This window comes from Chloroflexota bacterium (assembly GCA_014360805.1).
Lineage (GTDB): Bacteria > Chloroflexota > Anaerolineae > DTLA01 > DTLA01 > DTLA01.
The window spans coordinates 1-57,671 of the sequence record JACIWU010000008.1 but is presented as its reverse complement, the minus strand read 5'-3'; the positions used below and the strand labels follow the sequence as shown (position 1 = coordinate 57,671).

Sequence of the window (57,671 nt, the reverse complement as noted above, 5' to 3'; positions counted from 1 at the left end):
GGGTCATCGGTCGGCTCGTCGCCCACGCACGGCCCCGACGGGCACCGCACGGATACCAGGCCCACGTTGCAGATGCGCTCCGGGCCCGCCTGCACCACGACGCGGAACCGCACGGTAGCCGCACCGCCCGGCTCCACGCTGCCCGCCACGATGATGGGAATCTCGCTGACGACGCTGCCCTCCGGCGAGACGTTCACGCTCCCCGCCACGAGGGCCGTCCCGGGCGGCGCCTGGTCGGTGAACGTGAACGCGGCTGTGGCGGCCAGGTTGGACTGGATCAGGACGGTGTATTCCACCGTGTCACCCGGGGAGACCTGCCCATCGCGGGCCAGGTCGTCCACGAGCGCATCTACCTTCCACACGCAGAGCGGCTCGGTGCAGGCCGGGGGCCACGGCGTCGCAGTCGGCGCAGGCGTCAGAGTGGGGGTGGGCGTATCGCCGGGCGTCGGGGTCTCGGTCGGCGTCTCGGTGATCCCCGCGATGGGCGGGGGCGCTGCCTGCGTCTGCGGCGACGAGAACGCCGCGACTCCCGCCGCCAGCACAACCAGGGCCACTAGGACAAAGGGCATCGCGTTGCCGCGTTCGCGCTCCATGGCAGTCCTCCTTTTGCAGTAACGCAGAACCCGACCGCGCGGGTTCGCGTTCGGTTGGACGCAAGGATAGCACCTCCCGCGCCAGCCGTCAAGGGTACTCCCGCGCTCAGGGGCGCGAAACGGCATGGCGAAATGCGGCCGGGCGCTCGACCTCACCTAACCCCCCAAACCCTCCCCTTCCGAGCGGCCCCGACCGGGCGCATCCCCAATGTTCCTAATCGGGTCTCCTGGGCGGGAGAACGGCAATCTCCGCCGAGAGGCAGCGAACGCTCCTCATAGGGAAAGTGGAGCCGCTTCGGCCCTCCCAGGATAAGTATGCACCAAGCCTGCTCGGATGGCTATTCGGGTTGTTAAGGTGCCGGTGTGAATATACAAGAGGAAGGGGAGGGCCAGGGTGGGGATGGGTGAGGTTAGATACACGGGCCACGCACGGATACCGCACAACTACCTGCCCCGCCTGCGACGCACCTCGGAGGTGCGTCGCAGGTGGGGCCGCACAGTGAGCATAGGGCGGGTTCCCACACCTGCCCCCGCCTCCGGCGGCTATGGAAAGCCGCCCTACGTGCCTACGACCACAGCACGCCGTTTGACGCGAAAACGCGCAGGCATTATCATTGGGCAACGCCAACGCAGGAGGTCCCATGATACCACTGAAAGACACCATACGGGCGCGGGGGTTCTCCATCGTCAACTGGCTACTCATCGCGGCCAACGTGGGAGTGTTTCTGCTCACCACATGGCTCAGCCCCAGCCAACAGGAGTGGCTCATCCGCACGCTCGGCGTGGTGCCCGCGCGCCTCCTGGGCCATCTGGACCTGGGCCAGATGCTGACGCTCCTGACATCCCAGTTCCTGCATGGGGGCTGGTTCCACCTCATCAGCAACATGTGGGCGCTGTACATCTTCGGCGACAACGTGGAGGACTGCATGGGCAGCCGCCGCTACCTGCTGTTCTACCTGTTTTCGGGCGTCGTGGCCGGGCTGGCCCAATCGTTCCTGTCACCGGGATCCAGCGTGCCGATGGTCGGCGCCAGCGGGGCCATCGCGGGTGTCCTGGGCGCCTATTTGGTGTTGTTCCCCCAGTCGCGGGTCATCACACTCGTTCCGGTGTTCCTGTTCCCGTGGTTCGTGCAGATACCGGCTGTCCTCTACCTGTTCCTGTGGTTTGTGTCGCAATTGTTCAACGGGCTGTTCGCCCTAGCCGCCGCCGGCGCAGTGGGCATGTACGGCGGCGTGGCCTGGTGGGCGCATGTGGGCGGATTCGTTACCGGTCTCGTGCTGGCGCGATTGCTGGTGCAGCGCGGGTACAACCGCTGCTACGCCGACGAAATCTATCCCTGGTAAACCGCAAGGAGGTTCTCGCCATGTCGCTGTTTGACTTCTTCTGGATCTTCTTGATCATCTCCTCGCTCACCCCCTTGCTCCGGCAGAGGATGCTGGACGCGGCGCGTGTCCGCACCATGCGCAAACTGGAGGTGAAGCGCAAGAGCCGCGTCATCGCCCTCATTCATCGGCAGGAGACGTTCTCCTTCCTGGGGCTGCCGCTGGCGCGCTACATTGACGTGCACGATTCAGAGCAGATTCTGCGCGCCATCCACCTGACCGACCCCGAAGTGCCCATTGACCTCATCATCCACACCCCAGGCGGGCTGGTGCTGGCCGCCGAGCAAATCGCCTACGCCCTGTGCCGCCACAAGGGGCCGGTTACCGTCTTCGTGCCCCACTACGCCATGTCGGGCGGCACCATGATCGCGCTGGCCGCCGACCAAATCGTGATGGACCCCAACGCCGTCCTGGGGCCGGTGGATCCCCAACTGGGCCAGTGGCCCGCGGCCTCCATCGTGAAGGTGGTGGAGCAGAAGGACATCAACGAGGTGGACGACCAGACGCTCATCATGGCCGACATGGCCCGCAAGGCGCTGGGCCAGGTCAAGCGCACCGTGGCGCGCATTCTCGGCGAGAACAACATGTCCGCCGACAAAGCCGAGGAACTGGCGACCGTGCTCACCTCGGGCACCTGGACCCACGACTACCCCATCTCGGTGCACGAGGCGCAGGAGTTGGGCCTGCCCGTGAGCACGGACATGCCGCCCGAGGTGTACGAACTGATGAACCTGTACCCGCAGACCACACAGCGGCGGCCGTCGGTGGAGTACATCCCGACGCCCTACGCCCCGCCCGCCCGCCCCGCGCGCAACGGGAAGGACTAGCGCCTACCACGGTACGGTCAGCGTGCAGTCCTGCGTGGCCTTGACCCAGTAGCCGAAACCCGGCCGCATTTCCGCCAGGGTGTTGGCGAAGTCGGGAACCTGGGGGCTGTAACTGCGCCATAGGGCGCCGGGGGTTGCGGCGTCGTACTCAAATACCAGCGTGTACTTGCCGGCGATGGAAGCCAGCGCGTCGGGGACAGACCGCGCGACGCCCGCCGGATACCCGATGAGGTTCCAGCCCTCATACAGCGGGATGTCGGTCGTGGCGGGCGTCTCGCCTTCCACGGTGAGCGTGCCCGCCTGGGTCATGTGCACCCACAGCCCCATGTTGCGCGAGATGTAGGTGAGGTCGCCGCCCAGGCCGGGCATGTACGACTTCCACGGGTCGGCGGGGTCGCTGGCGTCCCAGGCGTACACCACGTCGTACTTTCCCGCGATGGATGCCAGCACAACCTCGGGCGCGCTCCCGTTCAGCACCCGCGGAATGGAAATCAGGTTCCAGCCCACGCCCAAGTCCTGCGAGAACGGCGTGGCGAAACTGTATTGCCACACGCTGCCGCCCACCGTACCGGCGAAGACCGTGGGGTTGGCCCCCGGCGAGATGCCCAGCGCCTGCACGTAGGTGTGCCCTAGACCGTTCACGAAGGCGCTCCACGTGGCCCCGCCGTCGGTGGAGCGGAATACGCCGCCGTTGTTGGAGCCGACGTACAGGGTGCGATCCGTGGCGAACTCCGAGGAGAGGGCGATAGACGTGATGCGGCGCGTGCCGATGGTATTCGTCAGTTGCGCCCACGACGCGCCGCCGTTGGTGGAGCGGTACAGTCCCCCGTCGGTGCCCGCGAACAGCGTCTGATCCGTGCCGAAGGCCGGCGACAGCGCCACCGCCCACACGCGCAGGTTGCCCAGGCCGCTGCTCGCGTTGGCCCAACTGGCGCCGCCGTTGGTGGATTTGTACACGCCGCCCTCCCACATGCCCGCGAACAGGGTCTGGTCCGAGGCGTAGTTGGGCGATGTCGCCAGCGAGTAGATGCCCTTCTTGGGCAGGCCGCTCAGGGCGCGCGCCCACGTGTTGCCGCCGTCGGTGGACTTGAACACGCCGGTAACGTAGGAATCGGCGCAGGTGGGGAAGTCCTTGCACAGGGTCCCCGCGAACACGGTGCGGTCGGCCGCGTAGTTCGGCGAGATGGCCAGCGCGCGCACGTTCTTGTTCTCCAGGCCCGTCTCAGGGTTGCTCCACGACAGGCCGCCGTCGGTGGTGCGGGCGATGCCGTTGCGCCCGCTGCCCATGCCCATGTGGTTGCCCGCAAACAGCGTGCGGTCACTGGCAAAGTTGGGCGAGATGGCCAGCGCGTAGGTGTCCAGCAGGCTGAACGTCTGCGCGTTGCGGTTGTGCCAGGTCAGGCCGCCGTCGGTGGAAGCGAAGATGCCCGGCCCGCCGCTGGCGCTGTACACCGTGCGGTCGGCGGCGAAGTTGGGCGACACCGCCAGCGCCGTCATCCGCTGCGCCATCATCCCGCGCCGCATAATGCTCCACGTGGCCCCGCCGTCGGTGGATTTCAGCACGCCGGTGCCGAAAGTCCCCACGAAAAGCGTCTGGTCGCTGGCGTAGGCGGGCGAGATGGCCATGGCCCACACGTCGGGGTTGATGCGGTTGCCCTCGTCCAGCCAGTCTATGTTGAACTGGTACATCGTCCACGAGTCGCCGCCGTTGGTGGACTTGAACCCCTGCCACGAGGGGCAACCGGTGAACAGCGTGCGGTCGGCGGCGAAGTTGGGCGACACGACGATGGACCCCACGTCCTTCTGCGGCGTGTGGCCGTTGTTGATGGCCGTCCACGACGCCCCGCCGTTGGTAGAGCGGAAGATGCCGCTGCTGCCCGTCCCCGCGAACATCGTCTGATCGGCCGCGTAGGCGGGCGAGAATGCCAGCGAACGGATGTCGGTCGTGGTCAAGCCGCTATTGATGGCCGCCCACGAGTTGCCCCGATTCGTGCTCTTGTAGATTCCGGCCGACGTGGCCGCGATGAGCGTGTTGTCGGATGCAAAGGCGGGGGAGATGGCCACCGCGCCCACGCTCACCGACCCGATGTTGGCGCGGATGTCCGTCCACGTGGCCCCGCCGTCGGTGGAGCGAAACAGCGCGTCGGTGCCGCCCCGGCTCACGTACAGCGTGCGGTCGGTGGCGAATGCGGGCGAAAAGGCGATGGCCCGAATCTCGCCGGAGTTGAGCGGGCTGGGCAGTTGCGCCCACGACCCGCCGCCGTCGGTGGAGCGAAACAGGCCCGAGTAGTTGGTGCCCGCCAGGATGAGGCCGTCGCTGGCGAAGGCAGGCGAAATCCCTAGCGCGTACACGGTCAGGTTCGTGAGGCCATTCCGCACTTCAACCCACGTCGCGCCGCCGTCGGTGGTCTTGAAAACGCCGCCGCCGTTGGTGCCGGCGAAGAGCGTTTGGTCCGCGGCGAAGTTGGGCGAGATGGCGAGCGCGTCCACCGCGCCGCCTTCAGGCCCGCCGCGCGACCAGACCCTGTCGCCGGCGCGTGCGGGCGCGGGCCACGCCGCAAGCATGGCCAGGCAGATGGCGACGGCAAGCGCCTTTCGGATTGCAGTTGGCATGGCGATTCCTCCCTTTCCCCCAGGCGCAAGTTGTGTGCCAGGCTACCCGCGAGCGCCCGCACAGGGACGCGTCGCAGGCCGCCATTGTCCATTGTAGAGCCAACCGGGGCCGAGGGCAATAGGAATTTGGTAAGAGTTCCCCGAACCCTTTTCCCCCGTCGCGCATCAAAACATCAGGAGGTGTATAGATGGAAACGAAAAACACATCCCTCGGACTCGCGGAGAACATTGAAGGCGCGCTCGCGTACGTCGTGGGCTGGATCTCGGGGCTCGTGCTCTGGTTCCTGGAGCCCGAGAACAAGTTCGTGCGGTTCCACGCGATGCAGTCCATTGTGGTCTTCGGGGCGCTCATGGTCGTTGAGATCGTCCTGGGGTTCATCCCCATTCTCGGGGCAATCCTGGGCCTTCTCCTGGGGCTGGTCGGTTTCTTCCTGTGGCTGTGGCTGATGTACAAGGCCTACCAGGGAGAGATGTACAAACTGCCCTGGGCGGGCGACTTCGCGGAGCAACAGGTGAACAGGTAACCGATTCCACAAAGGGCCGCAGATTTCCCCCTGCGGCCCTTTCTTTTTGCCCGCGGGGTCGCGGTTTTTCAGCACGGCCGGGGTATGCTATCATAGGCGCGCAAGTCCGGCATTGGCGCAACATGAGGAGCGGTTCCCATGGGCGGACGCGCGGCGCAAAACCGTTGTATTCCGCTGGCCCTGATCTTCACCGCCGACGACTTCGGGCGGCACGACGCCATCAATCGCGCAGTCGTGCGCGCGCACCGCGACGGCGTGCTGACCTCGGCAAGCCTGATGGTGGCGGGCGCCGCCTTTGACGACGCGGTGCGCGTCGCCCGAGAGTGGCCCACCCTGGCGGTGGGGCTGCATGTCGTCGTGGTGGATGGGGCTTCGGTGCTGGGCCACGCCGCCCTGCCCCACATCACCGACTCGGCGGGGCGCTTCCCCGCCGACCCTTACGGCCTGGGCGTGCGCTATCAGTTCAGCGCCGCCGCGCGCGCCGAGTTGGCCCGTGAGATGGAGGCCCAGTTTGAGCGCTTCGCCGCCACCGGCCTACCCCTGGCCCACGCCGATAGCCACTATCACATGCACATGCACCCGGCCGTGTTCCCTATCTTCCTGCGCCTGGCCGAGTCCTTCGGGGCTGTCGGGTTCCGCCTCCCCAACGACGACCTGCGGGTCGCGCTGGAATACGATCGCTCGCGCCGCGCGCGGAACACGCTGTGGCATCTCTACTACGCGGCCCTGCGGCGCTGGGGCGCACGCGCCGCGGCCGCCTCGCCCCTGGCGCGCGCCGACCGCGTGTACGGGCTATACCAGACCGGCAGGCTGTCGGAGCCGTACCTGCTCCACCTCCTGGATCGCATCCCCGCGAATGTGCGCGTGGCCGAAGTGTACGGCCATCCGTCCGAGGCGTACCTGGGCGAGCCTGACGGCCCGAACCCAGGCGACCTGGCCGCCCTGACTAGCCCTCGCATCCGCGAGCGGCTAGACCAGATGGGGGCGCGGCTGTCGTCCTACCGCAGCCTGCGCCGCCCGATGGGGATAGCGCCATGATCTCTGTGCTCATCCTGCTCATCGTCGTCAGTTGGATCTTCTGGCTGGTGGCCTGGCTGTGCACCTACGACTTCTTCCACCAGGCGCAAGTGTCGGCGCGGATGGAAGAGAGCCGCGAACCGTACACGCCGCCCGTGTCCATCCTCAAGCCCATCAAAGGCGTGGATGCCGACTCCTACGAATGCCTCCTCAGTTTCGTGCGCCAGGACTATCCGACCTACGAGGTGCTTATCGGCGTGCTCCATCCGGATGACCCGGCGGTGGGGCTGGCGGCGCGCCTCCAGCGGGAGTACCCCCACCGGGTGCGGCTGGTCGTGGCCGAACCCATCGGCTACAACAACAAGGTGAGCATCCTCCATGCGCTGGCCGCCCAGGCGAGCCATCCCATCCTCGTCGTCGCCGACAGCGACATGCGCGTTGGGAGCGACTACCTGCGGCGCGTGGTGGCTCCCCTGCGGGATGCGTCCGTGGCGCTGGTAACCTGCGCCTATGTGGGCGACAAGGCGCTGACGCTGACCGCGCGGCTAGAGGCGCTGTACATGGGCACCACGTTCCTGCCGATGGTCATGGTCGCGCGGCGCTACTTGAGCATGCGCTTCGCCACGGGCGCGACCGACGCCTTCCGGGCCGCCGACCTGGAGCGCATCGGCGGCTTCCGGGCGCTGGCCGACTACCTGGCCGATGATTTCCAGTTGGGGCATCAGTTGTCGCGCACAGGACAGCGGGTACATCTGTCCGACTACATCCCGCGCGCGGTGCTGGGCAAGACCACGTTCCGCGAGCAGTGGCACCGCGAGGTGCGCTGGGCGCGCTGCAACCGCGTGAGCCGCCCGCTGGAGTACCCGGCCCTCGTAGTAACCTTCGCGGTGCCGTTGGCCCTCGCGCTGGCGCTCCTGAAAGGGTTCGCGTCGCCGTACTCGTGGATTCTGGCGGCGTCGTTGCTCATCCGCTGGTGGGTGGCGTGGCAGGTTTCGGGCTACACGGGCGACGAGACCGCGCGCCACAACCTGGGCCTGTTGCCCCTGCGAGACGCCCTCACCGTAGCGGTATGGGCGGCAGGCGGCATCGGGCGCTCCATCCAGTGGCGCGGCGAGCGGTACGCCCTGCGGCCCGGCGGCAAGTTGGGGCCGCCGCAACCGTCGCTCGTCCGCACCCTCTTGCGGCGAACGCACGGCTAGCCGCCAGACGCGCCGCGCGCTGCTTTGTGCGGATCGATGCCTCCGGCCCACGCCAACCGCCTGGCAAGATAGGGGTCCCTAGCCCGACCCTTGTCTGTGAGGGAAAAACCGCCTTACATTAGCAAATCTTAACGCATATAGTCGCGAAATGGGCTGTATGTGAGTGCCGTGTGAGCAGTCGTGTGATAGAATACTGCTAGAGCACGGAGTGATCGTCCCCAGGTCGCCGGGACTGACAGGTCTCTCGGGTAGCCTGGCTTGTAGCATTGTTTACGCCTACTGGAAGATGGCGTCGCGCTAGATCACCGTAGCCGACGCCCAGGTGCTCGGGGAGGTGGCCAATGCTACGGAATGTACGCGTGCCTTTGATAATTGATGCAGTCCTGCTCGTCCTCTTCGCTACGGTAACGACTTCTGCCGCTCCTTCTCAGACCCCCTGCCGTCGCCCTCAGGCTACTGCCAACCGCACTACGAGTGCAGGGAATGGATATATTGGATTCAGACAGGTTGCGGATGCGATGGAAACCTGTGCTACATGTGGCACAGAGACTGGGCCAAGAAATACTGGGTAGACAGGGACTGTCGCGAAACACTCGTGGGGTCGTGCATCAATACGGGCTGTATCCACGACATGTGGGCTTGCTGTCAGCCTCCCGGGGGCGTAGAACCCGATCTTGATGCCCTACAGGTGACTGATCTGATCAAGGCTTCGGCGGTGCCGTGGCGGCACGGCCCACACGCAAGCCGGGCACAATGCCCTACCTGCGAGGTCGTCTCAGGCCAACGGCCATAGACTGAGCGCCACAGCCTTTGTCTGGGCGTGTGGTCTCGGTACCCTCCTCTCGTCCCCTGCCCGTCGGCGGCCAAGCCGACCTTGGCACGGCTTCGGAATCGCCGCCAGGTCGCGCTTGATTTTCGCGTCCGACCGCCTTATAATGACCCCACACTGACGAGGAGGTTAGCGTAGATGGACATCTTCCTGGATACGGCCAACATTGAGGAAATCAAGAAGGCTGCGGAGTGGGGGATTCTGTCCGGCGTAACGACGAACCCCAGCCTGATGATGAAGGCGGGCCGCGCCGACTACAAGCAGGTGGCCCAGGAAATCTGCTACATCGTGCAGGGGCCGGTCAGCGCCGAGGTGGTCAGCACCGACGCCGACGGCATGGTGGAAGAGGCCAAGATCATCGGCCAGTGGTCGCCCCACGTCGTCGTCAAGGTGCCCGTTACCGAAGAGGGGCTCAAGGCCATCCACCGCATCGCCCAACTGGACGTAGACCCCGAGACGCTCTGCGACGGCTGCCCCTACTTCGGCCAGTGCGACACCGATATTGAAACCGCGCGCGACCTGGCTCTTGACTGGGGCATCCGCACCAACGCCACGCTGGTCTTCTCGGCGAACCAGGGGCTGCTGGCGGCCAAGGCAGGCGCATCGTTCGTCTCGCCGTTCATCGGGCGGCTGGACGATGCCGGCCACGAGGGCATGGAGGTCGTGGAGACCCTGGCGGAAATCTTTGACACCTACGGGATTGAGACCGAGATCATCGCCGCCAGCATCCGCCACCCGCTGCACATCACCCAGGCAGCCCTGGCCGGCGCCGACATCGCCACCGTGCCCTTCGCCGTCCTCAGCCAGGCCATCAAGCACCCCCTCACCGACGTGGGCGTGCAGCGGTTCCTGGCCGACTGGGAAAAGGCCAAGAAGGGGAAGTAGCCCAATCGCAGGCGCAAAGACGGGCCGCCCCCCACGAGCGGCCCGTCTGGATTGCAAACCAGGGCGCGGTCGCGCCCTAGTGCCGGCCGTTCCCGTTCCCCTTTTCGGCGGCAGCGGTGGCCCGGACGCCGTAGTGGTACTCCGCCTGGAAGATTTCGCCGCCGAGTTTGTGCCCCGCCGCTTCCAACTTCGGCGTGAACTTGGGGCGGATGCCGGTGCCCTTCATCACGCCGATGACCTTGCCGTCCTCCCCGATGCCCAGTTCGTGGAACACGAACACGTCCTGCATGATGACCGTATCGCCTTCCATCCCCTGCACCTCGGTAACCTGAACGACCTTGCGCGAGCCGTCGCGCAGCCGCGCCTGCTGCACGATGAGGTCCACCGCCGAGGCAATCTGCTGGCGGATAGCGCGCACGGGCAGGTCCATCCCCGCCATCAGCACCAGCGTCTCCAGGCGGGCGATGGCGTCGCGCGGGCTGTTGGCGTGGATCGTCGTCAGCGAACCGTCATGGCCGGTGTTCATCGCCTGGAGCATGTCCAGCGCCTCGCCGCCCCGACACTCGCCCACCACGATGCGGTCTGGCCTCATGCGCAGGGCATTGCGCACCAGGTCGCGGATGGTTACGCGCCCTGTGCCGTCCTCCTCGCCGGGCACGGCCTCCAGACGCACCACATGCGTCTGATGCAAGCGCAGTTCCGCCGAGTCCTCAATCGTAACGATGCGCTCGTCGTTCGGGATGAACGACGACAGCACGTTCAGCAGCGTCGTCTTCCCCGAACCGGTGCCGCCCGATACGACGATGTTCAGCCGCGAGTTCACGCACGCCTTGAGAAATTCTATCATCTCCGGCGTTACCGACTGCAGGCGGATGAGGTCTTCGGCGGTGAACTTCTTCTTGCCGAACTTGCGAATGGTGATGGACGGCCCGTCAATGGCGCAGGGCGGGATGATGGCGTTCACGCGCGAGCCGTCGGGCAGGCGCGCGTCCACCATCGGGTGATGACGGTCTATGCGGCGCCCTAGCGGTTGGACGATGCGCTGGATGACGCGAATCACGTGCTCGTCGTCCTGGAAGCGAACGTCGGCGCGGGTGATCTTGCCGCCGCGCTCTATGTAGACCTCATCGGGGCCATTGACCATGACTTCGGTGATGGTGTCGTCTTCCAGCAGCGGCTCAATAGGCCCGTAGCCCACCAGTTCAGATTGCACGTGCTGGAGCAGCGCGGCCCAGGTATCCGAATCCAGGTTCAGCCCGGCCTGGCGGCACACCGCGACGGTCTTGTCGGCCAGGAGTTGCAGGTGCTCCGACGATCGGGTGAGCACCGCTCCATTCAAGGCCGCCTCCACGCGCGGCAGAAACCACCGGCACAGGCGGGCGAAGTCCTCGCCGCCCACGGACACCGCGCGCCGCGTTGGTGCGGGTGTCTCGCTGCCCGTCTTCGCAACCGTTTCTATCCTCGTCTCGCGCAAGGCTTCCATCGGACATCCCTTCTCCTGCCAGGATAGGCCACAATCGCGCCGATGTCATCATAGCGCCAAACCGCCGCGCGCGGTGTGAATCTCGGGTGAGGGTGCTGTGAAATCTGGGTGAAGCGGGGCAAATTCTGTGGTATAATGGGCCGAATCCATCACTTTCGGCGAAGGAGGCGAAAACATGGACATCAAGACCGTGGGAGTCGTCGGGTGCGGGCTGATGGGCTCGGGCATCGCCGAGACCTGCGCCCGCAAGGGATACCGCACCATCGTCCGAGAGGTCAACGACGACCTGCTGGCCAAGGGGATGAAGGCCATCCAGGCGTCCATGGCCCGCGCCGTGGAAAAGGGCAAGGCAACCCAGCAGGAGGTGGACGCGGCGCTGGCTCGGCTGTCGGGCACAACAGACCTGGCGGCCATGGCCGAGTGCGACCTGGTGATTGAGGCCATCGTGGAGAACATGGCCGAGAAGAAGAAGGTCTTCGCCGCGCTAGATAGCATCTGCCCGCCCCACGCCATCCTGGCCAGCAACACATCCTCGCTGTGCATCACCGAGATGGCGTCGGTTACCAAGCGCGGAAGCCAAGTGCTTGGGATGCACTTCTTCAACCCGGTGCCGGTCATGCCGCTCTTGGAACTGGTGCGCACGATCCTGACCAGCGACGAGACGCTGGAGACCGCCAAGGCGTTCGGCGCGTCGCTGGGCAAGACCACCATCGTGGCCAAGGACACGCCCGGGTTCATCGTGAACCTGCTCCTGGTCCCCTACCTGCTGGACGCCGTGCGTGCGCTGGAAAACGGCGTGGCGACCAAGGAGGACATTGACGCGGGGATGAAACTGGGCTGCAACCACCCCATGGGGCCGCTCACGCTGCTGGACTTCGTGGGGCTGGACACGGCCTACTACATCGCCAACGTCATGTTTGAGGAGTTCAAGGACCCCCGCTATGCCGCGCCGCCCCTGCTCAAGCGCATGGTGCTGGCCGGCCATCTGGGCCGAAAGTCGGGCAAGGGGTTCTACGATTACAGCAAATAGCCGATAGCCATCAGCCGACAGCCGTCAGCGGGCAGCCGATAGCCATTAGCCTTTGGCCCGCTGGCGCACAGGCCAGATGGTCCAACGCGAAAGGCGACCCTGGGTTCGGCTGATGGCGAAACGCTGACGGCTGAATGCTAACGGCTAGAGGCTAATGGCTAACGGCCAACGGCTAACGGCCCTTGAGGAGGCATCCCATGTACGAGAACCTGATTGTAGAACGCAAGGGCGCGGTGGGGATTATCACCATCAACCGCCCGAAATCGCTCAACGCGCTGAGCCGCGCCACCGTGGCCGAACTGGGCGCGGCGATAGACGAACTCAACGCCGACGACGCCATCCGCGCCATCATCCTGACGGGCGCGGGCGAGAAAGCCTTCGTGGCCGGCGCCGACATCGGCGAATTCAACTCCTTGCGCTCGGCGGAGGAAGCCGCGGCGTACGCTCGCGCGGGCCAGGCCGTGCTCAACCGCATAGAGCGCCTGCCCAAGCCCGTCATCGCCGCCATCAACGGCTACGCGCTGGGCGGCGGGTGCGAACTGGCCATGGCCTGCGACATCCGCATCGCCGCCGACACCGCCCGCCTGGGCCAGCCCGAAATCAACCTGGGCATCATTCCAGGCTACGGCGGCACCCAGCGGCTGACGCGCCTCGTGGGCAAGGGGATGGCCAAACTCCTCGTGTTGAGCGGCGACCCCATCTCGGCCCAGGAGGCCCAGCGCATCGGCCTGGTGGACGTGGTCGTCCCCGCCGCCGAACTCATGCCCAAGGCGATGGAACTGGCCGAGAAACTGGCGTCCAAGGCTCCTGTGGCGCTCCGCTTGTGCAAGCAGGCCATCAACGAGGGCGCGGAAGGCACGCTCGCATCCGGCCTGGATCACGAGGCGGCGCTGTTCGGGGTCGTGTTTGACACCGAAGACCGCGTGGAGGGCGTGAGCGCCTTCCTGGAGAAACGCAAGGCGGCGTGGAAGGGGAAGTAGCGCAGGACGCGGCGGCGTGCAGGAGTTGACATGCTCTCCCGCCGCCCAGCCCGTGCCCAAGGAGATAAGACCACAAGGAGACGCCCAAGACCATGCCCTTCCGCTATGACTTCCCGACACGGCACGCGCCCTTGCGCAGCCCCTCAGGGCGGCGCATCCTTCGCATCGGCCACAGCGGCGCAGGCGCCTACGCCCCGCCCAACTCGCTCCGCGCCCTGGCGCTGGCGCTGGAGCACAGGGTGGACATGGTGGAGTTTGACGTGCGCGGCTGCGCCGATGGCCTAGTGCTCAGCCACGACGACGCCGTGGAAACCGACGCCGGCCCCGCCACCCTGAGCGCCCTCACCGTGAGCCAGGCCCGCGCCTTGCGCGTCCAGGGCGAACCCATCGCCACCCTGGACGAGGCCCTGGAACTCCTGCGCGGCCGCGTGCTCATCAACCTGGACATGAAGGACGAAGGCCACGAGAGTGAAATCGCCCAGGCCATCCGCCGCCACAACATGGCCGACCAAATCCTGGTCAGTTCGCTGGTGCCCCAGTCGCTACGCCGCCTTCGCGAGGCCATGCCCGAGATTCGGCTGGGCATGTCCTATCCCGAAGACAAGGGCGGCGCGTCCACCAAGCCCTACATGAAGATCGCGGTCAACGTGGCACTCTGGTACATGCGGCGCTTCCTGCCGGTCATCGTCGGCAGGCTCCTGGCACAATCGCAGGCCGATGATGTCATGCTCTACCACAAGGTCATCACCCCGAGCGCGGTGCGGACCTTCCACGCGGCGGGAGTTCGCGTCTTCGCCTGGACGGTGGACGACCTGGAACGCATGCGTCAACTCGTCGCCATGGACGTGGACGGAATCACAACGAACCAAACTGCGCTCTTTGCGCAACTGTCCTGACGCCTGCTGGAACAAACCGGCGCGTGCCCTCGTCTATCATGCGCAGTTTGCCCGAGGCCCGGGGCGCATTTCAGTTCTGGGGCGGGAATGACCCAGCATGGTTCGGACTGCCGGGATGGGTCTACCTCACCCATCGCAGCCCGCCATGCAGCGAAGGCCGACTTCGTCGGATGTAGGGCAGCCCATGAGCGTGTTCAGGGCCTGCGTATTGCGGCAGATTTGCCCCCAGACTGAAATGTGTCCAAAACCCGGACAAACGGGAAGAAGGAGGACAACGATGAAGAGGGCATGGAGGTTCGGGATTCTGGTGGCATTGGCCCTGGCGCTGGCCGGCTGCGCCTACATGGGGCGGCAGAATGCGGCGCCTTCGGGGTTCGTCCAGGCCCGAGATGCAGCGCTGGCCTATCTCAGGGACGCGCACTCTGACCTGAACTGGCCCACGTCGCCCAAATGGACCGCCGAGGACGTTACCGACGGCAGGCTGGGCGCGACAACCTGGCGCTTCTCCGACCCGAGCGGCCTGGCCGTTCTGGTATCTATGCCGGTCGTGCCCGACACCTTGTACAGCGTGGAGGTAACCTTCGGCGACTTCACCTGGGCGGGCCAGGTGGACGCCACGGGCAAGGTCGCCGAGGAGCCGACGCCCGCACCCCCGCTCTCGCCGGCCGAGGCCCGCGACGCGGCGGTCGCCCACCTCCTGGGGCTGTACCCCAACCTGGCGTTGCCCGACGAGTGGATTGAGGTGGACGCGGCGGGCGGATTGCTCGGCATCACCGCGCTGCGCTACATCGGTAGCGACTGGACGGTGGACGTGCAGGCTCCCGTCGTGCCGCGCCCCGAGTACGCCGTCCGCGTGGCCCATGCCTCGGGCAAGGGCTGGACGGGGCGGATTCTCGCCGATGGCACGACGGCGCCGGACGAAGGTACGACGTTCATCGCCGACGACGAACGCCCCACGCGCGTCCTGGAAGCGGTGCGCGCCGACCCCAAAGGCTGGGAAGGCCGCTACATCCGCGTCGTGGGCTACTACGAAGGCTGGGATCTGTTCGGCTCCGTGGGCACCGGCCCCGCCGTTACCCGCAGCGACTGGGTCATCCGCGACGAGGGCGGCGCCATTTACGTGCATCCGGGGAGCGCAGCCGTGGAGGGTCTGGACATCTCGCCCTCGCAGAAGGCGGAAGGCGTGCTCCTGCGCCTCTTCGCCCAGGTGCGCCTGAACGACGCCAGCCAGCCCTACCTATGGGTCGTGCAGGGCGACCGCATCGGCCCGGCGCGTCAGGTCTGGCTTGAGTACGAGCGTTCCGGCGGGTTCGCCGGCTTCCAGGACCGGCTGACCATCTACGCCGACGGGCAGGCCGTGCTCAACCGCAAGGGCGCGGTAACCACGTTCCAACTCACGCCAGAGGAGATGGAACGGATCAAGGGACAACTCGCCACGGCCGATTTCATGGGCCTGAACGAGAACTACCTGCCCGCCGACGTCTGCTGCGACCGCTTCACGTATGTCATTCGCTACGCGGACCCGGCGGGCGGCAAGCCCCACTCGGTAACGACCATGGACGGCGCGGTGCCGCCCGAGTTGGCCCCCGCCCTGGAGGCGCTGAACAATCTCGTCATCCAGCCCCACTAGGCGCGCGGGTATTTGCGCATAGGGGCGAACCACGCGCCGCCCGTGTCGGTCGCCACCAGACGAGCACCGTGCGACGCACTTCGCGGCGGGCGTCGCACGTTGCTGTTCACCGCGCCAGCCGCTCGGCTTCATTCACGGAAATGTAACGTTGGGGCGACTCACGGATTGCCTCAACAACTCGTTCGCCTAGTACGCCGTGTCGGTCGCCAACACCGCCGCGGTCAGGCTCAACAGTCGCCCGGCGCGGCCGATCTTGGCCGCATCCACGGCATCCGGCGAATCGCCGGGGATGTGCGAATGGGCATCGGTGCCCGGCCACGACAGGGTGATCATCGGGTAGTTCGTCTGTAGGCGCTGGGACAGGTGGTAGGGCGCGTGGAGCCCGAGGCCCGCCGTCTTGACCGTGATGCCGAGCCTTCGCGCGCCCATCTGCACCATCTCGGTGATGCGGTCGCTGCTAGAACGCCAGGCGAGCACGGCGTCGCCGTCGCCCGCGCCCACGCCCTCCACCTCAAAGACAGCCACAACCTTCAGGTCCGACAGCCCCGACCGCGTGCCCAGGTACTGGTACAGCGCCGGCGTCTGGTGCAGTTCCCCGCCGGCCCAGGCCACAAACAGCACCGTGCGCTTGGGCTTGAAGTCCCACGCTTTCCACGAGCGGATGAGTTCCAGGAGGGTGGCCACGCCGCTGGCGTTGTCGTTGGCGCCCGGATACAGCACGCCATTGCCCACGCCCAGCCCGTCGTAGTAGGCCATGAGGACCACCATCTCCGAATCCAGCGCCACGTCCTCGCCCGGCCACATGGCCATCACGTTGCGGTAAGTGATGTCCTGCTGTTCTACGGCGGCGAACTGCGCCCGCGCCCGCGCACGGGTCGCCACGTGGAACCCCTCGCCGTCGGCGAGTGCCGCCCTGCGGTCGCGCAGCGCAGCCAGATTGTATCCCGAACCGCTCAGGATGCGGTCTGCCGCGTCGGGCGTGATCCACAGCACCGGCATGGGCCGCATCGTCAGCCCTGTGTCGGGCATGGGTGAGCCGGGCAACTCGCGGCGGAGCATCACGTCGGGATCGTCGGTGATGACAAGCGCCGCCTGCGCACCCATGTACATCGGCGAGGCCCCTGCCCCGTAGAAGAAGGGGTACGTGGTCAGCCACCTGTCTTCGTATTCCAGCAACAGAATGCGATCTGTCCGGGTCGCGTCGGCCTCCGACAGCCCAAGAGCAGCCCTGACCGTGCTCAGGTTGCCGTCGGGCACAGCCTTCACGGCCACATACACGATGGGGCCCTCCGCCACAAGGGCCTGCCTGGAGAACAGCTCAGTCGTTTCGGAGAAGTCCACGCCTATGCGGAGCGTCAGGTGTTGGCCCGTCGCGCCCCACGCCTCAAGGGTCGTCTGACCCTGGAGCGCCACGATGCGGCTGCGAATCGTCTGGAAGTAGGTCCAGTTCTCCCCCGCCGTTACCAGGCCCAAGTCCTCAAATTGGCGTGCGATCCAATCGGCGGCGGCCTCGGCGCCCGGCGTGCCAATCTGCCGCCCGCCGAACTCCGGCCCCGCCAGGGTCGCCACGTCCGCCATAGCCCGATTCACGTCAAAGGTCTCGGCCAGCGGCTTGTACCGCGCCCAAATGCCCGTGCTCTGCATCGTCCAGACGCCGACACCGAGCACCACGCACGCCACCAGCAGCGTGTAGCGATTGAACAGCGCTTTCATGCTCAAGGTCAGTTCCTCGGACAGCCGCCGCAGCCCCTCGCCCATCAGGGTGAAGGTTACGATGGCAATCAGGAACGCCAGCGCCGGGTACACCGTGGCCCACGGGAAACTGCGGAACGAGCGCCAGGAATTGGCGAGCATCACGCCCCATTCGGGGATGTCGTAGTAGGTGAGGAGCGGCGGCCCGCCCTCGCCTTCTGCCGCGAACCCCCCGCCGATGAACACGCCCAAGAACCCCAGTTCCCCCAGAATCATGAGGGCGCCACCCATCTCCAGAAACGCGAGGCTGACCATCGTGGGCCAGATGTTGGGCAGGACGTGCCGCGTGAGAATCTGACCTTGCCCCGCGCCCGTCGCGACGGCGCCCTCAATGTACGCCATGGGGCGCACCGAAATGACCTGGGCGCGGATGTTCTGCATCACCTCCGGCCAGCCGATGACCAGCAGGCCGAACACGAACGCATACAGCCCCTGGCGTATGCCGGCCGCATAGACCACCAGCGTCGCCAGGAGCAACGCGGGGAACGAATTCACCATCTCGCCCAGGGCCATCAGCGCGCGGTCCAGCAGCGTGTCGTGAAACCAGCCTGCGAGGAATCCGAAAACCCCGCCGATGACCAGCCGGCCCGCCACGGCCAGCAGGGCCAACATCAGGGTGCGGCGCGCGCCCGTGAGCAGTAGGCTCAGAATGTCGCGCCCTTGCGCATCGCTCCCCAGCGGGAAGACGTCCGACGGCCTGAACGGCGGCGTGTACGTGATTCCCCCGATGTCCACGCGGCTCGCCGTCGTGTAGGGGTTGTGGGGCGCCAGACTCGGCCCCGCCAGAACGACGACCAGCAACCCCACGCCCAAAATCGCGCCGAGGGCCAGCGCAGGATTGCCGACCGTCGCCTTGCGCCACGCACGGAGCCGCCCCCAGCGCATGGACTGCGCCAGGCGCGACATCTCCTCTGCCGACTCCTGGCTCATGCGGGCGTCCACCGGCAGGGGAGCCAGATCCTTCGCTTTTCTGCGCCGTTCGCGCAGCCCCCGCAGGGTAATGGCGCGCACAAGGCCCGTCCACGCCAGTTCCAGCCAGTTGCTGATCTCCATCTGCGCCGAACCCGTATCCTGTGCGCGACGCAACCGCGGATCCAGCAACCGATAGGCAAAATCCATGATACCGTTCACCAGGACGAAGAAGAACCCCGTTGCCAGCACCAACGCGGATGCCGCGTCCATGTCGTAGACCTGAAGGCGCTCCAGCAGATGCTTGCCCAGGCCCGGCCACCCGAAGAAAACCTCCACCACCGGCAGGCTGCTGAGCGCGAACCGCAGCGAGGACACGATGGCCGTGAGCACGGTCCCGGCGGCATTCGGCAGAATGTGACCGAACCAGATCTCGGAACTGGGCAGCCCTTTGGCGCGCGCTGTGCGCACGAAGTCCTCGCCGATGAGGTTCTCCATGTACACCGAGGTGAGGCGCGCCACCTGGGCCACGGGCCGCGCCGCCAGCACCAGCACCGGCAACACCATGTGGGAGTCCCAGCCGAACCCCCCGACGGGCACCAGCCGCGTACCCGTGCGCTTGTAGAACTCAATCGCCCCCAATTGCAGCAGCACGGCCAGGAAGAAACTGGGAGTGGACACGCCGATGACGGAAAGCAGAAGCATGGACAACGACACGGTCCGTCGGCGGATCGCGGCGGCCGCGATGCCCAGCAGCCCCCCGACCACGCCGCCGAAGACCAGCGCCAGCAGCAACAGCACCGAACTGTTCCACAGCGAGGTCCTAACCAGTTGCGCGATGGGTACGCGCTCGCCCTGGCGGAGCATGTAGCCCGTGCTGCGGGTGTACTCCCCCCAGTCGCCGCGAGGGATGCCCTTCCACAGGGTCAGCGTCTGCCCCCATGCCTGCTGCGCGACTTCGCCGATGGGCGCGGGTTGCAGCAGGCGCTGGCGCATGGCCAGGTCCTGGGTGAAGTACGCCACGTAGGTGATGGCGAACAACACCAGGATTCCGGCAACGATGCGGCGCAGCGCAAACCGTGCGAGCATAGTCCTCTCTCCGACGGGCAGCAGGTTTGCAGCAGGATGCCTGCGTGGGCCCTAAACAATAGACCCGCATACTTTGCCACAGGTTCACCGTTTCGCCAAAATCCGCCACTCATGTCGGCCCGCGATGGTCGTGTTCCGCCGCGTGCCCCACGTCGCGTTTTGCCATTCTCCCCGCGCCCGCTATAATGCCCATAGACTACGGAGCGCAGATCGCACAACCATGAAGCGGATCGTTCTCTGGGGGTTGATAGGCCTGGGGGCGGCGTTCCTGGCCCTATGCGCGGCGGTCAACCTGTACGGCTTGTGGGACCAGGCCGCGCCCGCCGACGCCATCGTAACGCTGGGCGCGCGCGTCCTGGCCGACGGCTCCCCTGGCCCCGACCTCACCAGCCGCACCACCCACAGCGCCAACCTGTTCCGCGCCGGACTCGCCCCCTACCTCATTTGCACGGGCGGGTTCCCCGGCGACCGCTCCTCGGCCGCCGCCGTCTCCCGCAAACTGGCCATCCAACTCGGCGTCCCGGCCGAGCGCATCCTCCTGGCCGAGGATTCCATGTCCACCCAGGAAGACGCCGAACAGGTCGCCCGCCTCATGCGTGAGCGCCACTGGTCTTCGGCCATTGTCGTCAGCCACCCCCTGCACCTGCTCCGCGCCCGCATCCTGTTTGAGCGCGAGGGCATCCATGCCCTTACCAGCCCCACACCACTGGCGGCGGGCGAAACCTCGCTGGACACGCGCGTTTACTACACCGTGCGCGAGGCGCTGGGCGTCATCGCCGCGCTCCTGCCGAAGGACTGGACCCGATCCCTGCCCGGCGTTTCCACACACATCCCCACTCGCACCGGCGTCTCGCTTCGCACCGCTGAGATTCCGCGATGAGCGATTGGCGTTCCATCCAGGCGTTGCGCAGGCTGCTGGCCCAGGAGACCGGCGTCATCTCCAAAGACTGGGGCGGGCGCATCCCCATCGCCCTCGTCTATCCCAACACCTACTACGTGGGCATGTCGGCGCTAGGGTTTCAAACCCTCTACCGGCTGCTGAACGCGCGGGACGACCTGGTCGCCGAGCGGGTCTTTTGGGACGAGAAGGCGCCAGGCCCGGCCCTGTCGCTGGAGTCCCAGCGGCCCCTGGGCGAATTCCCCTTCATCGCGTTCTCGGTTACCTACGAACTGGACTACTTCCACGTCCTGCTCATGCTGCGACGCGCCGGCATCCCCGTGCGCGCCGACGAGCGCGATGAGGGCGACCCCATCGTCCTCATGGGCGGCCCGGCGGTTACGGCCAACCCGCTCCCCCTGGCCCCCATCGCCGACGCCATCTACATCGGCGAGGTGGAGCCGTCGCTGGAACCGCTGATCGCGGCCCTGCAATCCCGCGTGGAGCGCACCCGCGCCGAGACGCTCCAGGCATTGAGCCGCGCCCCTGGATGCTACGTCCCCGCCTACCCGCGCCTGCCGGTGGCCCGCCAGTGGCTGCGCGACGTGGACGCCTTCCCCACCCACTCGGCCGTGCTGACGCGCCGCACCGAATTCGGCGACATGTTCCTGATAGAGATCGCGCGCGGCTGCGGGCGGGGATGCCGCTTCTGCCTGGCCGGGTACGTGTACCGTCCCATGCGCGAGCGAAGCCTGGACGCCCTGGTGGCGCAGGCGCGCGCGGGCCTTGCCTACCGCAACAAGATCGGGCTGGTCAGTGCTGCCGTGTCCGACTACTCGCGGCGGGATGAACTGGTCGCCCGCCTGCGCGAGATGGGAGCGAGAATCTCGGTCTCATCCCTGCGCGCCGATTCGCTGTCGCCGGCGCTGCTCCAGGCGCTGACCGAAAGCGGCGCGCGCACGCTGACCTTCGCCCCCGAAGCCGGGTCCGAACGCCTGCGCCGCGTGATCAACAAGAACATCTCCGAGGAGCAGATTCTCGCGGCGGCTACCCTGGCAGGCCAGGCTCGCTTCCCCGAACTCAAACTGTACTTCATGTTCGGCCTTCCGGGCGAGACGGAGCACGACATAGACGAGTTGTGCCGTTTGACCGGGGGCATCGCACGCACCTTCGGCGGCCGGGTAACCGTCAACCTGTCGCCGTTTGTGCCCAAGGCCCACACGCCCTTCGCCCGCGCCCCGATGCTCCCCGCTCCCGACCTGGAGCGCCGACTTGCCGCCGTTCGGGCGCGCCTGCGCACCGCGGGCGTCCCCGTCAAGGCCGACAGCGTGGCGTGGGCGCGCGTGCAGGGCGTCCTGGCGCGCGGAGGCGCGGAACTGGCCGACGTCCTCGCCAGCATGGAGGCGGTCTCACTGCCGGCGTGGCGTGCGGCGCTGGCGGCCCGCGGCCTGTCCGAGGACGAGTACCTGGAGCCGGTGCCGCCGTCCCGACGCCTGCCGTGGGAAGGCGTCGTCGCGTCGGGCGTCAGCAACGCCTACCTGGCACAGGAGCAGCGCGCCGCCGAGCAAGCCCGCACGTCGGCCGCGTGTCCCCCTTCGGGATGCACCCGCTGCGGCGTCTGCCCCTGAACAGGGCCAAGCGGCCCGTGGCGGGCACGGCGGTTGCCGCCCCCTTACGATTCGGCTCCGTCTTGTGTGGACGACCAACAGACTTCGGAACCGCCCCCTTCGGCCGATTTGACGCTGGCATCGCCCGCCGATATACTGTCCTTGAATGGGCAGCCAACACACCTTCGCTTGCGGGCCGGTGCCCGCGCTCTTTGTTTCAGGTGGCGTCATGCGCGTAATCACAGGAACGGCCAAAGGGAGAAAACTGGCGTCCGTGCCGGGCCAGAGCACCCGCCCCATCACCGACCGCGTCAAAGAGGCCCTATTCAACATCCTGGCGCAGGATGTGGCCAACGCGCGCGTGCTGGACCTCTTCGCCGGCACCGGCAGCGTGGGCATTGAGGCGCTCAGCCGTGGCGCGCGCGAGGTCTGGTTCGTGGACCGGGAATGGCAGGCCGTGCGGACCATTAAGGCGAACCTGGAGGCCACGGGCCTTGCCGCGCGCGCCAGGGTCGTGCGACAGGATGCCTTCCGCCTGCTGCGCCAGGTGGCCGGCAGGGAAGCCTTTGACATCGTATACGTGGCCCCGCCCCAGTACCAGGGGCTATGGGCCAAGGCGCTGGCGGCGCTGGACGAGGCCGACGTGCTGGCTCCGGGCGCCGTCGTCGTCGCCCAGATTCACCCCAAGGAGTACGCCGAGTTGCCGCTTGCACGCCTGCGCCTGGCCGATCGGCGGCGGTACGGGAGTACCGAACTCTGCTTCTACCGTGTCGCCGAACCCCACGAACCCCAACCAGGAGGGTGATCCCATGCAGCCCGACACGACACCCCGCTTCATCACCGTCTTCGGCGGGTCGCAGGCCACGCCCGACGGCGCTCTCTACCGCCAGGCCCGCGAACTGGGCCGTCGCCTGGCCGAGGCCGGGTTCGGCGTCATCAGCGGCGGCTACGGTGGCACGATGGAAGCCGTCAGCAGGGGCGCGCGCGAGGCCGGCGGCCTCACCGTGGGCGTTACCCTGGCCACCTTTGACCGCATGGCGCTCCGCCCCAACTCGTACCTGACAGCGGAGCAGAAAGCCCCCAACTATCTGGACAGGCTTGCCGAACTCGCGCGGCGCGCCAGCGGGTTCATCGCCCTCAAAGGCGGCATCGGCACGCTGTCCGAAGTCTCCATCACCCTCAGCCTATTGCAAATCGGCGAACTCCCGTTCAAGCCCGTGGTGCTGCTGGGCGAATGCTGGGCGGCCTACCTGGACACCGTCCGTCAGTGGTTCATGCTGCGCCCCGACGACCTGGCGCCCGTGTACATGGCCGCCGACGCCGCCCAAGCCGTGGCGTGGCTGCGCCGAGTTCTAGCGTGAGGTGGACCATGCGCCTGCTGGGATTGCTGGGATGGATTTCCTACAACTTTACCAGGCACCGCATCGCGGGGATACCGCTGACCTGGTATCTGGTCGGCTTCGCCGTCGCCTGGCCCGCGCTGCTCATCGCGGGAATTGCGCGGGCCACAGCCGTGGGCGTGGCCGTTGCAGTCGTGGCGGCGCTGCTGGTGGTAGCCATCGCCGTGGGCGCGCGCAACGGCTACGTGGTCTTTCGGCCCGCAGAGGCGCGCCCGACTGTGGTCGGCCCCCCGCTCCGCCCCGAGCAGAAAGTGCCCGCCCGCGCCACCGGCTTCTTTGAGGTCAGCGGCATGACCCAGTACCTGGCCGACGCCCGCGCCTGGTTTGAGACGGTGGAAACCCGCGAGCACATCGTCATCGCCTGGAATCCCCTGTCGCGGTTCCTGCTCCTGGCCAAGACGCCCAAGCACTTGAGCGGCATGTGGTACGCCTTCTTCCAGCCTGCCCACATTCGCGCCTTGCAGACCGGGCGCATGTCGTTCGGAGGGCGCATCCGCCCGGCCCTGCGCATCGCCTACAAGACCGAGGAGGCGAGGGCTCGCGGGGATCTCTACCTGACCTTTGACAACGAGGCGAACCTGGCGGCAGTGCTGGATGACCTGCTCCGCGATGCGCCGCTGTAGGTGGTCGCGGCATGGGTACACGTGCGACGCACGTTCAGAAGGCGCCCTACGCGCCGCGATGCATCGCGGTAGTTCGTCGCGGCATGGGTACACGTGCGACGCACTTCCGGAAGTGCGTCGCACCCTGGTCGCCAACACAAAACAGAACTGAACCCGCTGTAGCGCCAAGATGCGCGATTCGGCGCGATGGAGTACAATATACGGCGCGGCGCCAATGCCCTGGATGCGACGCACTCCGAAAGAACGGGCCCGCGAAAGGAGAAGAAGATGAGGAAACAGTTTGCCCAATTGCTGGACAGGTTGCAGACCTGGGAAACGAAACTCCCGACCAGTAAGCAGGTTTCGCTGCTGAGCAACATCGGGCTGTCGGAAGTGGACGCTCTCCGCGAAGTGTGGCCCCATATCCCCCTGCAAAGCCGCCGCCTGTTGATCAGCAAGTTGCTGGACATGTCCGAATTCGATGTGTTGCTGGATTTCACCGAGGTCTTTCTCCTGGCCCTGGAGGACCCCGACGAACAGGTGCGCTTGGGTGCCCTGGAGGGGCTGTGGGAATACGATGAGGAAGATTTCGTGCCCACCCTGATCCGCATGATGGATTCGGACCCCTCCGTCCCGATCCGCGCGGAGGCAGCCATGAACCTGGGCAGGTTCGCGCTGAAGGGCGAACTGGAGGAACTGTCCCCCCAGACGACCGACCTGGTGCGTCGGGCGCTCATCACCGCCTGGAACTCGCCCGACCAGGACGTGGAGGTGCGCCGCCGCGCCCTGGAGTCCGTCGCCTGCCTCACCGGCGATGACATCGGCGACATGATTCGCGCCGCCTACCGCGACAAGGACGAGCGCATGAACGTCAGCGCCGTCTATGCCATGGGCCAGACCCTGGACGACGTGTGGGCCCCCTACGTGCTGAAGGAACTCAAGAGCCCGCGCCCCGAGATGCGCTACGAGGCCGCACGCTCCGCTGGCGCGCTGGAACTTGCCGACGCCGTCCCCACGCTCCTGGAGATGACCCACGACCCCGACGCCGAGGTGCGCACCGCCGTCATTGAGGCCCTGGGCGACATCGGCGGCGAGCGCGCCGTCCAGGCGCTCCTGGAACTGGCCCGAAGCGACGACGAAGCCATCCGTGAGGCGGCGCTGGATGCGCTGGACGTCGCCGACTTCGGCGAGAACCCGCTCGGCCCTGGCATCCTGTCGTGGTTGCTTGGGCAGGACGCTGGACCGATGGGGGTGCCAGGCTGGGACGAAGAATTGGATGAAGATGACCTTATGGACGATGACAACTTTGGCGATAAGGACGACGAGGACGAGTGGGGCCGCGATGCCGATCGCGACCGCTGGAACTGATCGCACGGAGGCTGTATGAACCTGAAACTCCGCCGCCTGGTGCGCACCCCATCGTCGGAGCAATACGCTTTGTTTGACCTGGACCGCCTGGACGAGAACGGCGACCCGTCCAGCGTCGGCAAGATTGACCTGCACTTCGTCCAGGAGGGCGTGTACGGCACGTTCCTCATCTGGGAGCAGGCGGCCAAGCGCATCGCACGCAAGGACCTCAAGGCGCTCGCCACCGCCCTCCTCATGGAACTGTGCGAGCCGATGGGCCTGCCCGCCGAGTACGCCGTGGAAATCTTCTGCCCAAGCCTGGATGATTACGAACTCCTCACCAACGCATCGGACGAGACGGCAGGAAGCGAGGCGTAGCCCATGAAGCGCGGACAGGCTTCCAAGACCCTTGTCTTTGACCTGGAAACCAAATACCTGTCGCACGAAGTGGGTGGTTGGGATTACATCCGCGACATGCGGATGTCCGTCGCCGTTACCTACTGCGTGGAGCGCGGTGAGTTCACCACGTACTACGAGCAGGACGTGGAGGCCCTCATCGCCGCCCTCAACGCCGCGGACCTGGTCATCGGCTTCAACATCCTGCGGTTTGACTACGAGGTGCTGCGCGGCTACACCCTCTTGCCCGTGCGCGAGGATAAGACGACGCTGGATTTGATGATTCCCCTGTCGCAGGCGCTGGGCTACCGTCCCAGGTTGGACGACCTGGCCGCCGCAACCCTGGGGATCGGCAAGTTGGGCAACGGGCTGGACGCCGTTCGGTGGTTCCGCGAGGGCAATCTGGAGCAACTCACCGCCTACTGCAAGCAAGACGTTCAGGTTACCTACGACCTGTACCGGTTCGGCAAGGAGCATGGGTATGTGCTCGTGCACGATCGTTACATGGGCGACAGGCGAGTGCCTGTGAACTGGTAGCATGGCTGAACCCGCGTATCTCGCACTCGTGCGTTCGGGCGAACTCAAGGAGCGCGTGGCCCAAGCGTACCGCCGCCTGGAACGGTGCGACATCTGCCCCAGGCGCTGCGGGGTCAATCGCCGCGCGGGCGAACTGGGCATCTGCCGCACGGCGGAGCAGGCGGTCATCTCCAGTTACGGGCCGCACTTCGGCGAAGAAGCGCCCCTCGTGGGCGTGGGCGGCTCGGGCACCGTCTTCTTCACCCACTGCAACCTCCGCTGCCAGTTCTGCCAGAACTACGAGATCAGCCAGTTGGGCGAGGGGCGTCCCGTCCGCACCGACCAACTCGCCGCGGTCTTCCTGCGCCTCCAGGACATGGGCTGCCACAACGTCAACCTGGTTTCGCCGACGCACGTGGTGCCGCAGATTCTGGCGACGCTGCTCGTCGCTGCCGAGCATGGCCTGCGGCTGCCGCTTGTGTACAACACGGGCGGCTACGACGCCCTGGAGACCCTGGCCCTCCTGGACGGGGTGGTGGACATCTACATGCCTGACATGAAATACGCCGACGCGGCCATCGCCGAGCGCTACTCCAAAGTGCCCAACTACCCCGCTGTGAACCAGGCCGCCGTGAAGGAGATGCACCGCCAGGTAGGAGACCTGGTCATGGACGAGCGGGGCATCGCCACGCGGGGGCTTCTGGTGCGCCATCTGGTGCTGCCCGAGGGCCTCGCGGGCACGGCGGAGATCGCCCGCTTCCTGGCCGAGTCGGTCTCGCGCGACACGTACATCAACGTCATGGATCAGTATCGCCCGTGCTACAAGGCCGACTCGCTCCCGCCGCTCAACCGCCGCATCACCCCCGACGAGTATCGGGCCGCCGTGCAGATGGTAACTGACGCTGGCCTGCACCGCCTGGACGACCGTATGCAGCGCTGGGCCTGGCTGATCCGATAGGCGCCGCGCATACGCAAAGGCACAAGGCGCGCCTTCCCACTACCGTCCGGCAGCTGTCCCCTCTCGCCCGCGAACGGGGCAAGTGCGCCATGGCGAGCGAAGCGAAGCAGTCTCGCGCCCGCGCGGAGATTGCTCCAGGGGTTCTGACAATACAGGTGCGACGCACCTCGGAGGTGCATCGCACCTGTCGCGCCCGTCGCCGTTTGACGTTTCGCCCCGCGGAGCGTAAGATGAAACCGAGTTCGTGGGAAGGGATAAGCGCATGGCGAAGGACGACCTGTTCGCCCACGCTCGGGCAGAACAAATCCGCAAAGAGGCTCCCCTGGCTGCGCGGATGCGCCCGCGGACGCTGGACGAGTTCGTGGGTCAGGAGCACATCGTCGGCGAGGGGCGGCTGCTCCGCCGCGCCATCCAGGCCGACCAACTGACCTCGGTCATCTTCTGGGGGCCGCCCGGCACCGGCAAGACCACGCTCGCCATGATCATCGCCAATACCACCAAATCCCACTTCGCGGCCATCAGCGCCGTCATGGCCGGCGTGGCCGACATCCGCCGCCTGATTGACGACGCCAAGGAGCGCCGCAACCTCTACGGCCAGCGCACCATCGTCCTGGTGGACGAAATCCACCGCTTCAACAAGGCCCAGCAGGACGCCCTGCTGCCGCACGTGGAAGATGGCACCATCATCCTCATCGGCTCCACGACCGAGAACCCGTACTTTGAGGTCATCCCCGCTCTCGTGTCGCGCTCGCAGGTGTTCCAGTTGCGTCCGCTGACCGAGGACGACCTGCTGGCGCTACTTCGGCGCGCCCTGGCCGACAAGGAGCGCGGCTACGGCAACTGGAAGGTGCGCGTGGACGACGAGGCGCTCCAGCACATTGCGCGCATTGCGGGCGGCGACGCGCGGCGGGCGCTGAACGCGCTGGAACTCGCCGTTACCACGACGCCGGCGGACAAGCAGGGCTGGGTACACGTTACACTCCAGGTCGCCGAGGACTCCATCCAGCGCCGCGCCATCCTGTACGACAGAGACGGCGACGCCCACTATGACACCATCTCCGCGTTCATCAAGAGCCTGCGCGGGTCGGACCCCGACGCGGCGCTGTACTGGATGGCGAAGATGATCTACGCGGGGGAAGATCCGCGCTTCATCGTGCGGCGGATGATTATCTTCGCGTCCGAGGATGTGGGGCTGGCGGACCCGCAGGCGCTGGTGGTGGCGACGGCAGCAGCCCAGGCGCTGGAGTGGGTAGGCCTGCCCGAGGCGCAGTACGCCCTGGCCGAGGCCGCCATCTACCTGGCCACCGCGCCCAAGAGCAACTCCACGGGCGCGTACTGGAAGGCCCTGGCCGACGTGGAGCGCGAGGGCAAGGTGGAAGTGCCCGATCACCTGAAGGACGCTAGCCGCGACGCCGAGGCGCTGGGCCACGGCGAGGGATACAAGTACCCGCACGCCTTTGACCGCCACTGGGTGGAGCAGCAGTATCTGCCCGATGCCCTCAAGGGCCGCCGCTACTACGAGCCGGGCACGCTGGGGTACGAGAAGAAGATTGCGGAGTGGCTGGCGTGGATGAGGGGGGAAGGTGCCGGCACGGAAGAGGGGGAGAACCACGAGGACGCATAAGCCTCTACGCCCCCACGCGGGGCGACCTCGGCACACTGCCTAGCCGCGCGGAAGGCTCACTCCACCACCCGCCGCTCCGACAGCGGCAGGATGCCGCTCGTATTCGCGGCGCACGCACCCTACGAATTGCCGCTTCCTCCTACGGCCTCCCCTGGGGTTCGCCGTTTGCTATCCGTGCGGTCAAAGTCCGCGTCAAGGCTGATCACCGTGGCGCCGGCCTGCTCTGCCGCCGCGTACTGATAGGCGTCGTCAAAATCAAGGCTGAAGCGGCGCATGGCATCCACAACATGGTGCAACGAGTCGGGCCGAACCGACACGAGCGTTACCCCGCCATCCACGAACACGTCGTCCACGAACCGAAGCAGTGCATCTGGCTGCCCAAGCCTCGTCAAAACGATCCCGATAGAGTGCAGGGTAAAGTCGGACATGGCGAGTTCCGCAGCAGGCGTCTGCGCCAGAAAGTTCCCAACTTCTTCCGAACGTTCCTGGTCAAGCAGACGCTCAAGCCAAACATTGGTGTCTACCAGATACATCAGTCACCTCGCCAAGACAGTGCCTGTCGCTGCAACTCAAGTGATGTGTACTGTTCGCGGTACGCGCGCAAGGCGCCCGCCCAGTCTTGGCGCAGGGTCTCTCTGGCCTGTCGGCTCCTCTTGGCGATCAGGAACTCTACGAAGTCAAGAACCTCGGCGCGCATATCGGGTGGAAGTTCCCGTATCATATCCTCTAGCGATTTGGCTGTTGAGTCCATGGTCTTGCTCCCCATCCCCCGGTGACATTACCATTTGACTTGACACGGTTCCAGGTCTCACCTTTTCGCCGTTCTCCGCCTGCCCCAAGCCGTTTCCTTGAGCACCGATATAGGCCGGATGCTACGCCCGATTTGGCAGGTAGTCCAGACCTCCAAACGGTAGGGTTCGGGCTACGTGATCTTGTAGACCTCTCGGCGATGCCGGACGAAATGCACGATGATCCTGTGGCTTGCCCTCTGGACCGTGTAGAGAACCCGGAGATCGCCCACGCGCAGTTTGAAGACCCCCTTCCATTCTCCCGTTAGGGATTCGGGGCGCACGTGATCAAAGTTCTCGGCTAGCCAGCGAAGCCTAGCGAACACCCGTCGCACGTTGGCCGCGTCCAGCCGGGCTAGGTCGGCCTCGGCGTCAGGCGTGAAATGTACCTCGTACATCTCACCAACTCACGCCCAGACTCGCCGCCGTCTCCTGTGCAGGAATGGTCTTCCCCCCGGCTTCTACGTCAGCGAGAGATCGCTGCAATGCCACCTTCATATCCTCGCGGAGTTCCAAGCCCTCGTCGGGGTCGCCAAGCATCTCCATGAGCGCTTCGGCCACCGTGTCGCGGATGAGTTTCTTGAACTCGTCTACACTCAAATCCGAGATTTTGGTCTCTGCCATCGCTTCTGCTCCAACCCTTGTTGCGTGGACTGCCGTCTGAACCCATCCACATTATAAAGCACATTCGGCCCCAGGTCAACGCCTTGACCGCTCCCCGGAATCTTGCCCAGTCGCGAGGGCGAGGAAGTCGCCCCAGCCCACCCCCTCACCCGAAGTAACTTGCCGCCAGCGCGATGAGGAATTGTCCCGCGTAGTAGAACGCCAGGCTGATGCGGTGATACCGCCACGGCCGCCAGAATCGCGCCGCGGCCAGGATGACATCCGACACGTAGAACAGCACCGCCCCGGCCGCCACCATCGCCGCCTGCCCCGCGCCGAACAGCGGGCTGGCCAGCGTGGAAACGGCGCGGTTCACCATCACCGAGATGACCACCATGTACGCGATGACCGGCACCCGCATCGTCCCCAGGTTGGGGCGGATGAGCGCGTAGAACCCCACGCCCGCCGCCAACAGCACCGCCGCCGAGAGGACGTCCCAGCCCGACGAGCGCCCCAACGACGCGAACACCGCCGTGTACGCCACGTGGGCCAGCAGGAACAGCCCCAACCCCACGACGAAAGCCCTGCGGCTCTCGTGGAACATGAGCGCCACGTCGCCGCCCAGCGAGAGAACCAGCCCCATGAGCACGCCCACGGTGTAGGTCGCGTTCTGGGCCGGCTCCAGGAACGCCAGCGCGCCCGCGGCGATGACGAGGATTGTGGACAGAGGCTTGAACACGTACACCAGGCCCCGCCTGTTGGCGAATTCGGCCCAGATGACGAGGATCACGGTAACGGCCAACGGGAATGCGAGGAAAACCGCAGGCTTCATCGCGCTGCCTCCTTGAGCGAGCGTGCCGAAATGCTACGGAGACTTGGCGCGCGGCAGGCAGTATCTCCACACCGCGCGCCTACGACCACCGACGTACACTTGCGCCAGGCGTGGGCTCAATGGCCGTACCACCCTCGGGACTACCGGCCCTCCACGGCTGCGATGGCTTGTTCGGGCGAGACGTTGCCGTAGATGACGCTCATGATGCCCGGCAGGTACTTGTCCATCATGAGGACGTTCGTGTACACGAGCGTCTTCACCATCTCTGGCGTCAGCACCCCGCCCTCCACGTCAATGCTTGTCTTGTAGCGGATTTCGCCGTCCGAGTAGTCCATCTCAAAGTTGCCCAGCACCAGGCCGTAGTTGGCCCGTGTGAGAAACTCGGCGACCGCCGGCCGCTTTTCCACCGGCGACTTGGCCTCCAGCACCGAGTAGAAGATGAAACGCTGCTGCTCGTTCTTGGCCTGGCCGTAGCACAGCCAACTCCCGTTGCGGCCCGAGAACCCCATCTGAAGGATGGGCCTGTCCTCCAGTTGGCGGAACCGCCAGTCGTCGTCCTTGAAGAACTGAACCATGGTGTCAAATACGGTTGCGCTCATACCGCTCTCCTTTCTGGCTACTCTGTAGCCTGCGCGCATTATAGCCCAGCCATGGGGGCTGTCAACGGCCACCGGCGATTCCCCCACCGCTTCACCGCAGAGGCCCTACCCGCGTCGTCCGCACCTGGACGGCGGGCGGATGCCATCACCCCCAGGCCCCGCCGCGTCGGGCTACCTCGGCCAGGACCCGCGCCACCACGCTGGCCAGGTCGCCGCTGGCCGGCGACGCGCACACGTAGGTCCACCCAGGAGGGACGGCTGCGCGCTCGGCCAGCCCCACGCTCACGCCCCCTTCGGCGCAGGGGATGGCGATGGGCATCGGATAGCGCACGCCGCCCTCCTTCACCTCAAACGAGCCTTCGGGGTACAGGCCGGCTCCTTTCAGCGCGCGCCAAAGTCGTTCTTCCAGCGGCTCGCGCATCCACAGGTCGTTGATCTCGTCGGCGGAGAGGAGCCGGCCCAGCGTCGTCGGCAGGAACACCAGCCGCCGCAGCCGCCTGCTGGGGATCGGCCGGGGCAGCGCCTCCACCGGCCCCAGCACCACGCGGTAGTACCAGTCGTTGGCGCGGGGATGTTCGGCCTCGTCGGGGAGCAACTCGCGCCGCCGCGCCAACTCAAACCGCAGCACCGGAGCCACATAGCGCACGCTCCAAGCCATCTCCCCGAAGACCTTGCTGAAGTAGAACGCCAGCAGGTCGGCCCCTACTTGGCGCGGCGCGCGCTTGACCGGAATGCGATACCAGCCCTGGGTCTGCACCGTCTCCCAGTCGCGACGGTTGTTCACCAGCACCACAAGAACACGATAGGTCTCCGGCGAACGGTAGGGCGTCCCCATGCTCATCGCAGCGTAACCGCCAGGTAGATGGCAGCGGCCAGGCCCATCAGCAGCCAGAGCAGCGCTAACACATGGGCCACACACCCCCACCAGCCTGCGGAACGGGCAACCCGAGATTTGTCCGAGGATTCCCCGCCCGATCTCTTCGCGAGCGCGCGTTGCCCTTTGGCCCAGCGGCGACTGGTGAGGCCCAGGACGATCAGCATGCCGCTCCCCAGCCCCCCGCCGAGCAGCGCATAGGAATATGAGGGGTTGTCGGGGCCTGCGCGCAGGATGAGCCAGGCCGCGCCCAGCAGCGCCACCGCCAGCAAGAACAGCCACCAGATCATCGGCGAGTTCCTCATCGCGCCCGCCCCCGCCGTCAGCAGATGTGGAGCGCCTCCGCCAATTGCGGCGCCAGGCGCTGAACGTCTTCGCGCAGGCGCAGCAGCGCCAGGTCCTTGGCCTTCGCCTCCAGCATCACATCGTAGGCGCGCAGCCCTGCCGTGTCTTGCACAAATCGGATGAACTCAAACGGGTTGATGAGGTCCGAGTGTTGGGTCCACAGCGGCGGCAAGAGCACGTTCTGCCGCCCGCCGTCCGCCATTTTGCGCGTGGCCGTGCGGAACTCCGTCCGCGGCGAACTGAAGTGAATCTTGGGGGTCTGCCCGTGCGGCCATGAATCCAGCGCCATGCGCACGGCGTCCAGAAGCGGCACCCCCTCGTGGTTGCAGTTCTGGTAGTGCAGGTAGTCAAAGATGAGGCGGATGCCGGTCTGCCGATGCACCCAGTGGGTATCCGAGATGCAGAACTGGCTTTCGTCGTTCTCCAGCACGAGACGCCTGCGGGCCGGCTCGGGCAGGCGCTCGTAGCGACGGGCAAAGCGTTCCAGCGCGGCCTTGCGGTCGCCGTAGAGGCCCCCCACATGGGTTACGACGACGGCCTCGTCGCCCAGGCCCATCTCGTCCAGGATGCGCGCCTGCGCCACGATATCGCGTGCGCCCTTCTCGGCGATGGATTCGTCCTCGGCGTTGAGCACGATGTACTGCGAAGGGTGGAAGGACAGCCGCAGGTCCTGCTTCCGCGCCATGTCGCCCAGGGCCGCCAATTCTCGGGCGCACTCGTCAATCTGATTGTGGAAATGCGGCATGTCGGGGTGCGTCAGATAGGGGGCGATGTCCGACGAGATGCGGTACATGCGGATTTGGACCTCGCCCAGGTAAACAAAGATGTCCCGCAGATAGGCCAGGCTCACGCCCAGGTGCGGGTTGTTCTGCCACCTGCGCGTGTCGTGCGATTTCAGCCCGGGCCGTCCCAGCACCTTTACCGCGAATCCAAGCCTCATGCTCTGCGCTCCGGCGTGTGGGTGTGCGCCTCGCAGGGATAGCCTTGCCGCACGCGGGTTCCGTGTCCGAACCGCGCGATGGGCACGTTAGCACGTTCGCGGGCCGCTGTCAAGCGCAGCAGCGGCTCGGCTCTGTCGCATGTGGCAATCCAACCGATACCGTTCTGCGCCATCGCGGGCCAAGCGACGCAATCCCCGTTACGCCCCCTCGCGAGCGGCGTGTCAGGGCCGGCGCCTGGCCGCGAGGAAGAACCCTGCCGCCAGCCCGACGCCGAGCGCCACCACCACCGCCACCACGCTGACGATGCCCACATCCAGGCGCTCCAGCAGGCCCGGCACAGGCGTGGGCGTTGGTGTCGGCGTGGCCGTGGGCGGCACGGGCGTGGGCGTGGCCGTCGGCTCGGGCGTGAAGGTGGCCGTAGGCGTGGGTGTAGGCGTGTCGGTTGGGGTGGCCGTGGGCAGCGGCGTGTCGGTCGGCACGGGTGTATCAGTGGGCGTGGCCGTGGGCTTGGGCGTGTTCGTAGGGGCGCGCGTCGGCGCGACGTAGGTCAGGCAGGCGTCGTCCCAGAACGAATCGTTGTGCTTTACGGCGTACTCTTGCCAGCCTTTGGTGTACACCGTTACGTGATCGGCCAGGGCGCGGGTGGTTACCGTCAACTGCACCCATGCGTCGTAGGGGAAGCCGTCGGCGTCGTAGCGCCGCGTCTCGCGATCCAGCACCGGCTCGGACCAGACGGTCGTTTCGGGCGGGGGCGCGCCGAACCCAGGCGGCGTGTTCCCGTAGGGGTCAATGCCGGCCTGCACGCGGTAGTAGCCCGGCCCGCCCTCGGTCAGGTCAGAGATGAAACTGTTGTTGCGGCCGTACATCTCGGTCTGGCCGGTGTAAATCTGCACCCAGATGGTGAAGGTAACCAGGCTTCCCTTAGGGACGGCCACCCGCTGGTAGAAGCCCGACGTGTGCGTGGCCCAGAGGGTGAAGAACTTCTGCGAGAACCGCCCACTGTGGACGCGATAGGGGCTGTTCTTCTCTACGATGTCCTCCACCTTGAACTCCGGCTCGCGGTTGCGCACCTGATCGCCCAACAGCGACCAGGGATACCAGCCGTTGGCCACCCACGACGACAGGCTGGTGCCTTCGCCAAGGGTAAGGCGGCTTCCATCTTCAAAGCCCGGGTTGAGCAGAAGGTTGCCCGGGCAGGGATTCTGCGCGGGCGGCGCGGCTATCGCCACGGTGAGGGGAAGCGCAAGGCTGACGAGAGTCGCGATCCAGATGGCGCGTGCGACGAACTTCCACATAGAGTTAGGCATCTCCTTGCGAAGCAGATTGTTGCGCGTGGGCGAGCACGACGGCCATCGCAATGGACAGGACGCGCGTTACGTGCTCGTCAGCACGTGAGTTGATGATGATGGGGACTTTGGCGCCGACCACCAGGCCGGCCATGCGGCCATTGGCGAAATACAGGATGCTCTTCGCCATGGTGTTGCCGGCCTCCACGCTGGGGACGATGAGGATGTCGGCGCGGCCGGCCACCTCGCCGCCCAGGTTCTTGATGCGCGCCGCCTCGGGCGATATGGCCGCATCCAGGGGCAACGGGCCATCCACCGCGGCGTCGTCCACCCAGCCTTGCGTGGCCATGCGCGAAAGGGCCAGCGCGTCAATGGAGGAGGGTACCTTCGGGTGCACCGTCTCCGACGCCGCCAGGATGGCCACTTTGGGGCGCCGGATGCCGAACAGGCGCGCCACCTCCACCGCGTTCTGGATGATCTCCAGTTTCTGATAGATGGTCGGGTACAGCACGACGCCGCTATCGCTGATGTAGATAAGCCGATCCAGGCCGGGAATCTCAAAGATGCCCACGTGGGTCAGCAGCCGACCGCGTCGCAGGCCGTACTGGCGATCCAGCGCGGTGCCCAGCAGTTCGTCGGTCTTCAGTTGGCCTTTGGAGACCACGTCGGCAGCGCCCTCGCTGGCCAGGCGCACGGCTTCGCGGGCAGCAGTCAGCGCGTCGGGCACGTGGGTGATCTCCATACCGGCCAGGCTCAGCCCTTCCCGCTCGGCGATGGCGCGGATGGCGCGCTCGTCGCCCACCAGGTGGCAGTGGGCGATGCCCTTGCGCTCCACCTCTTCGGCGGCGATGAGCACTTCGGGGTCGGCGGCGGCGGCGACGGCCACCGTCTTCGGCCCCACCGTGATGGCCTCTTCTATCATCTCGTCAAACGTCGTGATGGGTGAGGTACGCGGTTTCACTTCGCACTCCTCATGTCATCGCCAGCGCGCAGGCGGGCCAGCGCCAGCACCGCAAACAGTGCGGCCCCAACAGCCAGCGCCGACTCGTCCACGTCAAACCGCGACGTGTGGATCGCTCGGAACGGCTGCCCATGCCCGCGCACGCCGAGCCGCAGGTAGCACCCGGGGGCGCGCGCCGCGAAGATGCTGAAGTCCTCGGCGCCCATTTCCACCGGCTGATCGCCAAACCGCTCGCCCAAGAGTTCGCGCCCGACCCGCTGCGCCAGATGGGTCAAATCGGGGTCGTTGACCGTCGGCGGGTAGCCATCCAGAATGGAGAGTTCGTAGTCGCCGCCCAGGGCGCGGGCCACTTCGCAGGCGCGCTCCACCCCGCGGATGAGCGCCGCCCGGACTTCGGGCGTGAAACTGCGCAGGGTGCCCTTGACCTCCACGGCGTCGGGGATGATGTTGCCCTTCGCGCCGCCGTGAATGCTGCCGGTGGAGATGACGCCGCTGTCCAGCGGAGAAATCTGCCGCGCCACCACATGGTTGAGGGCCACCACCACCTGCGCGGCCAGCAGGATGGGATCCACGCCCTTGTGCGGGTAGGCGCCGTGGCTGCCCTGGCCCCGCACGACCACGCGGAACGCATCCGCGGCGGCCATGACCGGCCCCGAGCGCACGCCGGCCGTGCCCGCATAACCCTCGTCGTCCACATGCATCCCGAAGATGGCGCTCACCCCATCCATCACACCCTCGGCGACCATCCGCATCGCCCCGCTCTGGCCCTCGTCGTCCTGCCCCTCCTCACTGGGCTGGAAGATGAGGCGGACCGTGCCCTGGAATGTGCATTCTTTCAGGAGCATGGCCGCCCCCACCAGGCAGGCCATGTGCATGTCGTGGCCGCAGGCGTGCATCACGCCCGGGTTGCGCGAGGCATATGGGACTTCGTTCTCCTCCTGGATGGGCAGCGCGTCCATGTCGGCCCGCAGCGCCACGATGGGATGCCCCACCCCCATATCGGCGACAACGCCGGTCTTGCCGACGCCGACGCGCGGCTTCAGGCCAAGCGACGTCAAAAGGCCCGCGATGTAGTCGGCGGTCTCGTGCTCCTGGAATCCCAGTTCGGGATACTGATGCAGTCTTCGGCGAATCTCAACAAGCCGAGGAAGCAGCGCGTGTGCGTTGGAAAGCATGGAGTGGCCTCGCTAATGGCGTCAGGGTCAGGGCAGGCGGACGGCTCGCCTCACCTCGTCCAGCGTCTGCGATGCGATGGCGCGGGCGCGGGCCGCGCCGTCACGCAGGATGTCCCACACGTCATCGGGATGATCCGCATACTTCTGGCGAATCTCTCGGAACGGCGCCAGGAACTCTATCAGTTCCTCGGCGAACATCCGCTTGTGCTCCACGCAGCCCAGCGTCGCGGCCCGACAATCGCGCGCGATCTGATCCATACGGGCATCGTCGCCCGCAATGAGCCGGTGCAGCGTGAAGATGTTGCACACTTCCGGATGGCCCGGATCCTTCTTGTACAGGCGGGCGGGGTCGGTTACGGCCCCCATGACCTTGCGACGGATGTCTTCGGGCGAGTCGGCCAGTTCAATACTGTTGTCCCGTTCCAGCGACTTGCTCATCTTGCTGACGCCGTCCAGGCCCAGGATTTTGGGCGCCTCGGTCAGCACCATCTGCGGCTCCACCAGCACCTGGCCGTAGCGGGCGTTGAATCGGCGCACGATTTCGCGTGCAAATTCCAAATGCGGGGCCTGGTCTATGCCCACGGGCACGGCGTCGGCCTTGTACAGCAGGATGTCGGCGGCCATGAGCACCGGATACCCGACGAGGCCGTAGTTCACGTTGTCGGGCTGCTCGCGCACCTTGTCCTTGAACGTGGGCAGGCGCGTCAGCCAACCGAGCGGCGTTACCATGCCCAAGAGCGCGTACAGTTCGGTTACCTGGGGGACGTGCGACTGGACGAAAACGATGGTGCGCTTGGGGTCAATGCCGGCGGCCAACCAGTCCAGGATCATCTCGTAGGTGTAGTCGCGGAGCGGCGACGTGTCCACCAGCGAGGTGAGCGCGTGCAAATCCACCGCGCAGTAGACACAATCGTACTCTTCCTGTAACGCCACGTAGTTGCGGATGGCCCCGAAATAGTTGCCAAGATGTTGGCGTCCGGTTGGACGCGCCCCGGAAAAGACCCGTCCCTTCTTCATACCCTCACCTCAATCCAAACATCTGTAGCCGAACCGGCCACTCTAGACGCTTCAGTAGCCGTTGAACCCCACGCGGACGCGCCCGCCCTCCACGATGGTGGGGACGGCGCGCTTGCGGCCGTTGAGCGCCAGCATGCGTTCGCGAGCCTGGCGGTCGGCGAGAACGTTGTACTCGGTGAACGCCACGCCGCGCCTGCGAAGGTCCTCTTTCGCCGCTGCGCTATAGGGGCAGCCGGGCTTTGTGAAGATGATGACTTCTTCCTCAGGCATCGCCCGCCTCGCGATGGTTCTTCCTGCCGCACGTAGTTTACCATAGGTGCGCACGGTGGACAAAATCATCCCCGCAGTCGCTTTGGGTGGAAACCTGTAGCCCTGACGGGTGTTTGAAGGATGAAACAACCTCGTGCTATAATTGAGAATACCCGTACGGGGAGGAGAAGATTCATGGGCAAGCCAAAAGCCTTTGTCATCGTGAATCCGGTCGCCGCCAATGGGCGGGTGGCCGTGCGGTGGCCCGACGTGCGGGCGCACTTGACCCGCCTAGGCCTGGACTTTGACTTCCGCCTGACCGAGCGGCCGCTGCACGCGACGGAAATCGCGCGCGAAGCGGCCCAGGCAGGTTACAGCCCCATCGTGGCCTACGGGGGAGATGGCACCCTCATGGAGGTGGTCAACGGCCTGCTGGGCGAGCCGGGCCAGCCTTCCGAGGTGCCGCTGGGCATCATCCCGGGTGGCACCGGCTCCGACTTCGTGCGCACGCTGGGCATCCCACACGACTACCGCGAAGCCTGCGCCAGGCTCATGAGCGGCACGGAGCGCCTGGTGGATGTGGGCCACACTACCTTCAGGGCCTTTGACGGGAGCGAGCGGCGGATGTACTTCGCCAACGTGGCTGGCCTCGGCTTTGACGGCGAGGTGGTGGAGCGGGTGCAGCGCAGTTCCAAGGCCCTGGGGGGCACGCTGACCTACCTCATGAACCTGCTCTTGACGTTAGTGTACTACAAGAACAAGCATGTGGCCCTGCGGTTTGATGGGCAATCGCAGGACAGGCGGATGAATTCCGTGCTCGTGTGCAACGGGCGCTACTTCGGAGGCGCCATGTACATTGCGCCGCCGGCGGAGTTGCAGGATGGCGAGTTTGAACTCGTGATTCTGGGCGATTTCTCCAAGCCGGAACTGGTGGTTAACGTCCCGCGGGTGTACAAAGGCACCCACCTGACGCACCCCAAGGTGCAAATTCACAAGGCGTGCGAGGTGCACGTGGAAGCGAAGGAGCGCATGCTGGTGCAGGCCGACGGGGAGTTGGTCGGGCAAGCGCCGGCGTCCTTCCGCATCGTCCCGCGCGTCCTGCGGGTCATCGCGTGAGCGGCGCGAGAGGGGGCGCAACGTGAAACAAGCATGGCGGCAGTTGTGGGGGTGGCGCTGGCCCGTCCTGGGCGTGGTGGTGGGAGCCATCGCCGCGAGCATTCTTCGTTCGTTCGGCGTCGGGGTTACGGTGGAAGAGGGCCTGCTGTGGGGGGCGGTGGCGGGACTCGTGGTGATGTACACGCCCTACTTTCTGCGTTCGGGCAAGATGGTTACGAAGCGCGACAATCGGGTGGTCAATTTCGTCGCGGGCGTGTTCGTATTCCTGGGCATCTCGGCCATCATCATCGCCATCTTTTTGGGCATCTTCTGGGTACTGTCGCTGTTCATCCGATGAACCCCGCGCGGAGGCGTATGCGAGCACAAATACCCTTATCCGGCGAACGGCCCGAGGCCGACACAGACGCGACCCGGGAGGCAGGTAGCCGCCTGCCAGCCTCGGGCGAGGATCGCGCGCGCGCCTATGGCATGGTCGCCACCCCGCCCGAAATCGTGGAGTTCATGGTGGGCCTGTGCGAGCCGAGCGTTGCCGGCCCATTGGATGTGCTGGAGCCGGCCTGCGGCGATGCCCCCTTTCTGCGCGCCTTTGTCGCGCGGTACGGGATGCGCCACGACCTCACAGGCGTGGACATCCACGCGGCGGAGACGCGCCTGGCGCAAGCCCAGATGCCCACAGCGCACTTCCTGGACACCGACTACCTGCTTTGGGAAACCGAGCAGCGTTTCGACATCATCATCGGCAACCCACCCTACGGGATTATCGGGGATGCATCCCATTACCCGATCCACACGCTTCGGGAGCACAAAGCGCTCTACAAGAAGCGCTTCGCGACATGGTTTGGAAAGTACAACATTTACGGGGCCTTTATCGAGCAATCCGTGCGCCTTCTGAAACCCGAAGGGAAAGCCGTGCTCGTAGTTCCCGCCACATGGCTTGTTCTAGACGATTTCGCGCGACTCCGCGCGTTCCTGGCGCATTCGGGCAAGGTAACGATCTACTACCTGGGCAAGGCATTCCCCAAGCGAAACGTGAGCGCCGTGGTCCTCGTGCTCGCGAAAGGCGAAAGGGGACTGGAACTCTACGACGGCATGGAACGCGCCGTGAGCAAACAGGAGTACCGCGGCGAAATCATCCGCTTTGAAACGCCGGACGCGGTGGCGTTTGAGCGCAGCGGTATTCCGCTGGGCGAGTGTTTTCGCGTCCACTTCGCGGCGCGGAGCCCAGAGATTCGGAAACACCCCTCGGTCGTTACCGCGCCCCGCGAGGGCTGCGTCCCTATCCTGACGGGTCGTAACCTGCAACGCGGGCGGATTGACTACGAGACGTGCTATTCGGGGCTGTGGATGCCGCGAGAAGATGCGCCGCAATTGCGCGCCTTCTACGCTTCGCCCCACATCGTCGTTGCCCACACCAAGGGGACGCGCGTTGTCGCCGCTGTGGACTGGCGCTGTTACCCCTGGCGCGAGGAGTTCCACCTGGTGCCGCTCGTGGGCATTCCAGACCTGGATGCGTTGGTAGGCTACCTGAACAGCGACGAGGTGCAGCACTACACCCGCGCCCTTTACCGCGATTTCGTACCGCACCTCACGGCTACCATGCTGAAAGTGCTGCCGATACCGAGGAAGTTGATCGCGATGCAAGCGGAAATCCAGTTGAGCCTGTGGAGGAATGGCGACCATGGACAACCCTATACTGGTGCGTTTTGAGGAGTTCCTCACATCCATTCCCCTGGATCATTACCGAGACGAACTGCTGCCCGTCAAGACCGTAGAACAGGATTTGCCTCCGGCGCTCAATCCCTTACCTTCCATTTATGAGAGTTACTGGATGCCCCAGCAGGATGCTCCCAGGTTCCCTTGCTATGAGGAGTTCTTTGAGAGATGGTGGAAGTCGCATCTGGAGCCGCTGGACGATTTCATCGGCAAGTACTTCTGGGGGTGCTCGCGCGATTTCGTACGCCTGGGGTTCAAAGCCCGCCTTTATCGCACGCTCATATCCGTGCTGACGCAGTTTCACTTCGCCTACACGTGGATTGCCTGCTGCAGGTTGCCGCTGGAAGCCTCGGCCGATGCCGACATGAACGGCATCGATGCGCTGGTTCGCCACAACGACTCTGCGGTCGCGCTCCAGGTGAAGAAGGAAACCTATCGCACGGAGGCGAGGGGCGTTGGGCGCTTCGCTCAGCGCAAAATGCGGGTTCTCTTGGTTGTGGAGGTACCCTATACGATCACAGGGGCAGAGGAGTGGCAGCGGCGCGCGCAGCGGGCGAAGACCGCTCACACGCGCGAGCGATACAGCGCCTTTGCCTTCTTGGCAAGCCAACTGCAGAGGAGACTACCGAACGGGTTCGTCGTATTCCGTGAAGAGTACCCGCAAGCGGTGGAAAGAGTCATCGCGGAGGCCATTCAGAACGAGCGCCAGGGTCTCATCCCCTGGGACGAACTGTTGCAGCAAATCCGCCCGTGGGCGCCAGCCCCATAGGTCCGCAGCGCCAGTAACAAGGCGCCAAGCCTTTCGGCACCGTGCGCCGCGATCGTCCGGCGTGGGGATCATCGAACCGCAGGCTCCCCTAAACTATGGCAGTGCCCTGCGCATCTGTTCCAGCCAAAGCGTCAGGCTTGTGAGCGCCCAAACGAACCGCTGCGCGCCAACGTGGAGGGGTTCACCGGCCAGGGCGCGGCCGAACACCCGACGCACGCCGCTCGGCCGGCAGAACGCCATCAGCGGGTTCTCGGGTGCGAGCACCAGATCCCCCACCATCTGCCGCACCACGGGATGGGTGAACACATCGCGGAACGGCAGCAGGAAGGCCTGGCGCTCGCGGTACACCCACTCACGGGGCACGCTTTGGGCCAGCAGGGCCTTGAGCAGGAATTTGGCCGTGCCATCGCCCCGTTTCTCGCGCCATGACATGGAGAACGCCGTCCGTATCACTTCCGGCTCCATGAAGACGTGGAGCACGAACGCCCCGCGCTTCAATAGCGGATCAAAGGGGCGCGCACCGCACATGTGCGTCCCGTGTCGCAGCATCGCCATCATCGCCACCCGATCTTCGGGCGTCATTCCGTGGGGCAAGCGTACCTGCACGACATCCAGCGCGTCCCGCATGGCGGCACGTATGTCGGGCGGGATGTCGTAGGCCAGCCCAAGCAGCGTACCGTGCAAAAATGCCGCGTTCTCAAAAACGGTAAACCGCACGCTGCGCTGCAAGGTGGACGCAATGCGGGCTGCCGTGCCTTCCCGCTGCCAGAACCAGAGGGGGTATGCCATCGCCCCTAGCGCCCGTAAGGGCGATGGAATCGCGTAGATTTTGCGCCAAGACGACAGTCGGAAGCCCGTGTCAAACGGGTGCCCCGCGCTCGTTCCGGTGGCAACCATCGCAGGCATCTCGCCGTGCTGTTCCCTGTCCCGCACCAACGCCAGCGTCGGGAGGATGGCCGGATCGGAGAAGGGAAAGCCGTACTCGCGGGCCATACCCTCCATCATCTCGGGGACACGATCTGGGTTCCACACAACCCGGTCGCAGGCCAGGCCCAGACGATCCGCCATGTCCTGCGCCAGGCGGTAGAAGGGGTCTGATTCGGGGCCTGTCGTGAAGTTCTGGAGGCCCACATCCGTGCGGCCCAGCGCCGCCAGCCGCGCCGCGATCAGCCCGGAATCCACGCCGCCGCTGAAGTGCACCGCCGCGGGCCGCGGCATGCGCTTCAGCACCGAGTCCAGCGCCTGCCGCACGCGCTCCACCGGCTCGCTACCGTCGGCGGGGACCAGCATGTCAGAAGGGTGGAAGAACTCTTTCTCCGAGGGCACCCCGCCCGCCGACAGCGAGAAGACATGCCCCGGCTGCACGCGCCGTACCGCCTCGGACAGGGTGTGCGGCGGGGGCACGTAGTCGCACTGGAACATCAGGTAAACGCCCAGAGGATGGAGCCGAAGCCCGGCCCAGCGCACCATGAGCCGCAGGTCGTTTCCGAACACCCAGTCGCCGCCGGTGTTGGCGTAGTACAACTGCTCCACGGTCAGAATCGGTACCGCAACGCGCACATCGCCCGACAGGAGCGACACGTCCATGCGGATCGCATTGGTTTCAAAGCCGCGCGGCGACTCCTGTGCCAGCGCCTGTGCCCGCGTCAGCGTGTCCAGCGGGATGAGGGTCAGGCCGCTGCCCTGCTCGCGTACCAGCGCATGGGTATCGGGCGGGCGCAGGCTGACCCAGCCGAAGGCAAACACGCGGCCATCGGCCACCGTGCGCGAGAATGCGTAGGGCCGCAGGCCAAGCCATTCGGCGTGGCGGGATAGGAGTTCACGCCATCGGGATTCGCCCGTGGGTGCGCCCAGGAACGCGAAGAAGAACATACTCCCCTCCTGTGGCGCTCTCCGTGGGCGCCCAGACGACGCCTGGCTTCAGACCCGACGGACGGAGATCGCGGCCTACGTCTTCGCCAGGCAGTGGATGATTTCACCCAGGTACATGCGATGGTAGTCGCGCGACGGGTAGTTCTTGTGGATGCTTGCGTCCAGAAAGTGGGTGGGGTCTATGTCTTGGAAGTAAATCTTGCGGCACTCCAACACCAGGCGCGCTTCGGCGAAGTACACCGCGCCCGTCTCGGCCACGACCGGCGTGAGGCCGGCAGCCCTTGCCTTGTCCACCTGCCTGCCCGACTTGGAACCGCACAGGTTGAGCGCCTCGCGGTACGCCTCGCCGAAAAACGAGAGCGTGAAGCACTCCGAGCGCTCCATGAAGTCGTAGGTGTAGCGCTGGGGGCGGATGAAGCAGATGGCGATATTCTTGTTCCACAGGACGCCCATCCCGCCCCACGAAGCGGTCATCATGTTGAAGAAGCCGCGAGTGCCGGCGGTGATCAGCATCCAGTCGGAGCCGATAAGTTTGAACACATTGTCGCGGATGTCTTCGGGCTTGATAGGTACGAATGTGCTCATAGGCATCTCCGCTCGGGTGCATGGGCCGCAGGGGCATTACTCCCTGGCGTCTCGGTAGATATTCTGCATGACGCGCAGCAGTTCGGCCACGTCAAACGGCTTCTCAATAACGGGGCGACCGGTCTTGCGAAGGAAGGCGCGGGTTTGGACGCTGGCCGTATCGCCGGTGATGAAGACCAGCCGCTTGACCAATTCGGGGCGATGCTCCTTCAGGTACTCGTAGAGGGCGTCGCCGCCGAAGCCGGGCATGCGCACGTCGCATAGGATCACGTCATAGTGGGCAGCCGCAATGCGCTCCCTGGCCTGCGCGCCGTCGGCGAGCGTGTCCACTTTCTGGTCGTGCTGCGCAAGCAGTTCTCGCAAGAGGAGCAACGTGCCCTCTTCGTCGTCCAAGACCAGCACATTGCCCGGGGGCAGTTCGGGCAGTCGGTCGCTGGCGGCCTTTTCCGCCTCGGCCCTGCGCATCCCCCGCACGGGCAATTCCAGCACGAAAGTTGCGCCGCGTCCGGGCGTACTTTCGGCCCAGATGTGCCCGTCGTGGTCGCGGACGATGCCGTGGCACACGCTCAACCCCAGGCCCGTTCCTTTGCCGGCGACCTTGGTGGTGAAGAACGGGTCAAAGATGCGCGTGAGGAGTTCAGGCGGGATGCCCGGGCCGTCGTCCGCGAACTCTATCCGAATCCAACTTTCCAGTGTGGACTCGGGCTGGTCGGCCAGGTTCAGGGTGGAGTTATGGGCGTAGCCCGTGGGCCGCAGCACCGGCATCGTGCGGATGGTGAGTGTGCCGCCGCCGTGCGCCTCCTGCATTGCCTGCTGCGCGTTGTTGATGATGTTGACGAAGACCTGCTGGAGTTGGTACGGGTCGGCGGCTGTCCTGGGCAGGTTCGGGTCAAGGTCCTGCTCCACCTTCACGCCGCTCACGCGCAGTTGGTACGCCAGGAGCGACAGCGTTTCTTCCACGATGGTGTTGATGTCCAGCATCTTCTTTTCGGGCTCCTGGCGGCGGGCGAAGGTGAGCAGGTTGCGCACGATGCGGGCCGCGCGGCGCGTCTCGTCATGGATAACGCTCAGATACGACGACTGGCGGTCTGTCAGGTCGGTGCGCTGGAGCAACTGCACGAAGCCCAGGATGGAGGTGAGCGGGTTGTTCAACTCGTGGGCCACTCCCGCCGTGAGTTCTCCCAGGGCCGACAGTTTCTCGGCCTGCATCAAGCGTGCCTGGGCCGCCTTCATCTGGGTAACGTCGCGGGTGTACTCCACCACCGCCTGGATTTCACCCCGCGCGTCAAAGATGGGGTAGATGGACACATGGCGGATGCGCGAGCCATCGCGGTCGGTGATCTCGGCCGACGCGGGGCGGCGCGTCTGGAGCACCTGCTGGAGCGGGCAGCCTTCGGGCGGATGAGGGGCCCCGCTCATCGCCTCGCAGCAGCGCTCGCCGACCAGTTGCGTGAAGCGTCGCCCGGCGGCTCGGGCCGCTGCCTGGTTGGCGCGCAGGACTTTGCCCTCGGGGCTGATAAGCAGCACAGCCTCGCCGATGGCGTCAAACGTGGCCTCCCATTCCTTCTTGCCCTGCTGCACGCGGGCGAAGAGCCGAGCGCCCTCCAGGCTCATGGCCACCTGCGCCGCCATCACCGAGATGGCCTCAAACTGGTCGCCGGTAAAAGCCCCGCGCGGTTCGCCGGCCTGCAGGCACAGCACGCCCAGCAGGCGGCTTGCGGCCATCAGGGGCACCGCCAACGCCTCGCCCTTCACCTTGCGGTCCAGGTCGATGGCCAGCGCCGCAAGCCCGCCCCCTGCCGAACGGGTGTAGGCCAGGAGCGACGGGTCGGGCGCGGCCGTGATCAGGACCGCCTTGCCGTTCTGCTGTACCCATTCCGGCAGGCCCGGCGGGAGCGACGCGTGGGCCATGCCCGGGGCGGATGCTTTGTGCCTTGCGAGCACGCCCGAATCGTCCACCAGCCACACGCAGCCATCCACGGCCTCGGTGAGCGCCACCGCCTGCCCCAGGAGTTCCTCCAGCAGCGAATCCTGATCCTGGATGGAACTGATGGCCAGGCTGAGACGCAGCAGCCCACCCAGCCAGGAGGGTGCGCGACGGGTCGGCCCCCTCTGGCGCAGGGCGTCCAGGAGCGAGGCCAGTTCGTCGGCGGTGCGGATGCGCTGCACGACGAACCCGTTGCGTCGCGCCAGCGCGGTCTCCAGGTCATCTGCCTGCGCCGACGACGCGGCGAAAACGGGCATGACCCAGGGCGCGGCTTCGGCCAGCATCTCGGCGATGCGCGCCATCTCTTCGGGTGTGGCCGCCTCTACAATCAGGGCAGCGCTGGTTGCCGGGTCGTGTAATTTCACCCTATCCTGCCTATTTGCCACCATGGGTCCTCCCCAGAGATGCGGCGGTGTGCGTGGCCGCTCTCTGCGCGTGGCATGGGACCCCGTGAGCCGCCTACTTGGGGGCCGAGTCCAATTTGCGGGCGAGTGCCTCCACATCCTCGGGGCGCACATACCACATGAGCCCCAGTTTGTAGGCGGGCAGTTTGCCTTCGCGGACGTATCGCCGCACGACCTCGGCGCAGCGGTTCAGGCGCAGCGAGACGTCGCGGATCGTCAACATCTTCTGCGTCAGCAGTTCATTCATACTCCTCTCCTCCGTGCAGGGCTAGCCGGTCTCCGTCTGCCAGTCTTGCCTCAGCCACTCGGGCGGCTGCCAGCCCCCCGTTCCGCGGCGGCTGTTGACCTCCTGGGCCGAGTTGCGGATGAACTGGGGGCCTTCGCGCTTCACGACGCGGACGAACGCAGCGGCCACCGCAGGGTCAAACTGCGCGCCGGCATTCCGCTCCACCTCGGCCACGATCTCCTCGGCGGGTTTGGCGCGGTGGTACGTGCGGTCCGACGCCATGGCCTCCACAGCATCGGCCAGGGCCAGGATGCGCGCCTCCAGCGGGACGCTGTCGCCGACGAGGCCCCTGGGATACCCCTTGCCATCCCAGCGTTCGTGGTGCGCCGACACAATAGGCACCAGGTTCTGAAGTTGATGGCACACGCCCAAGATGCTATCGGCCGCCAGGGCGTGCTGCTTCATGACCGCGTATTCTTCGTCGGTGAGGTTACCGCGCTTGTTGAGCACATGCTCGGGCAGGCCGATCTTGCCCACATCGTGGAGCAGGGCGGCACGGCGCACCAGTTCCACCCGCTCTGGCGGCAGGTTGAGTTCCCGCGCCAGGGCGACGGCGTACTCGGCCACGCGGGCCGAATGGCCGTACACGTAGGGATCGCGCGCGTCAATGGCGCTGGCCAGCGTCATCAGTAGTTCGTCGTTGATCATCTGGATTTCTTCGTTGGCGCGGGCCAGTTCCTGGTTGACCTTGCGCAGCGCCGCCACGTTCTGCACCGTCTGGTCCACGTACTGCTTCTGAGCGTAGCGCATGATGAGCAGCGGCGCGAGGAAGGCCACAATGCCCCAGACGTCAAATGTCAGGTAGGCCACGGCGAAGAACAACGCCAGGAAAGCCATCACCACGTAGTGCACCGCCAGCCAGCGGAACTGCTCCCTCCACACGCGCCCTGGGGGTGTGCCCTCCGAAAGTCCTAGTGCAGTGGACAGCAGCATAGTGCTGACGAAGTAGTTGGCCATGCCCGCGACCAGCACTGGCACCGCCAGCAGCAGGATGTTGGACACCTGCAGTCGGATGCCGGCGAGGGCGAAGAGGAGCGCCGCCACCGTGCTGGAAATCGTGTGGTTCGCCGCGTTGAACACCACCTGGTAGATGCGGGGCCGCCGCTTGAGCCAGTGGCCGATGGCGATAACCGGCCCCACCACCGCAGCGCCCACGGGCCCGTACATCAGGGCCGCCGCAAAGATCGCGACGAAACTCACCGATACCGTGCTGGCTCCGTACAGGTCCACCGAAAAGAGTTCCGCCGCGCCCGCAAAGGCCGCCAGAATGGCCAGCCCTTTCACGTCAAAGCGGCTCACCGAGGGCAAATAGAAGGCCAGTAGTGCCACTCCACACGCGACGACGGCCCCCACGAATATCCAAGCCGATTTGGGCAGGCGGCGCGGCTTGGCCGGCGGGGTGGAGGCATCGCGCGGGTTGGGCGGCGGGCTTGCCTTCGCCGTCGCGGGCGCAGACCGGTCGGCTCCGAGGGTAGGGGCGGGGGGCGGTTCCTCGGCGCTGTCTCCCGCGGGCGGGACTGGCGGCTCGCCGCTCTCGCCGGGCACCGACATACGGACGCGGTTCTTGCCCGAGGCTTTGCCTTGATACAGGGCTACGTCGGCGGCGTGCAGCAACTGCTGCGGTTCGTAGCCGTCGTCGGGATACGACGCCACGCCCGCCGTGATGGTTACGTAGATAGGCTCCAGCCGCGTCGGAATCTGGATGGGGGTGGATTCCACGGCCTTGCGAATGCGCTCGGCGACGACGTAGCCCTCGTGGGTGGTAGTTTCGGGCATGAGGAGGGCGAATTCCTCGCCGCCAAAGCGCGACGCCACGTCGTACTCACGCACTTGCTCGCGGATGATGCGGCCCACGGCTGCCAGCACGGCATCGCCCGCCAGGTGGCCGTGGGTGTTGTTGATGTAGCGCAGGCCGTCCAGGTCGGCCATGATGACCGCGAGGGGACGGCCAAAACGCCGCGCGCGCCGCAACTCATCGTTCAGGGCGTTGGTGAAGTACTTGACATTGTACAGACCCGTCTTGGCATCCACCTGTGCCTCTTCGCGTAGGGCCGGAATGCTCAGCGCGCGGTGGATGAGGATCAGTGGCGCAAGGCCCAAAATCACGAGCCACGGCCCGAGACGCCAGAGGAATGCCATCGCGCCGCCCACGCAGGCCAGCGCCAAGTCGGTGAGCAGGTTGCCGGGGCTCAGCACTTGGGACTCGCGCAGGCTCACGTTGCGCGCCAGCAACAACACGATGCCCACCAGCAGATGATTGACCAGAATGTAGACCGACGCAGCAACCAGCACCGCCGCGATTCCCGTCAGATTCGGCGCGGGGACGCGGTCGCCCCCCACCAGCAGTTCCAGCGCCGCCTTGCCCGCAAACCCCGCCAGCGTGTGCCCTGCGATGTTGAAGGACTGGATGTACCACCGGTACTTCACCTTGAGCCATTCGGGGACATGCCCCAGCGCCACCACAACGGCGAAGGTAACCGGATCTTGCAGCACGATACTGGCGAAGAAGAACGCAGGCGTCAGGTAGTAGTGCTGGTGCTTGGGCGTAACGACGGTGAAGTACTGGGCCGTCATCGCGCCGATGAGCAAGAACACCAGCAGGCCCCAGTCGGTGCCCCTGGGCGGGGAGACAGCCGCCTCGGCCAGGACGGCGACGATCGTCAAGCCGAGAATGCCCAGGATATACGCTCGCGCGGCCTTTGACAGATCTTTCATCTGGCTCCCTCTCTCCTCTACGCTCTGGGTAGATAGTAGCATGCTACTACGGAGAGGTCAAAACAAACCCTGCCTGTGCTCTGGTAGGGAGGGTTGTGTGAGCGTTGGCCTATTTGCGCGGGTCGCCGCCCCAGTTCACCGAGCGGGCGGGTGCCCAGCCCCAATTCACCGAGCGGGGCGAATTCCAGGTCCAGTTGATGGAAACCGGGATGCGCGGCTTGCGCCCCCAATTGACCGAGGAGCAATCCACCGAACCCCAGTTGACGCTGCCCCAGTTCACGGAACCCCAGTTGACCGAACCCCAGTTGACGCTGCCCCAATTGACCGACCCCCAGTTCACCGAGCCCCAGTTGACGGGGTCGGATCCGGTCCACAGAAGGGCCGAGGCGGGCGTGCCCGTGTTGGCAGTGCCCGCGTCTTGCAGGTGAAGGGCGCTGTAGATGTTCAGGAGTCCCGCGCCGGCGCCGGTCTGGTTCAGCGGCGTGGCCGAGGCTTTGAGCAGCATCTTGACCTGGTCAGGGTTCAGGTCGGGGCGGGCCTGGAGCAGAAGCGCCACCGCGCCGCTGGTTACGGCCGCCGCCATGGACGTGCCCGACAGGCGGAAGTAGCGGGTGCCCACGCGGTGGTCGGGATGCTCGCGGCTCAACCGACAGCCGGTGTACGACAGCGTGCTCACGATGTTGACGCCCGGTGCCACCAGGTCGGGCTTGGAGAACCCTTCGGGTGTGGTGCCGTAGCCGGAGAACGGCGCGATGGTGTCGTCGGCGGTGGTGCGCGTGCCGTGCTCGTCCACCGCGCCCACGGTGATGACGAACGGATCGTTGGCGGGCGGGTACACAACGTCGTGGCTGTTGCCGGCCGAGACGACAACCACGATGCGGTTGAACCACAGAATCTCCAGCGCAGCGTCCAGCGGGCTTTCGTGGTACGAAACAAGGCTGTCGGAATTGAGCGAGACGTTGACGACGCGGATGTTGTACAGTCGGCGGTTGTAGTACACCCACTGGAGGCCCGCGACGAGCGAGGACTCGCTGCTGGCCCCTGTCGCGTCGCACACGCGCACGGGGAGAATCTTCGCGTCGGGCGCGATCCCCACATACTTGCCGCCGCTGAACATCCCATCGCCCGTGATGATGCCGGCCACGTGGGTGCCGTGGCCGTACTGATCCACATGGGAGGGCAGCCCCGTGGCGAAGATGCTCCACCCCAGCAAGATGCTGCGCAGGAGGTCGGGATGGTACTGCACGCCGCTGTCCACGACGGCGACGGTTACGCCTTTGCCGGTTATGCCTTCGGCCCAGACGCGGTCGGCGCCGATGGTGAAGTTGTAGGTGTTGGCGATGCGGTCCAACCGCGGCGTCCATTCGGTCTCAACGGCCTCGCCATCATCCTGCGGCAGGATGGGCCGGTCGTAGGACACCCAGCGCACACGCGGGTCGCTGGCAAGGGTCGCCAGCGCGCTTTCGGGAACCCGCGCCGCGAACGCCTGGATAAACTCCAAATCCACACCAAGTTGGCCGCCGAGGCGCTCCACGAGGGCCTTGACCGACGCCGCGTCCTCGTACACGCGCACGATGACCGGCGCCATGCCGTCGGTAGGGCGGGCTGCACGTGCCGCCAGTTCTTCGTCTAGCCTGGGGGGCAGGGCAGACGCAGGACTCGGGACAAGCCCGGCCAGAAGGGTCATCAAGACCGCAACCGTGAGCGCCAGTCTCCACACGAGTCGTCTGCCTGCTTTGACCATGCGTTCTCTGACCTCCATTCTTTTGCGGCGTCATTGCCGCGCTTCTGCTAGTAGCCCCAGTTCACGGAACCCCAGTTGACCGAACCCCAGTTGACGCTGCCCCAATTCACGGAACCCCAGTTCACACTGCCCCAGTTGACCGAACCCCAATTGACGCTGCCCCAGTTGACGGGTTCATCGCCTGTCCACAGGAGTTTGCTGGCTACGGTGCCGGTGTTGGCCGCGTCGTATTTGCCGAGGTTGATGGCGGCCCACACATTGAGGATGCCCGCGCCCGCCCCCGGCTGCCGCAGCGGCGTGGCCGAATGCATCAGCGCCCATTTCACCTGGTCGGGGTTCAAGCCGGGCCGGGCCTGGAGCAAAAGGGCGATGGCCCCGCTCGCCACGCCAGCCGCCATGGACGTGCCCGACAGTCGCAGGAAGTTGTTGGAATAGAGAGCCTCGGGATGCTGAACGGCGATGGTGCAGTCGGGGCTGGCCAGCAGATTGATGATGTGCGCGCCCGGGGCCACCAATTCGGGCTTCGCGAAGCCGTCCTCGGTGATGCCATAGGCCGAGAAGGGCGTTACGAAGTCATCCCACGTATAGGGCGTGCCCATGTCGTCGGACGCGCCCACGGTGATCACGAACGGGTCGTTGGCCGGCGGATACAGGATGCCGGGCACAATGCCCATCGTAGAAACGCCGCCGTTGTTGCCCGCCGACACCACCACCACGATTCCGTTGAACCACAGGATTTCCAGCGCGGCGTCCAGCGGGCTGGTGTGGTATGACTGCGCGGTGGCCGAGTTCATGGAGATGTTGACGACGCGGATGTTGTACTCCTTGTGGTGCTCGTAAATCCACTGGAGCGCGTCCACCATGTCGGACTCAAAGGCGCGGCCGTTGAGGTCGGCGACGCGCAGGTTGACCAGGTTGACTGCCGGCGCCACGCCCATGAAGGAACCGGAAGAACTGGCCGCGTTGCTGCCGATGATGCCCGCGATGTGCGTGCCATGCCCGAAGAAGTCGTACGGAGAGGTGTTCACGCGGCTGCTGTAGGCGAGGATCGTATTGGCGAAGGTCAGGTTGGCTACCAGTCGGCTTGTGCGCGTCAGGCCGTATGAGGTCGCGAGGAAGTCGGTCTTCGGCGTTATGCCGCTATCTACCACGGCGACCGTGATGCCTTCGCCCCTGAAGCCGTAGTTCCACGCCGTGGTCGCGCCGATGGTGGGGTTGTACGCGTTGAGATACGCGCCGATGAGTGATACCGCGTCAGGCTGGCCGGTGTCCTGGCGCACCATGGGGCTGTCCCACGAAATCCAGCGCACCAGCCCGCTCCGGGCGAGTTGCTGCACGGCGTCGGCCGACAGGTTCGCCAGGAACGCCGGAATGATGGTCCACGAACGGACAACTTCGCCGCCGAGCCTCCTCACCAGGGCTTCGGCCTCGTCGCACACGCTGGCCTTCTGCACGATGACGGCAACGCGGGTATCGCCGTCGGCCTGCGCCAACAGCGCGCGCAGGGCGGGGTCAACGGGCAAGGGACGGGCGAGAGGTTGCGCGGCGGGGAACAAGGTGGCAAGGAGCAGGCACAAGACGAGAACCAGGTACGAGGGTAGCCTGTAAAAACGACCTATTCGGGTCCTCACGATCGGCCTCCTACGGATGTTGGTTCTATCCCCAGTTCACGCTGTTCTGGCTGCCGAAGTTGCGATACGGCTCGTTTCCCATGACCGATGCTTCCCTGGGGGGGCGAATGGGACTACCTAAACAACATGAGGTTCTTCGGCGGCCCGGCAATCTTGGGTGGAGGCCTCAAGACCCGTAGCTTTGCGTCCCACGGTCACCCGTGGTTTGCCCTTATCGGAACCTCGCCGCTATTCAGTTGCCTCTTGGTGGCTTGGGTGTCGGGCAAGGGGGCGGCGGCGTGAATCTTCTGTGAATCTGCCTCATTATATCATGTGCAAATGCGGCTGTGCGTTAAGATGTCTAAAGACGAAGGCCGCCCAATGTTCAGGTTTCTTAACGCAGAACATGATTGGGGACCACCGGGGACGTGCCACGGCAACGCGCAGCGTGAATGGAACGCGCTGGACGTAGGGCAAATTGGCAATTTGCCCTACGAGGACTGCCGAGAGAGCAGCGCCAACCGAGCGTGCGACCTCCCTAGATTTGCGGATTCGTGCTATTCGTGGACGCTAGCCTATCAGGCCCTTCGCCTAGGGTAACAGCGGCGAGGGTTCCCCTGCGCGAGCGGGCTAGCGCGACGGGGATGAATCCAGCAGCCCGCCAAGGCCCTTGGCCCTGCCGGTGCGGGGCCGCGTGCGGCGCTCCAAAAGATACCCCTTGCCGCGCGAACTGACGATGTACGGGGGGCCGATGCCGGCCTTCTGGAACTTGCGCCGCAGGTTGTGGATGTGCACGCGCACGATTTCGCCGGCCTCCCGATCGTCCACCTCGTACCCCTGAATCTCGGATGCGATGGACTTGGGGCTGACATACCGGCCCACGTTGGCCGCCAGGATGGACAGGATGTGGGTTTCGGTCGGCGTGAGGGGAATGCTGACGCCGCGGATGGTAACCTCGCGGCGGTGGACGTCCAGGCTCATGAAGCCGTACTCGCCGCTGGCGGGCTGGGCCTTGCGGTTCGCCTGTTTCGCGGCAAGGGCGTCGGCGGTGCCCACCAGCGCGGGCAGGCTGCGCACCACGTCCAACGCGCCGAAGATGCCCAACACCGAGCACTTGGGGTTCAACGTGGCCAGCGCCCGCTGGAACGCCGCGGAGGCCTCGCGCGACATGGAGGCGAAGTCGGCCACCAGCAGGTCAGGCCGCAGTTGCACCGCCTGGTAGAAGCGCGACTCCAGGCATTCCAGAGGGATGACTACATGGCCTTTCGCTTCCAGGCGTTGGGCCACCTCGCGCGAAAGTTCCAGGTCATCCGAAATCAGCACGATCCTTGCCACGGCGCTTCCCCTTCTCGTTCGGGCACGGTGTAGGCTAGATGTATTATAGAACAGTTTTGTTCACACGTCAATGGGATATATTCCGGTGGAGTTAGGGCAGGTTGCCATACCTACCCCCCGCCCGCGGCGGCTATGGGAAGCCGCCCTACGAACTTGTGTCAGTGCAAGGTGCGTCGCGCCTGTGCTCACGCCGCGACCAACAGAGTTTGGAGCGCGTCTCGGGCGTCCCCCGTTTGACGGAAACACCCCATGCTGGTATCATAGGCCGTGCAAGGACGCCACGACTGGGTCAGACCGGCCGATGTTGCCCGATTTGATCCCTGGCCCCCCACTGCCGTGGGAGGTGGAACCGCCGAACCATCTGAACACAGGGAGAAAATCGCTCATGCGGATTGGGATTGACGCGCGCCTGGTGCACTATACCCAAGCAGGCATCGCGCAATATATTCTTCAACTGGTCTCACAACTGGCGAACCTGGACACCGGCAACGAGTACGTGATTCTCCAGCATCGTAGGGACAAGGCCCCATTGGTGCAGCGCCCAAACTTCCGACGCCACTCGGTCTGGACGCCCAGCCACCACCGGCTGGAACAATGGACTTTGCCGGCGGAGATCCGCGGCTTGAGGCTGGATCTCCTCCACAGCCCGGATTTCATCCCGCCGTTCCGCCGTAACTGTCTGTCGGTCATCACGGTGCACGACCTGGCGTTCCTCCTGTTCCCACAGTTCATGACCCGCGAAAGCGCCAACTACTACGGCCAGATTGACGTGGCCGTGCGCAACACCGACCACATCATCGCCGTGTCGCAGAGCACCTCCGAGGATTTACAGCGGCTGCTGGGCGTCTCCGAGTCCAAGATTTCGGTCATCTACGAGGCCGCCAACCCCCTGTTCCGCCCCGTTGACGACGAACAGGCCATGGCCGCCGTCCGCCAGCGCTACGGCATCTCCGACGAGTTCGTCCTGTTTGTCAGCACGATTGAGCCGCGCAAGAACCTCCCCACGCTGTTTGAAGCCTTCCGCCTGCTGCTGGAACGGTACGCCAGCGGGGCGAAACTGGTCGTGGTGGGAAAACTGGGCTGGCTGGTGGATGACTCGCTGGCGGCGGTGGAACGCCTGCGGCTACAGAAGGATGTGATATTCCTCCAGCAGGTTCCGCCCGAAGACCTGTTGTACCTGTACAACACGGCGCGCGCGCTGGTCATGCCGTCGTTCTACGAGGGGTTCGGCTTGCCCGCGCTGGAAGCCATGGCGTGCGGCACGCCGGTCATCGTCTCCAACGTCTCCTCGCTGCCCGAGGTGGTGGGCGACGCCGGCATTCTGGTGCCGCCCCACGACGCCGAGGCCATTGCGGTGGCCATGTGGCGCGTGCTGAGCGACCCGCGCCTGCGCGAGGAGATGCGGGCCAAGGGGATCGCGCGCGCGTCCTGCTTCTCGTGGGAGAAGACCGCCCGCCAGACCCTGGAAGTCTATCACGAGGTGATGAGCCAGACGTGAGCGAGCGCCCCCGCGTGCTATTCCTCACCTCGGAACTGCCCTACCCGCCGCACCAGGGCATGGCGATTCGCGCCTACAACCTATTGGCCGGCCTGCGCGAGCGGTTCCGCGTGCACCTCTACTCCCTGTCCAGCAGCCCCGACGCGGCCCAGCACGCGGCCGCCCTGCGCGAGATTTGCGAGCGGGTAGAGATCATGCCCGCACCGGTGCGCACGCGCGCACAACGGGTGCTCTCTCTGCTCACCACGCGCCTGCCCGACATGGCGCTACGGGCCTACTCACCCGCCTTCGCCCAGGCCGTGCTTCGCGCCCTCGCCGAGACCGAGTACGCCATCCTGCACGTGGAAAGCATAGAGATGGCCCCCTACGCCCTGGCGGCCCTCGGGGCTGGCCTGTCGCGACGCCCCCGTATCGTGTTTGACGACCTCAACGCGGAATATCTGCTCCAGAAGCGAGCCTTTGAGACCGACCTGCGCCGCCCCCGCCGATGGATCGGCGCGGCTTATTCCCTCATCCAGTGGCGGCGACTGGCGCGGTACGAGCGCCGAATCTGCCGCCTGGCCGACTGCGTGGTGGCCGTGTCGGAGTGGGATCGCGACGCGCTGGCGCGGCTTGCGCCGAGCGCGAACATCGCCGTCGTCCCCAACGGGATAGACGCAGCACATTATGTCAACTATTCTCCCACGGACGCGGGGCCGGTTGCCGACACCCCCGGCCCGAAACTCGTCTTCACGGGCAAGATGGATTTCCGCCCCAACGTGGACGCCGTGTGCTGGTTCGCCAATGCCATCCTGCCCCAGATACAGGCGCACATCCCCGACGCGCATCTGTACGTCGTGGGACAGCGCCCGTCCCCGGCGGTGCAGGCCCTGGGGAGCAGGCCCGGCATCACGGTTACGGGCTTCGTCCCCGACGTGCGGCCCTACATCGCGGCGGCTGATGTGTACATCGTGCCCATGCGCATGGGCGGCGGCACGCGGCTCAAAGTCCTGGAAGCCATGACCATGGGCAAGGCCATCGTGTCCACCTCGCTGGGGTGCGAAGGCTACGGCCTGACGCCGGGCCGCGAACTCGTCGTCGCCGACGGCGCGGCGCGCTTCGCCGACGAGACCGTGGCGCTCCTGCGCGATCCGGCCCGCCGCGCCCAACTCGGCGCCCTCGCCAGGGAGTTCGCCGTCAGCCGATACGACTGGAGCCGCATCGTCCCCCTCCTGGAACGCGCCTACGGGTTCTATTGAATCTCGCTACTCCAATAGAACACTCGCATCTTCAGTTCAGCCCGTCAGAACAGGGGGCCGCTAGACGTAGGGCAAATTGGCAATTTGCCCTACGATGGCCGCCGAGAGAGCAGCGCCAACCGAATGTGCGACCTCCCGATGGGCCTCCTGGCGCTATGTTACCA

The 57,671-nt window shown here is 65.9% G+C and carries 52 protein-coding genes and 1 riboswitch (1 of these 53 running past the window's edge); of the genes, 26 read left to right on the top strand and 26 right to left on the bottom strand.

The genetic code is table 11. From position 1 onward, the window contains the following. Positions 1-593 carry the 5' end (the start) of a DUF11 domain-containing protein gene (locus tag H5T65_02570; protein MBC7258110.1) on the bottom strand. The gene continues 1,072 nt to the left of window position 1, outside the view, so the window shows 593 of its 1,665 coding nt (coding positions 1-593); the start codon lies at positions 591-593; its stop codon lies beyond the left edge, outside the window. 641 nt (positions 594-1,234) lie between these two features. Between H5T65_02570 and H5T65_02565 the strand changes: the two genes are divergently transcribed. Continuing rightward, positions 1,235-1,936 carry a rhomboid family intramembrane serine protease gene (locus H5T65_02565; protein MBC7258109.1) on the top strand — a complete coding sequence of 234 codons (702 nt, stop codon included), beginning with the start codon at positions 1,235-1,237 and terminating at the stop codon, positions 1,934-1,936. 20 nt (positions 1,937-1,956) lie between these two features. Continuing rightward, positions 1,957-2,802 carry an ATP-dependent Clp protease proteolytic subunit gene (locus tag H5T65_02560; GenBank protein MBC7258108.1) on the top strand — a complete coding sequence of 282 codons (846 nt, stop codon included), beginning with the start codon at positions 1,957-1,959 and terminating at the stop codon, positions 2,800-2,802. Positions 2,803-2,805: 3 nt separating this feature from the next. On the opposite strand, the gene H5T65_02555 is transcribed toward H5T65_02560, so the two are convergent. Further along, a complete protein-coding gene (locus H5T65_02555) occupies positions 2,806-5,415 on the bottom strand; it encodes a hypothetical protein (GenBank protein ID MBC7258107.1) in 2,610 nt (869 codons plus the stop codon). A gap of 188 nt (positions 5,416-5,603) precedes the next feature. On the opposite strand from H5T65_02555, the gene H5T65_02550 reads away from it, so the two are divergent. The 4 genes from H5T65_02550 to H5T65_02535 all read left to right on the top strand — a co-directional run bounded on the left by H5T65_02550 (position 5,604) and on the right by H5T65_02535 (position 9,869). Continuing rightward, on the top strand, positions 5,604-5,939 hold the full coding sequence (locus H5T65_02550) for a DUF4870 domain-containing protein (protein ID MBC7258106.1): 336 nt from the start codon (positions 5,604-5,606) through the stop codon (positions 5,937-5,939). Between the two features lie 138 nt (positions 5,940-6,077). Next, positions 6,078-6,977 carry a hopanoid biosynthesis-associated protein HpnK gene (hpnK, locus tag H5T65_02545; GenBank protein MBC7258105.1) on the top strand — a complete coding sequence of 300 codons (900 nt, stop codon included), beginning with the start codon at positions 6,078-6,080 and terminating at the stop codon, positions 6,975-6,977. Then, positions 6,974-8,155 (top strand): bacteriohopanetetrol glucosamine biosynthesis glycosyltransferase HpnI, encoded by a 1,182-nt coding sequence (gene hpnI, locus H5T65_02540; protein ID MBC7258104.1) that lies wholly within the window; start codon positions 6,974-6,976, stop codon positions 8,153-8,155. Before hpnK ends, hpnI begins: the two co-directional genes overlap by 4 nt. Positions 8,156-9,122: 967 nt before the next feature. Continuing rightward, positions 9,123-9,869 (top strand): transaldolase family protein, encoded by a 747-nt coding sequence (locus H5T65_02535; protein ID MBC7258103.1) that lies wholly within the window; start codon positions 9,123-9,125, stop codon positions 9,867-9,869. Between the two features lie 76 nt (positions 9,870-9,945). On the opposite strand, the gene H5T65_02530 is transcribed toward H5T65_02535, so the two are convergent. Beyond that, complete coding sequence (locus H5T65_02530) at positions 9,946-11,352, bottom strand: CpaF family protein (GenBank protein ID MBC7258102.1); 1,407 nt, start codon at positions 11,350-11,352, stop codon at positions 9,946-9,948. Positions 11,353-11,527: 175 nt separating this feature from the next. On the opposite strand from H5T65_02530, the gene H5T65_02525 reads away from it, so the two are divergent. The 4 genes from H5T65_02525 (at position 11,528) to H5T65_02510 (ending at position 15,888) form a co-directional block, all read left to right on the top strand. Then, positions 11,528-12,382: a 3-hydroxybutyryl-CoA dehydrogenase gene (locus H5T65_02525; protein ID MBC7258101.1), complete on the top strand. Its 855-nt coding sequence runs from the start codon at positions 11,528-11,530 to the stop codon at positions 12,380-12,382. Positions 12,383-12,579: 197 nt separating this feature from the next. Continuing rightward, positions 12,580-13,362, top strand: coding sequence for an enoyl-CoA hydratase/isomerase family protein (locus H5T65_02520; GenBank protein MBC7258100.1), 783 nt, complete (start codon positions 12,580-12,582; stop codon positions 13,360-13,362). Positions 13,363-13,454: 92 nt separating this feature from the next. Further along, positions 13,455-14,258 carry a glycerophosphodiester phosphodiesterase gene (locus tag H5T65_02515; protein MBC7258099.1) on the top strand — a complete coding sequence of 268 codons (804 nt, stop codon included), beginning with the start codon at positions 13,455-13,457 and terminating at the stop codon, positions 14,256-14,258. Positions 14,259-14,535: 277 nt separating this feature from the next. Further along, positions 14,536-15,888, top strand: a complete 1,353-nt coding sequence (locus H5T65_02510) for a hypothetical protein (GenBank protein ID MBC7258098.1) — start codon at positions 14,536-14,538, stop codon at positions 15,886-15,888. Positions 15,889-16,074: 186 nt separating this feature from the next. On the opposite strand, the gene H5T65_02505 is transcribed toward H5T65_02510, so the two are convergent. Further along, positions 16,075-19,638 carry an ABC transporter permease subunit gene (locus tag H5T65_02505; protein ID MBC7258097.1) on the bottom strand — a complete coding sequence of 1,188 codons (3,564 nt, stop codon included), beginning with the start codon at positions 19,636-19,638 and terminating at the stop codon, positions 16,075-16,077. 220 nt (positions 19,639-19,858) lie between these two features. Here H5T65_02505 and H5T65_02500 point away from each other — a divergent pair, with 220 nt between their 5' ends. The 10 genes from H5T65_02500 (at position 19,859) to H5T65_02455 (ending at position 28,965) form a co-directional block, all read left to right on the top strand. After that, positions 19,859-20,518 carry a YdcF family protein gene (locus H5T65_02500; GenBank protein ID MBC7258096.1) on the top strand — a complete coding sequence of 220 codons (660 nt, stop codon included), beginning with the start codon at positions 19,859-19,861 and terminating at the stop codon, positions 20,516-20,518. Then, a complete protein-coding gene (locus H5T65_02495) occupies positions 20,515-22,143 on the top strand; it encodes a radical SAM protein (GenBank protein MBC7258095.1) in 1,629 nt (542 codons plus the stop codon). The genes H5T65_02500 and H5T65_02495 overlap by 4 nt, the downstream gene beginning before the upstream one ends. A gap of 208 nt (positions 22,144-22,351) precedes the next feature. Beyond that, positions 22,352-22,927, top strand: coding sequence for a 16S rRNA (guanine(966)-N(2))-methyltransferase RsmD (gene rsmD / locus H5T65_02490; protein ID MBC7258094.1), 576 nt, complete (start codon positions 22,352-22,354; stop codon positions 22,925-22,927). A gap of 4 nt (positions 22,928-22,931) precedes the next feature. Continuing rightward, positions 22,932-23,483 carry an LOG family protein gene (locus H5T65_02485; GenBank protein ID MBC7258093.1) on the top strand — a complete coding sequence of 184 codons (552 nt, stop codon included), beginning with the start codon at positions 22,932-22,934 and terminating at the stop codon, positions 23,481-23,483. A gap of 8 nt (positions 23,484-23,491) precedes the next feature. Continuing rightward, positions 23,492-24,145: a hypothetical protein gene (locus tag H5T65_02480; protein MBC7258092.1), complete on the top strand. Its 654-nt coding sequence runs from the start codon at positions 23,492-23,494 to the stop codon at positions 24,143-24,145. A 267-nt stretch (positions 24,146-24,412) separates the two neighbouring features. Beyond that, entirely contained in the window at positions 24,413-25,492 is a 1,080-nt protein-coding gene (locus H5T65_02475; protein ID MBC7258091.1) for a HEAT repeat domain-containing protein, read from the top strand. Between the two features lie 15 nt (positions 25,493-25,507). Then, positions 25,508-25,849 (top strand): hypothetical protein, encoded by a 342-nt coding sequence (locus H5T65_02470; protein ID MBC7258090.1) that lies wholly within the window; start codon positions 25,508-25,510, stop codon positions 25,847-25,849. 3 nt (positions 25,850-25,852) lie between these two features. Beyond that, a complete protein-coding gene (locus tag H5T65_02465; GenBank protein ID MBC7258089.1) occupies positions 25,853-26,404 on the top strand; it encodes a ribonuclease H-like domain-containing protein in 552 nt (183 codons plus the stop codon). Position 26,405: 1 nt separating this feature from the next. Beyond that, a complete protein-coding gene (locus H5T65_02460; protein ID MBC7258088.1) occupies positions 26,406-27,341 on the top strand; it encodes a radical SAM protein in 936 nt (311 codons plus the stop codon). A gap of 262 nt (positions 27,342-27,603) precedes the next feature. Next, positions 27,604-28,965 (top strand): AAA family ATPase, encoded by a 1,362-nt coding sequence (locus tag H5T65_02455; protein MBC7258087.1) that lies wholly within the window; start codon positions 27,604-27,606, stop codon positions 28,963-28,965. 119 nt (positions 28,966-29,084) lie between these two features. On the opposite strand, the gene H5T65_02450 is transcribed toward H5T65_02455, so the two are convergent. The 14 genes from H5T65_02450 to H5T65_02385 form a co-directional block, all read right to left on the bottom strand. After that, positions 29,085-29,498 (bottom strand): PIN domain-containing protein, encoded by a 414-nt coding sequence (locus H5T65_02450; protein MBC7258086.1) that lies wholly within the window; start codon positions 29,496-29,498, stop codon positions 29,085-29,087. Next, complete coding sequence (locus H5T65_02445; GenBank protein ID MBC7258085.1) at positions 29,498-29,716, bottom strand: DUF2281 domain-containing protein; 219 nt, start codon at positions 29,714-29,716, stop codon at positions 29,498-29,500. Before H5T65_02445 ends, H5T65_02450 begins: the two co-directional genes overlap by 1 nt. 171 nt (positions 29,717-29,887) lie before the next feature. Further along, the gene (locus H5T65_02440; protein MBC7258084.1) at positions 29,888-30,151 is read right to left on the bottom strand and encodes a type II toxin-antitoxin system RelE/ParE family toxin; all 264 of its coding nucleotides are present in this window, start codon (positions 30,149-30,151) and stop codon (positions 29,888-29,890) included. Between the two features lies 1 nt (position 30,152). After that, positions 30,153-30,377 (bottom strand): hypothetical protein, encoded by a 225-nt coding sequence (locus tag H5T65_02435; GenBank protein MBC7258083.1) that lies wholly within the window; start codon positions 30,375-30,377, stop codon positions 30,153-30,155. Between the two features lie 145 nt (positions 30,378-30,522). After that, on the bottom strand, positions 30,523-31,188 hold the full coding sequence (locus tag H5T65_02430; protein ID MBC7258082.1) for a lysoplasmalogenase: 666 nt from the start codon (positions 31,186-31,188) through the stop codon (positions 30,523-30,525). 140 nt (positions 31,189-31,328) lie between these two features. Then, a complete protein-coding gene (locus tag H5T65_02425) occupies positions 31,329-31,826 on the bottom strand; it encodes a YbjN domain-containing protein (protein ID MBC7258081.1) in 498 nt (165 codons plus the stop codon). Between the two features lie 106 nt (positions 31,827-31,932). Further along, positions 31,933-32,628, bottom strand: coding sequence for a hypothetical protein (locus H5T65_02420; GenBank protein MBC7258080.1), 696 nt, complete (start codon positions 32,626-32,628; stop codon positions 31,933-31,935). Next, positions 32,625-32,951: a hypothetical protein gene (locus H5T65_02415; protein ID MBC7258079.1), complete on the bottom strand. Its 327-nt coding sequence runs from the start codon at positions 32,949-32,951 to the stop codon at positions 32,625-32,627. The genes H5T65_02420 and H5T65_02415 overlap by 4 nt, the downstream gene beginning before the upstream one ends. 32 nt (positions 32,952-32,983) lie before the next feature. Beyond that, positions 32,984-33,946: a UV DNA damage repair endonuclease UvsE gene (gene uvsE, locus H5T65_02410; protein ID MBC7258078.1), complete on the bottom strand. Its 963-nt coding sequence runs from the start codon at positions 33,944-33,946 to the stop codon at positions 32,984-32,986. A 222-nt stretch (positions 33,947-34,168) separates the two neighbouring features. Next, positions 34,169-35,242 carry a hypothetical protein gene (locus H5T65_02405; protein ID MBC7258077.1) on the bottom strand — a complete coding sequence of 358 codons (1,074 nt, stop codon included), beginning with the start codon at positions 35,240-35,242 and terminating at the stop codon, positions 34,169-34,171. A gap of 4 nt (positions 35,243-35,246) precedes the next feature. Then, on the bottom strand, positions 35,247-36,194 hold the full coding sequence (locus tag H5T65_02400) for a bifunctional enoyl-CoA hydratase/phosphate acetyltransferase (protein ID MBC7258076.1): 948 nt from the start codon (positions 36,192-36,194) through the stop codon (positions 35,247-35,249). Then, on the bottom strand, positions 36,191-37,369 hold the full coding sequence (locus H5T65_02395) for an amidohydrolase (GenBank protein ID MBC7258075.1): 1,179 nt from the start codon (positions 37,367-37,369) through the stop codon (positions 36,191-36,193). Before H5T65_02395 ends, H5T65_02400 begins: the two co-directional genes overlap by 4 nt. Positions 37,370-37,396: 27 nt before the next feature. After that, a complete protein-coding gene (trpS, locus tag H5T65_02390; protein MBC7258074.1) occupies positions 37,397-38,386 on the bottom strand; it encodes a tryptophan--tRNA ligase in 990 nt (329 codons plus the stop codon). Positions 38,387-38,437: 51 nt separating this feature from the next. After that, the gene (locus H5T65_02385; GenBank protein ID MBC7258073.1) at positions 38,438-38,656 is read right to left on the bottom strand and encodes a glutaredoxin family protein; all 219 of its coding nucleotides are present in this window, start codon (positions 38,654-38,656) and stop codon (positions 38,438-38,440) included. A gap of 174 nt (positions 38,657-38,830) precedes the next feature. On the opposite strand from H5T65_02385, the gene H5T65_02380 reads away from it, so the two are divergent. The 4 genes from H5T65_02380 to H5T65_02365 are packed head-to-tail and all read left to right on the top strand — an operon-like array spanning position 38,831 to position 42,233. Then, positions 38,831-39,751 (top strand): diacylglycerol kinase family lipid kinase, encoded by a 921-nt coding sequence (locus tag H5T65_02380; GenBank protein ID MBC7258072.1) that lies wholly within the window; start codon positions 38,831-38,833, stop codon positions 39,749-39,751. 22 nt (positions 39,752-39,773) lie between these two features. Continuing rightward, positions 39,774-40,088, top strand: coding sequence for a hypothetical protein (locus tag H5T65_02375; protein MBC7258071.1), 315 nt, complete (start codon positions 39,774-39,776; stop codon positions 40,086-40,088). Positions 40,089-40,105: 17 nt separating this feature from the next. Continuing rightward, a complete protein-coding gene (locus tag H5T65_02370) occupies positions 40,106-41,458 on the top strand; it encodes an Eco57I restriction-modification methylase domain-containing protein (protein MBC7258070.1) in 1,353 nt (450 codons plus the stop codon). Next, a complete protein-coding gene (locus H5T65_02365; GenBank protein MBC7258069.1) occupies positions 41,430-42,233 on the top strand; it encodes a TaqI family restriction endonuclease in 804 nt (267 codons plus the stop codon). The genes H5T65_02370 and H5T65_02365 overlap by 29 nt, the downstream gene beginning before the upstream one ends. Before the next feature lie 93 nt (positions 42,234-42,326). Here H5T65_02365 and H5T65_02360 read toward each other — a convergent pair whose 3' ends face one another. From H5T65_02360 to H5T65_02325, 8 genes are all read right to left on the bottom strand, one after another. Next, a complete protein-coding gene (locus H5T65_02360) occupies positions 42,327-44,105 on the bottom strand; it encodes a hypothetical protein (GenBank protein MBC7258068.1) in 1,779 nt (592 codons plus the stop codon). Between the two features lie 75 nt (positions 44,106-44,180). Beyond that, positions 44,181-44,696: a flavin reductase family protein gene (locus H5T65_02355; protein MBC7258067.1), complete on the bottom strand. Its 516-nt coding sequence runs from the start codon at positions 44,694-44,696 to the stop codon at positions 44,181-44,183. Between the two features lie 30 nt (positions 44,697-44,726). After that, positions 44,727-47,066, bottom strand: a complete 2,340-nt coding sequence (locus H5T65_02350; GenBank protein MBC7258066.1) for a response regulator — start codon at positions 47,064-47,066, stop codon at positions 44,727-44,729. A gap of 70 nt (positions 47,067-47,136) precedes the next feature. Next, entirely contained in the window at positions 47,137-47,328 is a 192-nt protein-coding gene (locus H5T65_02345) for a helix-turn-helix domain-containing protein (protein ID MBC7258065.1), read from the bottom strand. Positions 47,329-47,349: 21 nt separating this feature from the next. Further along, positions 47,350-50,082, bottom strand: coding sequence for a diguanylate cyclase (locus tag H5T65_02340; GenBank protein ID MBC7258064.1), 2,733 nt, complete (start codon positions 50,080-50,082; stop codon positions 47,350-47,352). A gap of 109 nt (positions 50,083-50,191) precedes the next feature. Beyond that, entirely contained in the window at positions 50,192-51,844 is a 1,653-nt protein-coding gene (locus H5T65_02335) for a S8 family serine peptidase (GenBank protein ID MBC7258063.1), read from the bottom strand. 29 nt (positions 51,845-51,873) lie between these two features. Further along, positions 51,874-53,349: a S8 family serine peptidase gene (locus tag H5T65_02330; GenBank protein ID MBC7258062.1), complete on the bottom strand. Its 1,476-nt coding sequence runs from the start codon at positions 53,347-53,349 to the stop codon at positions 51,874-51,876. A 243-nt stretch (positions 53,350-53,592) separates the two neighbouring features. After that, positions 53,593-53,677, bottom strand: a riboswitch (cyclic di-GMP riboswitch). Positions 53,678-54,066: 389 nt separating this feature from the next. After that, complete coding sequence (locus H5T65_02325) at positions 54,067-54,771, bottom strand: response regulator transcription factor (GenBank protein ID MBC7258061.1); 705 nt, start codon at positions 54,769-54,771, stop codon at positions 54,067-54,069. 385 nt (positions 54,772-55,156) lie between these two features. Here H5T65_02325 and H5T65_02320 point away from each other — a divergent pair, with 385 nt between their 5' ends. Both H5T65_02320 and H5T65_02315 read left to right on the top strand, forming a co-directional pair. Then, positions 55,157-56,269: a glycosyltransferase family 4 protein gene (locus tag H5T65_02320; protein ID MBC7258060.1), complete on the top strand. Its 1,113-nt coding sequence runs from the start codon at positions 55,157-55,159 to the stop codon at positions 56,267-56,269. Further along, positions 56,266-57,507 (top strand): glycosyltransferase, encoded by a 1,242-nt coding sequence (locus H5T65_02315; protein ID MBC7258059.1) that lies wholly within the window; start codon positions 56,266-56,268, stop codon positions 57,505-57,507. Before H5T65_02320 ends, H5T65_02315 begins: the two co-directional genes overlap by 4 nt. Positions 57,508-57,671 lie beyond the last annotated feature (164 nt).

Bases quoted from the DNA above. Each gene is read 5' to 3' on its own strand.
- H5T65_02365 (MBC7258069.1), top strand. From the start codon at position 41,430: ATGGACAACCCTATACTGGTGCGTTTTGAGGAGTTCCTCACATCCATT.
- H5T65_02520 (MBC7258100.1), top strand. From the start codon at position 12,580: ATGTACGAGAACCTGATTGTAGAACGCAAGGGCGCGGTGGGGATTATC.
- H5T65_02510 (MBC7258098.1), top strand. From the start codon at position 14,536: ATGAAGAGGGCATGGAGGTTCGGGATTCTGGTGGCATTGGCCCTGGCG.
- H5T65_02335 (MBC7258063.1), bottom strand. From the start codon at position 51,844: ATGGAGGTCAGAGAACGCATGGTCAAAGCAGGCAGACGACTCGTGTGG.
- H5T65_02525 (MBC7258101.1), top strand. From the start codon at position 11,528: ATGGACATCAAGACCGTGGGAGTCGTCGGGTGCGGGCTGATGGGCTCG.
- H5T65_02435 (MBC7258083.1), bottom strand. From the start codon at position 30,377: ATGGCAGAGACCAAAATCTCGGATTTGAGTGTAGACGAGTTCAAGAAA.
- H5T65_02355 (MBC7258067.1), bottom strand. From the start codon at position 44,696: ATGCCTATGAGCACATTCGTACCTATCAAGCCCGAAGACATCCGCGAC.
- trpS (MBC7258074.1), bottom strand. From the start codon at position 38,386: ATGAAGAAGGGACGGGTCTTTTCCGGGGCGCGTCCAACCGGACGCCAA.
- H5T65_02475 (MBC7258091.1), top strand. From the start codon at position 24,413: ATGAGGAAACAGTTTGCCCAATTGCTGGACAGGTTGCAGACCTGGGAA.
- H5T65_02470 (MBC7258090.1), top strand. From the start codon at position 25,508: ATGAACCTGAAACTCCGCCGCCTGGTGCGCACCCCATCGTCGGAGCAA.
- H5T65_02535 (MBC7258103.1), top strand. From the start codon at position 9,123: ATGGACATCTTCCTGGATACGGCCAACATTGAGGAAATCAAGAAGGCT.
- H5T65_02495 (MBC7258095.1), top strand. From the start codon at position 20,515: ATGAGCGATTGGCGTTCCATCCAGGCGTTGCGCAGGCTGCTGGCCCAG.
- H5T65_02530 (MBC7258102.1), bottom strand. From the start codon at position 11,352: ATGGAAGCCTTGCGCGAGACGAGGATAGAAACGGTTGCGAAGACGGGC.
- H5T65_02480 (MBC7258092.1), top strand. From the start codon at position 23,492: ATGCGCCTGCTGGGATTGCTGGGATGGATTTCCTACAACTTTACCAGG.
- H5T65_02405 (MBC7258077.1), bottom strand. From the start codon at position 35,242: ATGTGGAAGTTCGTCGCACGCGCCATCTGGATCGCGACTCTCGTCAGC.
- H5T65_02350 (MBC7258066.1), bottom strand. From the start codon at position 47,066: ATGGTGGCAAATAGGCAGGATAGGGTGAAATTACACGACCCGGCAACC.
- H5T65_02430 (MBC7258082.1), bottom strand. From the start codon at position 31,188: ATGAAGCCTGCGGTTTTCCTCGCATTCCCGTTGGCCGTTACCGTGATC.
- H5T65_02465 (MBC7258089.1), top strand. From the start codon at position 25,853: ATGAAGCGCGGACAGGCTTCCAAGACCCTTGTCTTTGACCTGGAAACC.
- H5T65_02320 (MBC7258060.1), top strand. From the start codon at position 55,157: ATGCGGATTGGGATTGACGCGCGCCTGGTGCACTATACCCAAGCAGGC.
- uvsE (MBC7258078.1), bottom strand. From the start codon at position 33,946: ATGAGGCTTGGATTCGCGGTAAAGGTGCTGGGACGGCCCGGGCTGAAA.
- H5T65_02455 (MBC7258087.1), top strand. From the start codon at position 27,604: ATGGCGAAGGACGACCTGTTCGCCCACGCTCGGGCAGAACAAATCCGC.
- hpnK (MBC7258105.1), top strand. From the start codon at position 6,078: ATGGGCGGACGCGCGGCGCAAAACCGTTGTATTCCGCTGGCCCTGATC.
- H5T65_02425 (MBC7258081.1), bottom strand. From the start codon at position 31,826: ATGCGCGCAGGCTACAGAGTAGCCAGAAAGGAGAGCGGTATGAGCGCA.
- H5T65_02505 (MBC7258097.1), bottom strand. From the start codon at position 19,638: ATGCTCGCACGGTTTGCGCTGCGCCGCATCGTTGCCGGAATCCTGGTG.
- H5T65_02380 (MBC7258072.1), top strand. From the start codon at position 38,831: ATGGGCAAGCCAAAAGCCTTTGTCATCGTGAATCCGGTCGCCGCCAAT.
- H5T65_02500 (MBC7258096.1), top strand. From the start codon at position 19,859: ATGAAGCGGATCGTTCTCTGGGGGTTGATAGGCCTGGGGGCGGCGTTC.
- H5T65_02340 (MBC7258064.1), bottom strand. From the start codon at position 50,082: ATGAAAGATCTGTCAAAGGCCGCGCGAGCGTATATCCTGGGCATTCTC.
- H5T65_02370 (MBC7258070.1), top strand. From the start codon at position 40,106: ATGCGAGCACAAATACCCTTATCCGGCGAACGGCCCGAGGCCGACACA.
- H5T65_02550 (MBC7258106.1), top strand. From the start codon at position 5,604: ATGGAAACGAAAAACACATCCCTCGGACTCGCGGAGAACATTGAAGGC.
- H5T65_02395 (MBC7258075.1), bottom strand. From the start codon at position 37,369: ATGCTTTCCAACGCACACGCGCTGCTTCCTCGGCTTGTTGAGATTCGC.
- H5T65_02385 (MBC7258073.1), bottom strand. From the start codon at position 38,656: ATGCCTGAGGAAGAAGTCATCATCTTCACAAAGCCCGGCTGCCCCTAT.
- H5T65_02515 (MBC7258099.1), top strand. From the start codon at position 13,455: ATGCCCTTCCGCTATGACTTCCCGACACGGCACGCGCCCTTGCGCAGC.
- rsmD (MBC7258094.1), top strand. From the start codon at position 22,352: ATGCGCGTAATCACAGGAACGGCCAAAGGGAGAAAACTGGCGTCCGTG.
- H5T65_02460 (MBC7258088.1), top strand. From the start codon at position 26,406: ATGGCTGAACCCGCGTATCTCGCACTCGTGCGTTCGGGCGAACTCAAG.
- hpnI (MBC7258104.1), top strand. From the start codon at position 6,974: ATGATCTCTGTGCTCATCCTGCTCATCGTCGTCAGTTGGATCTTCTGG.
- H5T65_02560 (MBC7258108.1), top strand. From the start codon at position 1,957: ATGTCGCTGTTTGACTTCTTCTGGATCTTCTTGATCATCTCCTCGCTC.
- H5T65_02485 (MBC7258093.1), top strand. From the start codon at position 22,932: ATGCAGCCCGACACGACACCCCGCTTCATCACCGTCTTCGGCGGGTCG.
- H5T65_02440 (MBC7258084.1), bottom strand. From the start codon at position 30,151: ATGTACGAGGTACATTTCACGCCTGACGCCGAGGCCGACCTAGCCCGG.
- H5T65_02345 (MBC7258065.1), bottom strand. From the start codon at position 47,328: ATGAATGAACTGCTGACGCAGAAGATGTTGACGATCCGCGACGTCTCG.
- H5T65_02420 (MBC7258080.1), bottom strand. From the start codon at position 32,628: ATGAGCATGGGGACGCCCTACCGTTCGCCGGAGACCTATCGTGTTCTT.
- H5T65_02415 (MBC7258079.1), bottom strand. From the start codon at position 32,951: ATGATCTGGTGGCTGTTCTTGCTGGCGGTGGCGCTGCTGGGCGCGGCC.
- H5T65_02450 (MBC7258086.1), bottom strand. From the start codon at position 29,498: ATGTATCTGGTAGACACCAATGTTTGGCTTGAGCGTCTGCTTGACCAG.
- H5T65_02565 (MBC7258109.1), top strand. From the start codon at position 1,235: ATGATACCACTGAAAGACACCATACGGGCGCGGGGGTTCTCCATCGTC.
- H5T65_02555 (MBC7258107.1), bottom strand. From the start codon at position 5,415: ATGCCAACTGCAATCCGAAAGGCGCTTGCCGTCGCCATCTGCCTGGCC.
- H5T65_02445 (MBC7258085.1), bottom strand. From the start codon at position 29,716: ATGGACTCAACAGCCAAATCGCTAGAGGATATGATACGGGAACTTCCA.
- H5T65_02360 (MBC7258068.1), bottom strand. From the start codon at position 44,105: ATGTTCTTCTTCGCGTTCCTGGGCGCACCCACGGGCGAATCCCGATGG.